The following is a 57,671-nucleotide window of genomic DNA, read 5'->3' on the forward strand; positions in this document are numbered from 1 at the left end:
TTGCAGAAACAAATGACTCCGTCGAACAACTCATGGGCAACAAGCCGGAAGCCCGCTTCCGCTTCATCCAGGAAAATGCGGAGTTTGCCGAAGACCTGGATATATGACCTTGGGTAAAAACGTTTGCGTTGCACCTTGAAAAAAGGTTACTGCATAGAACGGTGACCACTACATGCCAATTTGTTGCGTTGTGCCAGGCCCATGCTAACCCGCGTATATAGTCTGATAGACCGCCGCCACCGGCCGCTCCGCAACCACGTTTATCTGGTATTTCCGGACTTCAATATTGCCTATGCCCGCGTTAACGAGACCGCGTTCAAATTGCTTGAACCAGTTTTGCTCAAACTTGCCGGCATTCACGACATCTCTCCGTGTCCCGGACACTTTGACCGGGAAGAACTGGTTTCCGAAACCAAACTTTTTCATGGAAACGTCGAGCTCCTGACCGCTCGCGAACTGAAAAGACGGTATCCGGACATTAAAACCGTTGCCTGGGTGCAAAATCCGCTGCACCGTCTTGCCTATTGCTATGAAAAAATCATCAAAGGCGCCGGTGGACTGCCGTACTACTACGGAGAGCGCCGGTTCTCCCCTGATATGACGCCTGAAGACTTTGTATCCCAGGTTGCCGCAATTTCGGACCTTGAAGCCGACAACCTGTTCCGGAGCCAGTGGACCGCCCTCACCCACAAAGGCCAGTTCATCCCGGATCTGGTGCTTCAAGTCGAACAATATGACTGCGCGCTTTCAGACTTCCTGACCGCGACACAGCTGGACTGCCCGCCGGACATGCCGGAGCGTTTCAGTCCTTCAGATTTCGTTTCTAGCGAAACGCTCAACGCCTTCAGCAGTGATCCCGTCTCTGCCCGGATCGCCAAACGCTACCGGAATGACTACCAGGCGTTTTATGAGGGGCGCTTGGCCGCCCAATAGACGATCCAGCCGGTCAAAAACTGCCGGTTCTGCCGTCCAATTATCCCAGGTGCACGGTATTCAGGTTCCAAACACTTTGAAAACTATTTCGACGGCAAGCAACCGGCAGATCGCATTGCTGGGTTTTTCAAGACGAGAAATTAACTGAGATGGCAAACTTGCCCAAAAATACTCGAATTTCTCCCGATTTAAACTCACTGGATTATTGACACTTGAGCGCTGGACTGTAGGGTGTGCGCAAATCTGCGCGACTGGAATCCGTCCAGGCGCCGAACAATTTAAATTCACAACATCCGGGCAACCCGCTCTATGGCATTTGATACTCTCGGTCTTAGCGAGAAGGTCCTCGCTGCAGTTGAAGCAGCAGGTTATAAAGAACCTACAGCGATCCAATCAGGCGCGATCCCCCAGGTTCTTGAACGGCGCGACATCCTTGGGATTGCGCAAACCGGAACGGGCAAAACGGCAAGCTTCACGCTGCCCATGCTCACCCTTCTGGAAAAAGGCCGTGCCCGCGCCCGGATGCCCCGTACGCTTATTTTGGAGCCGACCCGGGAACTTGCCGCTCAGGTTCAAGAGAACTTTGAGAAATACGGCACCAATCACAAATTGAATGTCGCGCTTTTGATCGGCGGCGTCTCTTTTGCCGAACAAGACAAGAAACTGGACCGCGGAACTGACGTGCTGATCGCGACCCCGGGCCGTTTGCTTGATCATTTCGAACGCGGAAAACTGCTCCTCCAAGGTGTCGAAATTCTCGTCATCGACGAGGCGGACCGGATGCTCGACATGGGCTTCATTCCGGACATTGAGCGCATCTGCAAACTGATCCCGTTCACCCGGCAGACGCTGTTCTTCTCCGCAACCATGCCGCCTGAAATTCAGCGTCTGACAGAGACTTTTCTGCAGAACCCGGCCCGGATCGAAGTGGCCCCGACCTCCTCGACCAATGACAGCGTTACGCAGGTTCTCAAAGCGTCCCAGCCGAAGGACTTTGAGAAGCGCGAGACTTTGCGCGAGTTGCTTCAGGAAGCCGAAGACCTGAAAAACGCAATCGTCTTTTGCAACCGCAAACGGGATGTGTCGACACTGTTCCGCTCTCTCGAACGGCATGATTACAGTGTTGGGGCGCTTCATGGCGACATGGACCAGCGCACCCGGATGATGATGCTTGATAACTTCCGCAAGGGCACTATTAAACTTCTTGTCGCGAGCGACGTTGCTGCCCGCGGCCTGGACATTCCGGAAGTAAGCCACGTCTTTAACTTTGACGTGCCGATCAACGCGGAAGACTACGTGCACAGGATCGGACGTACCGGCCGTGCGGGACGCAAGGGCACTGCCTACACTTTGGTAACCGGTGACGATCAGAAATACCTGTCTGCAATCGAAGCCCTTATCAAGAAATCCATTGATTGGCAGGGAGAGCCGATCGACTTCGAAGAGGCTGCCAAGGAACGCAAGTCGCGCCGGAAATCGGGCAAAAGCCAGAAGGCCAAGACAAACGACAATGAGGCAGCAGAGGCTCCGGCCAAACCGGCCCGCCGCCAGCGCGGTGGCTCCAAGTCCAGAAGTGAAAGCGTGGAGCAACCCGAAGTGCAAACCGAACAGGCAGGACCGTCACCTGTGTCAAACATCAGTCAGCGACAGCCCGTGAAAAAGCAGAAAAACAGCCGTCAGGAACCCGCCTTTGGGGCAGGCGTTCATATCCCGGCTTTCCTTCTGAGAGAGCCCCGGCCCAAAAAAGCGTCGTAACGTCACTTATCCGCTGACTTTACCGTTACGCTTAATCGCTTCTTAATTCTTCCAGCCGACCTTGGAACCTGATCTTGCGACCATGTGGGGTGGATTCGCAGGAGATGGATGAGAGAAGCTATGTCTGACGAAGATGATCATAAACGCACCATCACTTATGGTGAGTCTGCGATCGGCTATATCAAAAAGAATACGCTGCCCGCTTATCCGCGCTCTTACGAGCTCTGGTACACCTATTCTGCTGGATATAATCAGGGACTGAACAGAGCTGTCAACGAAACCATCAAGGAACATGGCCGGATCAGCACAGACCATATGCTGAACCTTTACGGCCGCTTCCTCTCCCCCACACGCCTGGGCGACCGCCTCGATGAGGTCGGGACAAAAGTTTCAAGTGAAGTCGAAGAACTCGTTGAGACGCTCAAGTTGAGCGCTGATGCCACGTCCGACTACGGAACGGCGCTGGAGCAGGCCGGGGAACGGATCAAATCCGTCAAGGATGCCAGCAAGCTGCAAATGTATGTGACGCATTTGGTCAAATCGACACAAAACGCGGTCGTGTCGAACCGGAAGCTGGAAACGCAGCTCTTGGAATCCAAAAAGCATATCGAAAAGCTGCAATCGTCCTTGGAAGCGATTCGGTACGAGTCGCTTACAGACGAGCTGACTACGCTCAACAACCGCAAACACTTTGAAAACTCAATCGAACGTGTGATCGAACACGCAAAGGAGAGCCGCCGTGGCTTTACCTTGCTGATGACGGACATCGATCACTTTAAGAAGTTCAACGACACCTATGGCCACCAGACCGGAGATCAGGTTCTAAGGCTTGTCGCACTTGCCGTGAAACAGAACATCAAGGGCGAAGACGTTGCCTGCCGGTATGGCGGCGAAGAGTTTGCCCTGATCCTGCCGCATACCGGGCTGACCGAAGCTGTGGATATCGGCGAGCGGATCCGGGAAGCCGTGCAGTCCAAGGAACTGGTCAAACGTTCAACAGGTGAAAACCTTGGCCGGGTTACGATTTCGATCGGCGTTGCTCACTTCCGTCCGCATGACACATCACACAGCATTGTTTCGCGCGCGGATGAAGCGCTTTATGCCGCAAAGGCAGACGGCCGCAACAACGTGAAAACCGAAGACGATCTCAGCGAAAACTCTGGCAAGGAACATGTCGCCTGATCTGGGCAGACAAATCCTTCGCGCATTCCCGGCCCTTTCCGAAAACACCTCACAGAGCTTCAAGCGCTGGCGTTTAATCCCATTTGCCAGAAATCCGCTTCCAGACGGCTAGCCTTTTCAAACAGGGACAGCACACGAGGATATCGCGTTTCGGTGAGATAGGCCTCTCCGGTTCTGTCCATCCAGGCACCAAACCCCTTTGCCAGGTCCTGATAGGCATCGCCGCCGTATTCCAGGACCCACCTGTGATAAGGATTTGCCTCGGCTGCCGAACCACCCTTCAAGAGCGCTGCTCCGATTTCCGCATAGCCAATCACACACGGAGCAAGGGCCGCCTGGAGGTCAAGAAGGTCACCGGACATGCCAGCGTCAAGCACAAACCGCGTGTAGGCCATGGTCGGCGTATCTTCGGGCGCCTTTTCAATATCTTCGCGCGACATGCCCCAGGAGCCGCAAAGCTCCAGATGCAGGTCCAGCTCAACATCGAGAATCGCCTTCACGCCTTCCAGGGATTGGCGCATGTCATCGACGCTCGGGCTCTTATAGACAGCAAGCGCATAGGCCCGGGCAAACTGGATCAAAAACAGATAATCCTGCACCAGATAGTGCTTGAAGGCATTTAGGGGAAGCTCACCGCTGCCAAGTTGGCGTACAAATTCATGGTCAACGTAAGCCGACCATTGCGGTGCCGCTTCCGCCTTCAACCGATCAAAAAGTTTCACTGGAAAAGATCCGATATGTACAGGTGTTATTGAGGGCGCGCCATCGCGGGCAGTTCCGCCGCCTGAAGCGACACGGACTCACCGCAGCCACAGGCAGAAACCTCATTCGGATTTTTAAAGATAAATCCCGAACGGAACTTGGTCACTTCAAAATCCATCTCGGTGCCGAGCAAAAAGAGAACTGCTGACGGATCCACAAAGATTTTGGCGCCCTTGTCTTCGATCAGATCGTCGCCTGGTTTCGCTTCTTCGACCAGGTCCATGGCGTATTCCATGCCTGCGCAGCCACCTTTTTTGATCCCGACCCGCAGACCCAGAGCAGGCTTGTCAGCGTTTTCAACGAGTTCGCAGACCCGTTCCGCAGCGGCGTCGGTCAAAGTCAGAACCTGGAATTTAGCGGCAGAAGCCATCATTTCCTCTCAAGCAGACACAGGAGTTTAACCTGATATAGGAACTCAGCTTAAGGATACAAACGGAAGAACTCAATACCAGTTGAGTGCGACCTTGGCTTCATCGGACATACGATCCGGTGTCCAGGGCGGGTCGAACACCATATCAACTGTCACCGGCCCAACACCCGCAACGGAGGCGACGGCATTTTCGACCCATCCGGGCATCTCTCCGGCCACCGGACAGCCTGGCGCTGTCAGGGTCATATCGATGTTGATGGACCGGTCGTCCTCGATATCCACCTTGTAGATCAAACCCAGCTCATAGATGTCACACGGGATTTCCGGATCGTAGACGGTTTTCAACGCGCCGATAATATCCGTCGTGAGCTGCTCAAGCTCGGCTTGAGGTATAGCGCACTTTCCAGACACTTCAGCCTGAGGCGCTTCACCAGCGGTGTTCGTATCGATTGTTGTTGCATCTTCCATCTTGGAACCGTCCTTACCCAAAGAAGCTCTGGGCTTTCAAAAGCGCATCATACAATGCGTCCACTTCGGAGTGCGTGTTGTACATGCCGAAACTTGCCCTGCATGTAGAGGTAACACCATATCTTGCCAAGAGCGGCTGAGCGCAATGGGTCCCGGCCCGGACGGCAACCCCGGCCCGGTCGATGATTGTCGCAACATCGTGCGCGTGGGCACCCTGAATTTCAAAGGACACAATCGCGCCTTTTCCCGGGGCCTCTCCAAAAATACGCAAAGAATTGATTTCCTTGAGCTTCTGATGCGCATAAGACTTCAGTTCAGCTTCATGGCGGGCAATCGCATCGCGGCCAATCGCATCCATGTAGTCAAGCGCTGCGCCCAAACCAATCGCCTGAACGATGGGTGGCGTTCCCGCCTCAAACCGGTGCGGAGGATCATTGTATGTGATGGTGTCTTCCATCACATCGAGGATCATTTCCCCGCCGCCCTGGAAAGGGCGGAGTTTCTTCAGCCATTCCGGCTTGCCCCACAAGACGCCGATCCCGGACGGGCCATAAACCTTGTGTCCGGTGAAGGCATAAAAATCACACTCAAGCTCCTGCACATCAACATGCATATGAACCGCAGCCTGGCTGCCATCGACCAGCACCGGTATCCCGCGGTCATGTGCAATCCGGCAAACTTCCTTGATGGGAACAACAGTTCCCAGGACGTTCGACATATGCGTGATGGCCACCAGCTTTGTGCGGTCGCTCAACGCATCCTTGAAGGCATCGAGATCAAAGGACCCATCCTCGCGGACATAGACCCATTTCAACACCGCGCCATTGCGTTCGCGGTGGAAATGCCAGGGCACAATGTTCGAGTGATGTTCCATGATGGACATAACAATCTCGTCACCAGCGCCAAAGTAATCCGGCCCCAGGCCATAAGACACCAGGTTGATGGCCTCGGTGGTCGACTTGGTAAAGACCACCTCGTCAACGCTGCCAGCGTTCAGGAACCGGCGCACCTTCTCGCGCGCAGCCTCATAGGCATCCGTTGCCGCATTGGACAGAAAATGCAAGCCGCGGTGAACATTGGCATATTCGTTTGAATAGGCTTCGCTCACGGCGTCTATGACCGCCTTCGGCTTTTGTGCAGATGCTCCGTTGTCGAGATAAACCAATGGTTTGCCATAGACTTCGCGCGACAGGATCGGGAAATCCGCCCGGATCGCGTCGACATCATAGCTAGAGGGAACGGTGTTCGTCTCGGCGGTTGCGACTGTCATGCGCCGCGGCTCCTTATTCCAAAATCTCTTTCCACGAACATGAGTCTACTGGCTGTGGAAACCAGGGTCATGCGCGGATTTGACCAACCCGCGCACGCTATTCAGTCTTAGTGATCAGCGAGCCACTCGCGCACGCGCTGTTCAAGGCCTTCGGTCACGTCCTCTTCGCCGTATTCTTCAATCGCTTCCGACAAGAACGCCAGAACGAGAAGCGTCTTCGCCTCGGCTTCCGGAATGCCACGGGCGCGCAGATAGAACAGCAGATCCTCGTCCATCTGGCCACTGGTGGCACCATGGGCGCAAATCACGTCATCGGCGAAGATCTCGAGCTCAGGCTTGTTTGCCATTTCCGCCGTTTCGGACAGAAGCAAGGCCTGGGTCATCATTTCGCCGTCGGTCTTCTGGGCGTGCGGCGCGACATTGATCCGGCCCTGGTAAACCCCGCGCGCTTCACCGTCGAGGACGGTCTTGAAGAATTCACGGCTGTTACAGTGCGGCACCGCGTGGTCGACGATCAAGGTTTGGTCGGCAAGGTCGGATCCACCAGCCATCGACACGCCGTAGATCTTGGCCTCCGAGTGTTCGCCGGTGAAATTGACGAACTGCTGGTTACGCACGAATTTCGGCCCGGCAACAAAGCCGAGAGACTTGAATTCAGCTTCCGCGCCAAGGGTCGCAATCGTCGTGAACAAACGCGCAGCGTCCGCTTTTCCGGTGATCAGGCGGGTCGCCGCGAGATTGGCCTTGTCTTCAACCGTGTAGTCGAAAACAGCATTGATCTCGCCCGTTCCACTCTCCCCGACGAAGGTCTCAAGCAATCGGATATTCGCCCCCTCGCCTACCTTCACGGTGTTGCGGACGACCTGTCCGCCGGCGCTTGTGGCCACATGCACGATTTCAACAGGCTTGGAGACGTCCACACCCGCTTTTACGGAGAGAATAATGCCGCCCTGGACGAACGCCGTGTTCATGGCCACGACCCCATCGTTGGGTCCAGTCTTGGGCGATGCCAGCAGCAGCGTTGCATCTTCCGTGTCCAGCGCAGCAGTGATGCTGGAGACCGTGACGCCTTCGGCTGCCAGCGCCTCAGTATCCGAGAGATCCCCGGCAAACGCGCCATTGGCGATAACGATCCGGAACCGGTCAAGATCTCCAAAGGTGTCGGCTGCCGCGACCGCAGCCTTGGCCGCATCCAGATTTGCCTTTTCCGCCAGCGGAGCCGCCGAATTCATGAAGGCGCGCAGGTCGGAATACTTGTATTCCTCGACACGCCGGTGCGGCAGGCCCTTGTCACGGATCTGGCCGATGGCAGCATCACGCAGAGCCGAGACGGCCACCGACCCTGCAAGACTGCCCTTGGCAGCCTCATAGCGCTCGATCAGCTCGCTTTCGGCTTGTGTGTTCCTGATGGGTGCATTTGCGTTCATGTCGCGGCTCCTATCAAGCGGCTGCGTTGATGATGTCAGCGTAACCGTTTTTCTCCAGTTCAAGCGCAAGGTCCTTGTCACCGGTTTTCACGATCTGGCCTTTGGACAAGACGTGGACAACATCGGGGACAATATGGTCCAGAAGCCGCTGGTAGTGAGTGATCACGACCATTGCCCGGTCAGGACCGCGCAGCTTGTTCACGCCCTCAGAAACGATGCGCAGGGCATCGATGTCGAGGCCCGAATCGGTCTCATCGAGCACGCAGAGCTTCGGCTCCAGGAGAGACATCTGGAGGATTTCCGCGCGTTTCTTTTCCCCGCCGGAGAACCCGACATTCAGCGGACGCTTCAGCATGTCCATGGAGACGTTCAGGTGAGCCGCGGCTTCCTTGACCCGCTTCATGAAGTCAGGGATGGAGAGCGTGTCTTCGCCGCGGGCCTTGCGCTGTGCATTCATCGCCGTCTTCAAGAATTCCATGGTGGCAACACCCGGGATCTCGATCGGATATTGGAACGCCAGGAACATGCCGGCGGCCGCCCGCTCATCCGGCTCCATGTCGAGCATGTTTTCGCCGTTGAACAGGATCTCGCCTTCGGTGACTTCATAGTCGTCCTTGCCGGCCAGGATGTAGGACAGCGTGGACTTGCCGGAGCCATTCGGGCCCATGATCGCATGGACTTCGCCAGCATTGACGGTCAGGTTAATGCCGCGCAGGATTTCGGTTTCGTCTTCCGCAATGCGGGCGTGAAGGTTTTTGATCTCAAGCATTTTTTCATGTCCTCTTTGAGGATGTTCCGTTTTGCGCCAAATCCAGCGCTTGTTCATTCAACGATGTCGAGCCGTTTCTCGATCCTGTCAATTCGGAGCTTCAAGCCAGCGATGTCTGAGTGGTCATGATCCTGAAGTGTGATCACACCGGCCATTTGTTGCCGCATGGCGGTCATCTCAGCTTTCAAGGTTGATAAATCCGCTTTGATACCAACGATATCGCTACGCATCGCCCTCAAGTGTTCCAAGATGAGATTTTCAACCTTCTCATTCATGCCAGGCTCCTAAGCCCTTAGCCCACAGATCCTTCCAGGCTGATCGAAATCAGCTTTTGAGCTTCAACAGCAAATTCCATCGGCAGCTGCTGGATGACGTCCTTGACGAAGCCGTTGACAATCAGCGCCACCGCTTCTTCCTCATTCATCCCGCGCTGCAGGCAATAGAACATCTGGTCGTCCGAAATCTTCGAGGTCGTTGCCTCGTGCTCGAACTGGGCCGTTGCGTTCTTGCTCTCAATGTAAGGCACCGTATGAGCGCCGCATTCCTGGCCGATCAACAGGCTGTCGCACTGGGTGAAGTTCCGGGCGTTGGATGCCTTGCGGTGCGCGGAGATCAGGCCACGGTACGTGTTTTCCGACTTTCCGGCGGAGATACCCTTTGAAATCACCCGGCTCGACGTGTTCTTGCCGAGATGGATCATCTTCGTGCCACTGTCGATCTGCTGGTGGCCGTTGGAGACGGCAATGGAATAGAACTCACCGCGGGAGTTATCGCCGCGCAGAATGCAGGACGGATACTTCCAGGTGATTGCGGAGCCAGTCTCGACCTGGGTCCACGAAATCTTGGAATTCTTGCCCCGGCAATCGCCGCGTTTCGTCACGAAATTATAAATGCCGCCCTTGCCGTCCTTGTCGCCAGGGAACCAGTTCTGGACGGTCGAGTACTTGATCTCCGCATCGTCCAGCGCAATCAGCTCAACAACAGCCGCATGCAGCTGGTTTTCATCACGTTGCGGCGCTGTACATCCCTCGAGATAGGAGACGTAGGAGCCCTTTTCAGCAATGATCAAGGTCCGTTCAAACTGACCGGTGTTCTGCTCGTTGATCCGGAAGTAGGTCGACAATTCCATCGGGCAGCGCACGCCTTCCGGAATGTAAACGAAGGATCCGTCCGAGAAGACCGCGGAGTTCAGCGTTGCATAGTAGTTGTCGGTCACCGGAACAACCGAACCGATATACTTCTTCACGAGGTCCGGATATTCGCGCATCGCCTCGGAAATCGAACAGAAGATGACGCCAGCCTTCTTCAGCTCTTCCTTGAAGGTCGTCACAACGGATACCGAATCGAAGACAGCGTCAACGGCGACCCGGTTTTCCGGGGCAACACCCGCCAGGATCTCCTGCTCGCGGAGCGGAATGCCAAGCTTTTCGTAGGTTGCCAGCAACTCAGGGTCCACTTCGTCCAGGCTCTTCGGCCCTTCAACGGACTTCGGAGCAGCCCAGTAGTAGAGCTCGTCAAAGTCGATCTTCGGATAGGAAACGCGGGCCCAGTCCGGCTCTTCCATCTGTTTAAACCGGCGCAGGGCATCCAGCCGCCATTCGGTCATCCATTCCGGCTCGTTCTTCTTTGCCGACAGGAACCGGATTGTTTCCTCGGACAGACCCTTGGCACCCTTTTCCGACTCGATATCGGTTACAAAGCCGTATTTATACTGGTCGACATCGATGGCTTTCACCTGATCGATGGTTTCCTGTACAGCTGGCATCGCTTGCCTCCATTATGCGGACGGAAGTATCCGCTCATTCCAACCAAGGCCCGGACCTGACAACGATCCGTCCCAATTCTGGGCGGTTTCCCGCCATGTGTTCCTATGCCGCCCTGTGGCGTGCATCCGGATTCAACCTATCGACCACCCTTGGCCACACATCCAGGAACCGGTCTATGTCGGCGTCCTCAGTGTTCCAGCCCATGCTGATGCGAAGGGCACATCTTGCCGTGTCTTCCTCGACCCCCATGGCCGAGAGCACGTGTGACACCGACACCTTTCCGGACGAACATGCAGAGCCCGATGAAAGAGATACGCGCTCAAGGTCCAAAGCGATCAGTGCCGTTTCAGCGGAAATGCCCGGAACCGCAAAGCAGGTCGTATTCACAAGCCGCTCGGCATCCGCGCCAAAAATCGTGAGCGACGGGCATGTGTTGACGAGACCGGTTTCAAGCCGCGCCTTCATCATCTTCATCTGGTCAATCTTGTTGAGGTCTTCAAGCGCGGCGCTTGCCGCAACTCCAAAGCCGGCAATCGCAGACACATTCTCGGTCCCGCCCCGGCGCCAGTTCTCCTGGCCTCCGCCCACCATCAAGGGAGAAGGCACGCGCGCGGTCGAGCGGACAACAACCGCCCCGATCCCCTGGGGACCGCCGAACTTGTGCGCCGACAGCGTGACAGCGTCTGCCTGCCACAGGCCCATATTGATCGGCATCCGGCCCGCGGCTTGAACGGCGTCGACATGGAAGAAGTGGCCATATTTTGCTGCAATCGCGCCAACCCCTTCAAGAGGCTGGATCACGCCGGTTTCGTTGTTTGCCGCCATGACGGAGATTAGGCTGGGATCGGCATCCGAGACCCGGTCTTCCAGCGCCTCCAGATCAATCACACCATTCGAATCGACCGGAATGACAACCTGATCGGCGACCCGGAACCGGCCACCCGTCACAACCGACGGGTGCTCCACCGCACTGCGGAACAGCTTATCCAAGTAGACCGGTTCGCCCTGGTCCTGCCAGGACGGCGACAATGCCGTCATGTTGGCTTCCGTCCCGCCGGAGACAAACGTCACGGCGCGGGTGAAAGCACCGCAGAGTTTGGCAACCTGTTCACGCGCATTTTCAATCCGGCCGCGGGCCTTCCGGCCATGCGCGTGGACCGAAGAAGCGTTGCCCGCGTCCTGCAGAACCTCAATCACGGCATCCCGAACGGCCGGACGCATCGGGGCGCCAGCGTTGTGATCGAGATAGACCGGAGAAGCTTGACCAGGCATATCACCTCGTTTTGGAGCAAACAGCGGGACAGTTAGGATCCGATTTTCGTAATATTGCCAATCACATGTCCGAAAAACTTGAAATTTGCGGCCGTGACGACGATAAAACCACCAACCAGTCGGACGGATCAGTCTCTGCCTTTTGGCGGCGATGCGAAGTTTCGAATAATTCTAAACAAGGTTCTAGAAACTTGGAGGCAAAGAGTCAAGTTTAGACTTAAGGGTTTTCACGTACAGAACCGCTTCTCCCGCGCAATTTCTGCTCGGCATAACAACAAGGATAATGCACTTCATGCCTGAGGTGATCTTCAACGGTCCCGCCGGCCGGCTGGAAGGCCGGTTCCATCCCGCAAAAAAACGGAATGCGCCGATCGCCCTGGTCCTTCATCTCCATCCGCAGTTTGGCGGCACGATGAACAACCAGATCATTTATCAAATGTACTATATGTTCGCCCGGCGCGGCTTTGCCGTTCTGCGATTTAATTTCCGCGGTGTCGGGCGGTCGCAAGGCTCTTTCGATCACGGTCAGGGCGAATTGTCTGATGCAGCCGCAGCCCTCGACTGGGTGCAGACGGTCCACCCGGACGCCCGCGCATGCTGGATCGGCGGCTTCTCATTCGGCGCCTGGATTGGCATGCAGCTCTTGATGCGGCGCCCGGAGGTGGAAGGCTTTATTTCCGTTGCGCCACCGGCCAACCTTCACGATTTCTCGTTCCTGGCTCCCTGCCCGTCCTCCGGCCTGATCATTCACGGCGACAATGACAAGGTCGTTCCGCAAAAAGACGTGCAGACGCTTGTCGACAAGCTGAAGACCCAAAAAGGCATCGTGATCGACCATCAGACGATCCCGGGAGCGAACCATTTCTTCGAAAATGACATGGACACGCTGATCGAAAACTGCGGCGACTATGTCGACGGCCGTCTTGGTTTGACGCCAGCCGATTATGTCGACGTCGACTAAGTAGATCTCTTAAGCCCCCAATCGGCGGGTTTGAGAATCGTCACACCCTCTCAATTCGTCATCCCGGACGCAGCATTGCTGCGATCCGGGATCGGAGAGCCACAAGAAAATACATTAATACATAAATATTTTATCGGCCTAGGACTCACCGATCCCGGTTCGCGCTCCGCTTGACCGGGATGACGAAGCTTCTTTGAGGTATTGTTTGCAGTCTGTGTTTAAAGCTTCTATGAGATTGTTTTGAATGACGAGCCCCGACGCCCCGGTTTCAATCCGTGCAGCCGAATTTGACGACCTGCCGGATGTTCTCAAGTTGCTGCGTTGCCTCAACCCGCAAGACCTGCATGCGCCCGCAGAAAAACACCATGAGACTTTTGAGCGTATGCTCAATCTCCCCGGATTGACTGTTTTTCTAGCCCACCTGGGCTCCAAGGCGGTCGCCACCTGCACTTTGATGGTCATTCCAAATCTGACCAGAGGCAGCAGCCCTTTTGCACTCATAGAGAACGTGGTCACACACCCGGACGTTCGCGGTCAGGGCATCGGTCGTCAGTTGATTACAGCCGTCTGTGACAACGCCTGGAAAGAGGGCTGTTTCAAAATCATGCTTCTTTCCGGTACGCAAAACGAGAAAGCCCATCGCTTTTACGAGCAAATGGGCTTTCAAACGACAAAAAAAGGATTTGAGCTGCGCAGACCGGGTTTTCCGGTGCGACGGCCAACTTAACCCTGGAACGGTTTGGGCCGTGGGACGCCTGGCCCCGTGTCCACGCCATCATCCGGACCGGCGAGCGGATCTTCTCCGTCGGCCACAACGCCCTTGATGGGCGGTCCGTCGTAATCCTCGGGCGGCGGGACATTGGAGGCCAATTTGCAGTTGGTCAGCCAAATATCATAGACCGGGTGCTCAACGGCATGGAGACCCGGGCTTGCGGCATACATCCAGCCGGAGAAAATCCGGCGGACTTCGTTGTTCAGCGTGATTTCGTCCACCTGAACAAAACCGGTGGTCAAGGGCGATTCGGTTTGCGGGCGGGTGTGGCACACACGCGGGGTGACCTGCAGCGCCCCGAACTGGACGGTTTCGCCGATGTAGACGTCGAAATTGATGATCCGCCCGGTGATCTTGTCGAGGCCGGAAAAGACCGCAACGGGATTTTCAATCTTGTCGGTCTCCTGCTGCGCTGCCGCAGGCAATGCCGGGAGAAGCAGGCAAGAGGCGATGCCGAGACCGGCTGCAATAGGTTTTATAGTATCAATCACGTGGGCCATCAGCGGTGTTTTCGAATCCCGTTTGGACAAGATAGCTAAGTTGCAGCGGCGCTACCATCGAAATGCGGCCCGGAGAAGACACACAACAAGGTGCCTCTCCTCCGGCGCACGGTTTTGGTGAAAAGCTTATTCCGCTTCCGCAATCCGGCTTAGCGCAGTCTGGATTTTGTCCAGTTTTTCCTTGGCTTCGGCAACTTTCGTCTTTTCCTCGGAAACCACTTCTTCCGGGGCCTTCTCGACAAACTTCGGATTGCCGAGTTTCTTCTCGATTTTCGAGATATCCGCTTCGAGCTTTCCGGCTGCCTTTTCGAGACGCGCCTTTTCTGCACTGAGATCAATAACACCGGCAAGCGGCAGGCAGATCGTCGCTTCGCCAACGATAATCTGTGCGGCGCCTTTCGGTGCGCTGTCCGCCATTTCGATGGTTTCCCCACGGGCAAGGCGCAGGATCGCCGACTGGTGCGTGGCAAGGCGGGTCTGGGTCGCCTCACCAGCTCCAGCGATGACGATTTCAACCTTGGCACCCGCCGGAATGTTCATCTCGGCACGGACCGAGCGGATTTCGGAAATGAGATCCACCAGCCAGTTGATTTCGCTCGCAGCCGCCTCGTCACTGACAAGCGGCTTCGGCCACGCGCTCAGCATCAACAGTGTGTCCGCTTTCTGCCCCTCGTCGCCAAGGCGCTCCCACAGCTCTTCGGTCAGGAACGGCATGAACGGATGCAGAACCTTGAGGATCTCGTCGATGGCCCAGGCCGCCGTTGCGCGTGTCTCAGCCTTGGCCGCCTCGTCATCGCCGTTGAAGATCGGTTTGGCGAGTTCCAGGTACCAATCGCAGAACGTGTTCCAGGTGAAGCGGTAGATGCCGCCGGAGGCATCGTTGAACCGGTAGTCTTCCAACGCCTTGGTGACCTCGGCAATGCACTTGCCCATCTCCGTTGCGATCCAGCGGTTGAGCGTGTGTTTCGTAGCCGCAGGATCGAATCCGTCCACCCGGCCGCAGCCGTTCATTTCCGCAAAGCGGGCCGCGTTCCAGAGCTTGGTCGCAAAGCGCTGGCCACCTTCCGCTGCCTGATCGGACATGCGCAATGTCCGGCGTCCCTGCACTTCCTGGCTCGCCAGGGCGTAGCGGGTCGCATCCGCGCCATAGGTGCCGATCAGCTCCAGCGGGTCGAGAACGTTGCCCAGGGACTTGGACATCTTCTTCCCGTTTTTGTCGACCACAATCGAGTTGATGTAGACGGTGTGGAACGGCACCTCTTTCATGAAGTGGATGCCCTGCATCATCATCCGGGCGACCCAGAAGAAGATGATGTCGAAGCCGGTGATCAGAACGTCCGTCTTGTAGTAACGCTCCAGTTCCGGCGTCTTATGCGGCCAGCCGAGCGTGGAAAACGGCCACAGCGCAGAAGAGAACCACGTGTCGAGCACGTCTTCATCGCGGGTCAAAGCCTTGCCGCCGGCCATTGCGACGGCTTCTTCCTCGCTCATCGCGCAGTATTCGTTGCCATCGTCGTCGTACCAGACCGGGATCTGGTGGCCCCACCAGAGCTGGCGCGAGATGCACCAGGGCTGAATGTCGTTCAGCCAGTTGTAATAGGTCTTGTCCCAATTGCCCGGAACGAACTTGGTGTCCCCGTTCTGAACCGCCTTGAGCGCAGGTTCTGCTAGCGTTTTGGCATCAACGAACCACTGGTCGGTCAGCATCGGCTCGATCACGACCTTGGAGCGGTCGCCGAACGGTTGCATGATCTTCTTGGATTCGACCAACGGCAGAAGTTGAGATCCCGGGTCTTCGCCCGGGACGGCCTCGTCATTCTCAGCGCCGTCCCGGACCTGATCCGGGACCTTTTTCTTGAGTATCGCCTTGCCGTTGGTGTCCCATTCCGGCGCGTTGCCTTTCATCCAGGCAACCTCCGGATGGTCGCTGGGGACCATAACGGCGAGACCTTCGGCAGTGATCTGATCAATCACACGCTTGCGGGCGGCAAAGCGGTCCAAACCGCGCAGCTCGTCCGGAACGATGTTGATCTCGTCAACCTCGTTCAGCGTCATTTCGGCGCCGTCGATGATCGCCTGGGCCTTTTTCGCTTCCTCGGAATAAGGCGCCCCATCGGCGCGCATAGCCCCTTGCGTGTCCATCAACCGGTACATCGGGATCTTGTTCCGGAGCGCGACCTGATAGTCGTTGAAGTCGTGCGCGCCGGTGATCTTCACCGCACCGGAGCCGAAATCGGGATCCGGATACTCATCGGTGATGATCGGGATCAGACGGCGGTGTTCCTTCGGCCCGACCGGAATTTCGCAGAGCTTGCCAATGATCGGCTTGTAACGCTCGTCCCCCGGGTGAACGGCAACGGCGCCGTCGCCCAGCATGGTTTCCGGGCGGGTTGTTGCAATCGAGATGTAGTCCCGCGTCTCGCGCAGGGTGACGTTTCCGTCCTCATCCTTCTCGACATACTCATAGGTTTCCCCGCCGGCCAGCGGGTACTTGAAGTGCCACATGTGGCCGTCGGTTTCGATGTTCTCGACTTCCAGATCGGAAATCGCCGTCTCGAACTTCGGATCCCAGTTCACCAGCCGCTTGGAGCGGTAGATCAGCCCTTCCTTGTAGAGATCGACAAAGACCTTCAGCACCGCATCCGACAGGTTTGGCGACATGGTGAACTCGGTCCGGCTCCAGTCGCACGACGCGCCGAGACGCTTCAGCTGCCCGAGGATCGTGCCTTCGGACTTTTCCTTCTGCTCCCACACGCGCGCAATAAAAGCCTCCCGGCCCATGTCGCGGCGGCCCGGCTTGTTGTCCGCGGCGAGCTCGCGTTCGACAACCATCTGGGTCGCAATGCCCGCATGGTCGGTGCCCGGCTGCCACAGAACGTCATAGCCCTGCATGCGCTTCCAGCGGACCAGAATGTCCTGCAGTGTGTTGTTGAGCGCGTGGCCCATATGCAGGGAGCCCGTCACGTTCGGCGGCGGAATTACGATGGTAAAGGCATCGGCGCCATCCTTGGCACCGGCTCCGGCCTTGAAGGCCTCCGCCTCTTCCCAGGTTTCGTAAATCCGCGGCTCAACGCTGGCCGCATCGTAGGTTTTATCCAGCATCAGGGTCACTCAGTGGGGAATTGTCCAGAAATCGTGAGTTCCCGTGTAAATCGGAAGCCGCTGCCCAAGTCAACCGTTTTGCCCAGTGGGAAGGCAGGCGGACCATCTGGCCGGAAACCACATGTGACTTTAGCATTCGCCTTGGGTTTAATGCGCCGTGCTGGCATAAGCGGAATATGACGATCCAGATCCGCCCGCATCATCTCTTGTGTCTCTTGACCTATCTCGGCAAAGGCTATTCAGACCCCTTTGTCCAAAACTATGACCGGTTGGTTGAGAGCATCAACAACGGTGAAGACATGCAGCTGGTTGACGGCCCGGACGATATTTGCCAGCCGATGCTCTCAAGCCCGGAGTGCCATTGCCATAATGAGAGTGTCCGCGAGCGGGATCGCATTGCGGCGCGGGACATTGGGATGCTTTTGATGGGTGAGCCGTTTTCGGCAGGGCCGCTTCGCCTGACTGCTCCGGACATTGCGAGGCTCCGCGCAGCATTTGCGGAAGGAACTGTGCGGGCAGCGTGTCAGGGCTGCGAATGGCAGGATCTTTGTACCAATATTGCCCGAAAGCAATTCAGGGGCTGCCGTCTCCAGCTGCCCCTGCTTTAGTTTGTGGCCATAAGCATAATCCGTCCGTGCTTAATCGCGGCGGCGGATAACCCGCTGAATTTCTTTTTTGACCATCTCTTCGACCATTGGCGGCAGGTTCTTGTCGAGCCAGGCCTTGATCATGGGCCGGAGCATTTCCCGGACCATTTCCTCAATGGTTTGCGCCTTCGTGCTGATCAGCATATCCGAAAAATTGTCGAGCGCGGCATGAACCGCTTGGCCCGTCGCGGCTGACGTTAGGAATTCTTCCGGTGAGACATCGGGTAAGTCGTCTGGTATCGGCTGTGACGCGAAAGTAGACGCTGGTTCGGCCGGGGCCGGTTTCGGCGCAGGCTCCGGCTCGGGTTCGGGTTCCGGCTCCGGTTCGGGAGCAAATCCGAGATCGCCGCCAGGGCTGTCAAATTCCTCTGCGAGCCCCTCAACCATATCCATGGACTCGTCTTCGGTGACAAGCTCTTCCGTCAGCTCCAGAACGTCGTCATCACCAGAATCCTCTTCGGCATCAGCCTCCATGGCTGCAGCCATGTCATCAGCGCCGTCATCGCTTTCTTCCTCGATATCGCCGCCCATGTCGAACAGCTTGTCGAGGTCGTCCTGGGACATTTCTGAGGCATCACCCATATCGTCTGTCGCCTCTTCTACTGCTGGGGGTTCAACGGGTTCGGTTATTTCAGGGGCCTGGTTATCGGAAGCTTGCGCGTCCTCATCAGAGATAATGCGGCGGATCGATGCGAGGATTTCCTCCATCGACGGCTCTTCAGCCTTGTTCGCCTGTGCCATGACGTCCCCCGTACTAATCGCTCACTCGCGGTGCCATCCAGCTTTCCCTGAATGATTCGTTAATCGAAAGTATGCGGCTGTATAGGAAGTGCGCAAACCGAGCGCACTCACTTCAAACGTCTTTTCCCCTTTTAACTCCTTTTTTACCACGTCTCAGCGGTGATTCTAGGCACTGCACTTGCCTTGGATTGCGTGCACGTCCGGCCTGCGACAAAAAATGGCCGGAACGCTACGTTTCCGGCCATGATCGTGAAGAAAAGGAGTTACGGCTTGGTTACCGGCCGTCCGGCGTGCGCAATCCGATCCACTTGTCGCGGACAGCATCATAGTGCTGCTTTGGATTGTAGCGGGCAACATTCAGCCCGAGCGATCCGGCATCCAGCCGCCCGACAGCGGCAACGATCTGATATCCGCCAATGATGCGGTTGCGCTGCGCGGTCACAAGATTGGACTGCTGGGTGACCAGTTCCCGCTGAGCATCAAGAACGTCCAAAGTCGTCCGCTGGCCAACCCGCTGCTCTTCGATAACCCCTTCAAGGGCCAGCTGCGAAGCCTCAACGGCGGCCTGCGCAGCCACAATTGACGCTTCGGCGGCTTGAAAGTTCCCCCAGGCCGAAATCACGTTCGCCCGCACCTGATCGCGGGCAACGTCCAGCTGCAGCCTTGTTTGGCCGAGCGATTCCTTGGCCTGGCGCACGCGGGAGGACACACTGCCGGCCTGATAGATCGGGATGTTCACATTTCCGAAGATCCGTGCGTCGTCGGAAATGTTTGAGGACGAAGACGGGTTCCAGCTCCGGGTTAGGCTTCCGTCCAGCGTGACGGTTGGCATAAGTTCGCCTTCGACCGCCTTGATATTGAACACCGCAGCATCAACCTGATGCTGTGCCTGGCGGATCAGCGGCTGGTTGGTCTCACTGGTGCGCAGCGCGTCATCAAGAGAACTTGGAACGTAACGTGTAATCGTCGTGTCAGCGGACAGGCTCTTGGCTTCAATGCCGACCACCTGCCGGTAAATTGCCCGGCTAGTGTTCAAATTGGCCAGCGCCGTGTTCAGGCTAGCCCGGGCTTCCGCGGCACGCGCTTCGGCTTGGGAGACGTCGGTCCGGGTTCCCTCACCCACATCGAACCGGTCGCGTGCCGCCCGAACCTGCTCCTGGAGGAAGGCAAGGTCGCTGCGCTGCAGGGATACAAGAGCCGTATCGCGAATGACATCCACATAGGCTGTCGCTGCATCCAGTAGCGTATCCTGCTCGGTCGACATCAGGCTTTCGCGCTGAGCCCGGACCAGCGCTTCGGCTTGGCGGGTCGAATTGATTGTCCGGAAGCCTCTGAACAGGGTCTGGCTTATCGACAGCGAAATCGACGCGTTGTTCCGATAGTCACCAACGTCAACACCATTGATGCGGCTCCGGCCCATAACACGGCCCGCAGCAGCTGATGCTGAAACGGTCGGCCGCCAGCCAGCTAGCGCCTGCGGGACATTCTCGTCGACACCGCGCAATTCAGCGCGCGCTGCATTCAGTGTTGGATTGTTGGAATAGGCAAGCGCGAGCGCTTCCTTGATCGTCTCGGCCTGAGCGGATGAAAACGCTCCCCCGGTCAAGGCACCGGATGCGACGCCGCACAAAAGCGCGATCGTAAGCGCCAAAGCTTTTCCAGTTGAACGTGAAGACACCCTACACTCCTTGCAGCCCAACAGTTTCTCAACCGTTGAGTAAACTCATCGGTGTTATTCTTCAACCGTTTGGACAGGCCATTCCTTTAAAAACTCCGACTGCGGCGAATAAGCAACAAGTCTGCAGCCGGAATCGTCCAATCCCGCCAAATGAAAAACCCGCCGGAATGGCGGGTTTTGCGAATGTTCTAAAGGCCTGCCGGCTTAGAACGTAAATTCTTCGGTTTTTTCGAAGCCGGGCAGCAATCCCGCAGAGGCGTTGAACCCGAACCGGCCGCTCACCGCTTCGCCCGATTTTTGGTACAGCCTGGCAATGCCGGCATTGCCCTGCCCTTCGACCACTGACAAACGTCCATCGGATTTCAGCTGCTTGAACAGGTCATCCGGCAGCACCTCAACGGCGCCATCCACTAAAATGACATCGTAAGGCCCCTCGCTGGCGTAGCCCTTCACGAGCGGACCATCAACAACGACGGCGTTTTCAATGCCGAGGTCCACCAGAAGCTCGCCAGCCATCTTGGCAAGATCCGCATCTTCTTCCAACGCTACGACAGAGGCTGCAAGCTCCGAGACAACAGCCGAGCTGTAGCCGCTGCCTGCCCCGATCACCAGGACAACATCTTCGCTTTGAATGGCCGCCAGCTGGACCAGCTTGCCGAATATGTGCGGCTTCATCAGGACGCGCCCGGCACCAGCGATTGGCAGATCCTCATCGATATAGGCAATGTCGCGCTTGGATGCAGGAACGAAGCGCTCACGGGGAACCGCCTCCATCGCATCCAGGATCCGGTGGTCGGTGACATCGTTCGTGCGCAACTGGTTGTCCACCATCTTGCGCCTGGACTGGGTATAGTCCGTCATATCGGCCCTCACTTTGAACTGCCGGGTCCCCGGCGCCTCCAAGACCGTTCATTACCGAGGCGAAGACGGCCTGACAAGCGCGACATACCGCCGGTCCCCCAAATCCATGAATGTTTTGACCCCGATGACGCCGGCTCGCGCACCGGAACTCCGGTTTCCTCAATAGTAATCGTGATCATGTTGCGGCCCCATAGCGTCCATCGATCGCCAAAACCAACGCGTTGTTTCGTGGTCGTGATTTTATGGCGACACCCGTTTCACGTTAGAACCGTGGAAAGTTGGCGCGCCCAAATTTCAGCACTTGACGTTGCCTGCCAAGTGTTTGATAAGGCGCGTCACACCACGCAGGGGCCCTGTGGCGGAGTGGTGACGCAGCGGATTGCAAATCCGTGTACACCGGTTCGATTCCGGTCGGGGCCTCCATTTTCTCGGAAATTGAAAATGTTTGCGGCAAAGCTCTCAACCAATGTGTGAGCTTTTGGCTTGCCTTTGCGCAAGAAAAACGGCGGCAAATGCCGCCGGTTTCTTTTTCGTCTTTGCCACAGCCGGTCAGGCGGACGCGGCTCCATCAGCCCCCGGGGTTTGGGGCGAACCGCCCAGCCAACCCTTGACCTTTTCACGGATCGACTGAAGGCTGGCATAGAGCAGCGGGATCAAAAGGATCCCGATGGATGTCGCAAAGAACATCCCGCCAAAGACCGCAAACCCGATAGCCTTCTGGCTGGCAGCCCCCGCGCTGGAAGCGGTCATGAGTGGAACGACCCCGAGCAAGAACGAGAGCGCCGTCATCATGACGGCCCGGAACCGCAAATGGGCCGCTTCCACGGCCGCGTCCCGAACACTCTTGCCCGAATCTCTTTGCTCCATCGCGAATTCCACAATCAGAATGGCGTTCTTGGCCCCCATCCCGACCAGCATGATCATCCCGATTTGGGTGTAGAGATTGACGTCTCCTCCGGTGACCATGACGGCAAACAGTGCGCCCAGGATCGCAAACGAGACAGACATCAGGATGGCAAGCGGCATGGTCCAGCTTTCATACTGGGCCACCAGGAAGAGATAGGTGAACAGGATCGACAACAGCAGGATGAACATGACGATCTGACCGGATCCCTGCTGCTGGAGCGCTGTTCCCGTCCACTGGATCGAATAGCCCGACGGCAAAGCTTCAGCTGCCGCAGCATTCACATCGTTGATCACCGTGCCCGTGGAGGCCCCCAGCGCCGGATCTGCCATAACGGCAGCGGAGCGGAACATATTGTACCGGGTCAATATCTGGGGCCCGAGGACGTTTTCGGTGGTCAGAAGGCTGGTCATTGGCACCATCGTGCCGTCACCGGAGCGCACATAGAGACGGCCGATATCCTCGACACGGTCCCGGTACTCTCCGTCCGCCTGAATCATAACCTTGTAAACCCGGCCGAAGATGTTGAAGTCATTGACATAGTAAGAGCCGAGATAGGCCTGAAGCGTCACAAAGACATCGGCCACATTGACAGCCAGAGTTTTTGCCTTTTCCCGGTCCAGATCAACGAAAATCTGCGGAACATTTGCCCGGAATGTCGAGTAGGCCCTGGCGATTTCAGCGCTCTGATTGGTGGAATAAACCATGGAGCCGACCGCGGAGGCGAGATCCTGCGGGGTGCCGCCGGCGGTCTGCTGAAGCATCGCCTGCACGCCACCGGTTGTCCCGAGACCCGGGATCGGCGGCGGATTGAAAGCAATGATGTTTGCGCCGGGAATGGTCGAGAACTGCGCCCAAAATTTCCCAAGAATCGCATCGATGCGCAGATCAGGCTGCTGGCGGTCTTCCCAGCCGTACATGGTGGCAATCACCAGGGCCGCGTTAGACGAAGTGGCGCCATTCAGGATTGAGAAGCCGTTGACCACAACAACGTCTCGAACCCCGGCCGTATTGCGGGTAAGTTCCACAACACGCTCGGTGACACTTTCGGTACGTTCAAGCGAGGCACCATCTGGCAGCTGAATATCGACCATCAGATAGCCCTGGTCCTCCGACGGAAGGAACCCTTGAGGCAGGCTGCCGCCCAAGACGACAATGAAGAAAATGGCACCCGCAACGACGGCAAGGGCGAGCGAAGCTACCCGGACCAGCCGCCGGATAATCGCTGTATAGCCATCGCGGACGGAGGTGATGCCCCTGTCAAACAGCCCCATGATCCCGCGCGGCGGTCCCGACCGGGCTTTCAGGATCAGCCCGCACAGCGCCGGAGACAGCGTCAGGGCGTTGATGGAAGAGATGATCACGGACACCGAGATTGTGACCGCGAACTGCGAGTAAAGTTCACCGGTGATGCCCGGCATGAAGATGGTCGGCACGAACACCGCGAGCAGAACCAGCGTTGTGGCAATCACCGGACTTGTGATTTGCTCCATGGCCTTCGCGGTTGCTTCCTTCGGCGGCAAACCCTCCTCGGAAATGATCCGCTCTACGTTCTCAACCACGACAATCGCATCGTCCACCACGATCCCGATCGCAAGCACCAGCGCGAACAAGGAGATCGTGTTGAGCGACATTCCAAGGGCGAGCAGCACCGCAAAGGTGCCGATCAGGGAAACCGGGATCGCAACGGTCGGGATGATCGTGGCGCGCCAATTTCCAAGAAAGACGAAAACCACCGAGACCACGAGAAGGAACGTCAGGAACAGCGTCGCGATCACATCGTCCAGGGATTGCTGCACGAAATCCGTCGTGTTGAACGGTACGCCATATTTCATATCCGGCGGAAAATTCTGTGACAGGCGGTCCATTTCCTTCAGAACCGCATCGGCAACGGCAAGCGCATTGGCCCCTGGCGCCTGATAGATGGCCAGAACCGTCGACGGCTGTCCGTTAAACTCACCGGATGCGTTGTAGAATTGCGCACCAAGTTCGACGCGGGCCACGTCGCCCACGGTCACAACCGCACCGTCATTCCCGGTCCGAAGTACGATTTGCTCGAACTCATCAGCCGATGACAACCGGCCCTTCGCCTTGATCGTGTACTGGAACTGCTGGCCGGACGGGACCGGCGGCGAGCCGATCTGACCCGCAGCAACCTGGATGTTCTGATCCTGGATCGCCGTTATAAAATCGGTCGGGGTCATGCCCAGGCTTGCGAGGCGGTCCGGGTCGAGCCAGATCCGCATGCCATAGGCAAAGTCGGTCATTACGTCGGCGCGGCCAACCCCTTGAACCCGCGCCAGCGCATCTTTCATGTTGATCGACGCATAGTTCGACAGGAACACCGGATCATAGGTGCCCTCCGGCGAGTAAAGTGTAACCACCAGCAGCATGTTCGTGCTGGCTTTCTGGACGGTGACACCGTTCTGCGTCACTTCACTGGGCAGCTGGCTGGTGGCCTGGCTCACGCGGTTCTGCACGTTGACCGTGGCGATATCCGGATCCGTGCCCACGGCAAAGGTCACATTCAACGAATATGACCCGCTGTCATTGCTCGTCGACTGCATGTAAATCATGTCATCGACGCCGTTGACCTGGCCCTCAATGGGCGCGGCGACCGTCTCTTCCAGCACTTCGGCGTTGGCACCGGTGTAACTTGCGGAAACGTTTACGACCGGCGGTGTGATGTTCGGAAATTGTTCAACCGGCAGAGCCACGTAGCCAAGGATACCGGCAATCGTAATCACAATAGAAATAACCAGCGCGAATTTCGGCCGGTAGATAAAAAACTTTGAGAACATTTAGCTTTGCTCCGCCGGTTGAGAGGCAAGAACCGGCGTCACTTCTACCCCGGGCCGAACCTTTTGAAGGCCCTCCACAATCACCTCATCCCCGTCGGCGAGACCTTTCGTGACGACGAAATTGGTCTCGACCTGCTGGCCAAGCTCCACATAGCGCTGCTCGACCTTCTTGTCGGATGTCACGGCCAGAGCGAAAGCGCCCTGCTGGTCGCGCTGAATGGCGGCCTGCGGCACCACGATGGCATTTTCCGCTTTTGGCGCTTCCAGAACCACTGTCACATATGTTCCGGCGAGCAACCGGGTGTCGGCGTTCTCAAACTGTCCGCGGAAGGAGATTGTTCCGGTCGACGTGTCAACCTCGTTGCCGATAAAGACGATCTTGCCCGTCTCTCCGTAGGTTTCGCCGTTTGGAAGGATAAGCTTGATATCCGGCGAGTTGTCGGGGGAGACATCTTCCGCCGAGATCCCGTGGGTTTTGACCGCGTTGAGGTACTGCGATTCGCTGACGGAGAAGTTCACATAAACCGGTGCCAGACGGATGAGCTTTGCCAAGGGCTGGGTCGATGGCCCCACAACCTCACCAACGCTGTAGGTTGTCTTGCCGATTTGCCCCGGAAACGGAGCTGATACATCCGTATAGCTGAGATTGAGCTCAGCCTGTTGAAGAGCTGATTGCGCAGCCTCCACAGACGCGGCGGCCTGTTCCTTTTGAGCCAATGTGGCTTCATAGGCGGCTTCCGACAAATGGCCCTTGTCGCGCAAGTCCCGGTCGCGTTTTTCATCCGCAGCTTTCAAGGCAGCATCAGCCTTGGCACTGGAAACATCGGCCTTGGCCTTTGTCAGTGCGGCCTCATACTGGCCCTTCTCAATTGTGAAAAGCAGGTCCTTTTCCTTGACAAGCGATCCGTCCGGCACGGCCTTCTTCTCCAGAAAGCCGTTGACGCGGGCTACCAGATCAACCTGATCGACAGCCGCAATCTGGCCGACAAAGCGGGCGCTGTCACGCACATCCTCGGACACGACCTTTGCGACCGTCACAGAGGGGGGCGGCGCTGCCGGCGCTTCGGCCTGCTGACTGCTGTCCGAGCATCCGGCAACCGCCAAAGCGGCGACAGCTGTAAGCACGAGGTTTCGGGAAAAGGGATGGCGACGCAAACGGCTCATTCGTGAAACTCCACGCGCGGTTACATATCTACAGGCGATATGCCCAAGTGGGCTTCACTATAAGAGACGAGATTGATTCAACAAGCAAAACTTATTGCGGTAACCGGCGCGCAAGGGACTAAGTTCCCTTACGTTTTCATCACGCTCCGGGCCGGTTAGGTGGCCGACACCTCTGAAAGCAATGTTAAAACTCAATCAGCTGGCGTCATACCGGCGAGAGCATCAGAGTCATCCCAAACAGCTCATGCGCAGGAACGACTTTCCGCTCTGCAAGGCCATGGCACGCAATATCCAGACCTGCAATGTGCGGCATCAGCCCCGCCCCGGTCCGGTCGGCCTCCTCGCCTGTAATGCTTGCAAATGCCGCTGGTGTCAAAACCATGATCGTTCCACGCGGTGTCTTCATCTCAAGACCAAGGCTGGTTGCCCGCATTTCCCGCTGCCCGGTAAAGCCGCCAAGGAATTCATGGTGATCGGACGGGTCCGCCGCAACGAGATAGACCGTCTTGATCTCCTGCGCCCCATTGGCGTGCGTCTGGTAATCGGCTTTCCAGAAATTCTCCGGAAAACGGTTCCGGCAAGTGAAATACCCGATGGAAGGCGCTAGTCGATCCGACACGAATGTCAGGTCAAAGCCCACATTTGCCGTCGTTCCATCCAAATATGTGGCGACCCGCTCGAAAGCAAACGGCTCGTAGCCCGTCAAACCCGCCTTTTGGAAGGCCGCCCGATCCGCATCCGGGTCCTGGCTTTCGAGGACCAGCATGCTCGCCCCTTGCCGTTCCTTCAGGAAGTCGCGGTTGAACGCCCCAAAGGAAAACGCACCCGGGGCAGCCTCCGTGATAAGACCGGGATCCGCAACGCTCAAGATCTCGATGAAGAAGCCGTCAAGCTGGACAATCCTGTTGGCGGTACCCCAAGGATGGCGGTTGACATGTGTCAACGTGAAGCCGAGCGCTTCATAAGCGCGCCCGGCAGTCTCAAGGTCCTGCACAGCCACCACAACGTGATCGAGCCCGCGTACCATTCGCCCCTCCCCGAGACTTGAAATGTTGCCCGTCAGACGAGACGGCTCTGCCGGAGCGCTGCGCCAACAAAGGATGCAAACAGCGGATGCGGTTCAAACGGCCGCGACTTCAGTTCCGGGTGGTACTGCACACCGATGAACCACGGATGGTCCTCAATCTCCACGGTTTCGGGCAGAACGCCATCCGGCGAGGTTCCGGCAAACACGAGGCCAGTCTTTTCGAGCTGCTCACGGTAGCCGATATTCACCTCGTAGCGGTGGCGGTGCCGTTCTGATACCGAAGTGGCACCATAAATCTCGGCAATCTTGGAGCCGGGCTTCAGTGCCGCCGGATAGGCGCCAAGGCGCATTGTGCCGCCAAGATCCCCGTCTTCCGCCCGCTTTTCGGTCTGGTTGCCCTTGGTCCACTCCGTCATCAGACCAACAACCGGTTCGTCAGACGGGCCGAACTCGGTGGAATTGGCTTTCTCGATCCCGGCCAGGTTCCGGGCGGCTTCCAGCACAGCCATTTGCATGCCGAAGCAGATGCCGAAATATGGAATGTCGTGCGTACGGGCGAACTTCGCCGCTGCGATCTTGCCTTCCGCGCCGCGCTCTCCGAAGCCACCGGGAACCAGAATTCCGTGCACACCTTCCAGATAGGGGCTCGGATCTTCCTTCTCGAAAGTCTCAGATTCGATCCACTCGAGATTGACCTTTACCCGGTTCGCGATCCCGCCATGCACCAAGGCTTCGATCAGCGATTTGTAGGCGTCCTTCAGGACGGTGTATTTGCCGACAATCGCAATATTGACCTCGCCTTCCGGATTGGCAACGCGTTCGGAGATACCTTCCCAGCGGTCCAATACGGGCGCGGGAGCCCCCTTGATCCCGAAGGCTTCCAGAACTTCCCGGTCGAGGCCTTCCTTGTGGTAGGCGATCGGCACATCATAAATCGACTTGACGTCATAGGCCGGAATGACCGAAGTCTCCCGCACATTACAGAAGAGGGACAACTTCCGGCGTTCGGTTTCCGGGATGGGCCGGTCACACCGGACCATCAGGATATCCGGCTGGATCCCGATCGACCGCAATTCCTTCACCGAGTGCTGGGTTGGCTTGGTCTTCATCTCACCGGCTGCCGGAATATAGGGCATCAGGGTCAGATGGACATAGACGGCATCGCCGCGCGGAAGATCGTTGCCGAGCTGGCGGATCGCTTCGAAGAACGGAAGACCTTCGATGTCGCCGACCGTTCCCCCGATCTCTACCAGAACGAAATCATATTCTTCATTGCCGGACAGGACGAATGACTTGATGGCATCGGTGACATGCGGGATGACCTGAACGGTCCCGCCGAGATAATCGCCGCGCCGCTCCTTGGCGATAATGTCCTGATAAATCCGGCCGGTCGTGATGTTATCTTGCTGGTTCGCAGGCCGGCCCGTGAACCGCTCATAGTGGCCAAGATCGAGATCGGTCTCCGCCCCGTCGTCTGTCACATAGCATTCGCCATGCTGATAGGGGCTCATCGTGCCCGGATCCACATTCAGATACGGGTCGAGTTTACGAAGACGGACCTTATAGCCGCGCGCCTGAAGCAAAGCTCCAAGAGCTGCGGAAGCAAGACCTTTACCAAGCGAGGAAACCACGCCGCCAGTGATGAAAATGTATCGCGCCATGGAGCAATACCATATCCTTGCCGAGGGCCGGTTGACCACTCGGGAGTTGCGTTCTTAACACATAAAAATGCCCTGCGAGTTTGGCCGCAGGGCATATGTTAGGCGAAGGTGCCGGATAATCGGCTGCCGGTCATTACTGAGCGGCTGGAACTTGAGGTCCGGACGGCTGGCTCTGTTGTTGCAGCGCATCGAGAATGCCGTTACCGCCTCCGGTCCCTGTGTCGGCTGGAGCCGGAGCACCATCTGTCGCGACCGGCGCAGCATCAAGAATGGACGCTGGGCTGTCAGTGTTCTTCGCGATCAGGCTGAGCGTCAGCGACGTCGCAAAAAAAGCAACGGCCAGCACGCCTGTCACGCGGGTTAGAACATTCGCGGTTCCACGGCTGGACATCAGTCCGCCACCGCCGCCGCCTCCGCCGCCAATGCCAAGCGCACCGCCTTCAGAGCGCTGCAGAAGCACAACAAGCACGAGGGCCAGCACGACCATCAGGTGGATCACGATGACTACAGTTTCCATCGACTGCCATTCTTTTTTGAATTCAAGATTTGCGGCCTTCTACACCAGTCGGTGTCCGCTTTCTACCCTTCAAATGAGACTTGTCCGCGAACACGTCAAGCAAGGCTCGTTATTTATAGGCCGCAAGAATACCCAGGAAATCGTCAGCTTTGAGGCTGGCCCCTCCGACAAGAGCTCCATTCACATCGGCAACTGCCATCAGTTCGGCCGCATTGCCCGGCTTCACCGACCCGCCATAAAGAAGACGCATCGCTTCCCCCTCACCGCCGAATCGCGCAGCGAGATTTGACCGCATGGCCGCGTGCATTTCGGCGACATCATCCGCTGTCGGCGTCAGCCCTGTCCCGATTGCCCACACCGGTTCATACGCGATCACGGTGTTTTGTGCCGTCGCACCGTCGGGTACGGACCCCGCCAACTGTTGCTCAACAACAGCTATTGCCTGGCCCGCCTTGCGCTCCGCCTCGGTTTCGCCGACGCAGATGATCGCACCAAGGCCCGCCTGCCAGGCAGCAGCGGCCTTGGCAGCGACATCGGCATCGCTTTCCCCGTGATCTGCCCGACGCTCGGAATGACCAACAATAACAGCAGACGCTCCGGCATCCGCCAGCATCCCGGCGGAAATGTCGCCCGTATGCGCGCCCGATGCAGCCGCATGACAGTCCTGCGCACCTACTTTCAGCGCGCTTGCGGCCGAAGCACTGGCCAAAACCGAGATCAGGGTTGCCGGCGGGCATATCATCGCGTCCACTTTTGCCGTGAGATCTGCATCAAGCCCGGCTGCAATCTTTTCGAACTCGGCCTGGTTCGCCTTGAGGCCGTTCATTTTCCAGTTACCGGCAACCATTGGCTTGATCGCAGCATTCATGGATTTTCTCCCGCATGATGAAACAATTGCGGCTTATAGAGCAGAAGCCTTTGCCGGTTGCAATCCACCATGGCAATTCGGCCAATGCCAATTCCCCAACCTGTTTGTTCAACGCGCCTTGCAGCAGGGCTCGCGCCTCATTATGATCCGCCCGCTTCGGCCCTGGCGTACCGACCGGGCCGGTCAGATATTCGCGCCGTCTGAAACGAACGGCAGATGCATAATCTATGGGAGACGTCATGCTCGACGCGCTGCGCAAAGGCGCTGGCACTTGGATTGCCAAACTGTTTATCGCCTTGCTCATTTTCAGCTTCGCCATTTGGGGTGTAACGGACTTCCTGCAGGGCTTTGGCCAGAACACGGCCGCCAAGGTTGGTGAAGCCGAAGTCTCCATGCTCGCCTTTGAGCGCACGTACCGCCAGGACATGAACCGGATCGGGCAACAACTGGGCCGTCCGCTGACCCCTGATGAAGGCACCCAGCTCGGCATTCCCCAGCAGGCCCTCGGCAGGCTGGTCGCGGAAGCCGCAATGGATAATGCCGCTCTGGGCCTGCAGCTTGCCATTTCAGACGAACGCCTTGCCGGGATCATCCAATCCGACCCCGCATTCCGCGGGCTGAACGGCCGTTACGACCGGAACCGGCTGCAACAGGTTCTGCAAGCCAACATGTACCGGGAAGACGAGTATGTGCTGGAACGGCGCCGCGTGGCCGAACGCAGTCAGCTTGCCGAAGCTCTGTCCGGCGGCATTACCGCACCTCAGGCCTATGTGGAGCTTGTGGACACATTCCAGTCAGAGGCCAGGGACATCGACTACCTTGAGCTCACCCGGACCGATATCGGCGAGATTGAAGATCCGTCCGAAAGCGTGCTTGCTACTTATTTCGAAGATAACAATGCGCAATTCCGCGCCCCGGAATATCGCGAGATCGCGTTTATCTCGATGACGCCGACCAGTCTTGCGCGGCCGGGCGATATTCATGAAGACGATGCGCGTGCAGAATATGAGAGCCGGGCCGAAGAATTCGCAGAGCCGGAGCGTCGCGAAATCCGCCAGATGACGTTTCAGTCTGAGGAAGAGGCAGCCAAGGTTGCGGATGAGCTTTCCGGCGGCAAGTCCTTCGATGACGTTATGACGGAGCGCAACCTGACCGCCAACGACGTGTCGCTGGGCACCATGGCCCGGGCTGACTTCTTGGACGAGGCGCTTGGCGATGCCGCATTTGCGCTTGAGGAAGGCGAAAGCAGCGGTGCCATTGACGGCCGTTTTTCAACGGCCATTGTCAATGTCAAGGAGATCCTCCTGGCCCGCACCACGCCTTTTGAAGAGGTCAAAGACCAGATCGTTCGAGACCTTGCCAGAGAACAGGCGGAGCGTGAGATCCTGGACATCTATGATGAGGTGGAAGATGCGCGCGCAGGCGGCGCCCTCCTTGCAGAGGTGAGCGAGCGGTTTTCCCTTCCGCTTGAAACCACCGAGCCGTTCGACGCGGCAGGGTCATCCATGACGGAAACGACTGTAACGCTTCCGGATGCCGATGGTCTTCTGGCAGGTGTCTTCGACAGTGATATCGGCATCGAGAACGATGTTCTGGAACTGAATGAAGAAGGGTTCCTTTGGTACGAAGTCACCAAGGTGACGCCGGCCCGTGACCGCGAGCTGGACGAGGTCCGGGCATCCGTGATCGAAGCCTGGAAGGAAGAAGAACTTGCAAGCCGCCTGTCGAGCAAGGCGGCAGACCTTCTGGCAACAGCCGAAGGCGGAACGCCGCTTGAAGACATCGCAAGCCAGGAAGGGCTCGAGGTTCAAACCGCAAGCGGCCTGACGCGCAACGGAAACCCGTCTGAAATCGGCCGGGAGGCCCTGCAGTCCGCCTTTGGCGGCCCAATCGGCACCACAGCCGTGTCGGACAATGCCGACGGGACCGGGCGTATTGTTTTGAAGGTCACCGGTGTGACTGTGCCGCAGTTTGATCCGGCAACGCAGCAGGCAACGGCAGCCTCCGATCAACTGTCCCAGCAGATCCGGGACTCATTGGTTGGCCTTTACATAACCGAACAGGAAAAACTGGCCGGGGTAGAGATCAATCAGGTGGGCGTTGCCCAGGTGATGGGTTTGTCCCAGCAGAACTAGTACCAACAGGCTTTCCGGCAGACATGTTTCATTTGCCGGAAAGCCGTCGCTTTGATCCGTTTTGGGCAGGTGAGCCGATCCCGGTTGATTTGCCTTAAGCTTCCGGAAGTCGGTTAAGAGGCCACCATGACAGCTTTTAAGGACATAATCGCCAAGGTGGCTGATGGCGGTTCCCTGTCTCTGGATGAGGCCAAAACCGCATTCGATGTCATCCTGTCAGGCTCGGCAACGCCGTCACAGCTTGGCGGGTTCCTGATGGCTCTGCGTGTGCGCGGTGAGACCGTAAACGAGGTCACGGGCGCGGTCGCGACCATGCGCGCAAAGATGCTGCCTGTGGACGCGCCAGACAATGCCATTGATATTGTCGGGACCGGCGGAGACAGCTCCGGCAGCTACAATATCTCCACCTGCACGGCGCTCGTAGTTGCAGGTTGCGACGTGCCGGTCGCAAAGCACGGAAACCGGTCGCTCTCGTCCAAGTCCGGCTCGGCTGAAGCCTTGGCCGAACTTGGCATCAACATCGATATAGGCCCGGAAAAAATTTCTGAGTGCATCCGCTCAGCAAATATCGGCTTCATGTTTGCGCCGCTTCACCATGCCGCTATGAAACATGTCGGGCCGACCCGCGTGGAACTCGGTACCCGCACCATTTTCAACCTGCTCGGTCCCCTTTCCAGTCCGGCTGGCGTCAAACGCCAAATGACCGGCGTCTTTGCCGACAAATGGGTTGAACCTGTTGCAGAGGCTTTGAAAGAACTCGGGACTGAAAAAGCCTGGATTGTGCATGGCTCCGACGGTATGGACGAGATCACGACAACCGGCCCAACGCGGGTGTGCGAGCTGGCCGGCGGCGAATTACGGTCATTTGAAATCACACCGGAAGATGCCGGCCTGCCCTACGCTGAGATGAAGGATCTCAAGGGCGGAACACCGGCCGAAAATGCAAAGGCCCTGCGCGAAGTTCTGGCAGGTGCCAAGACGGCTTACCGCGATATAGTCCTTTTTAACGCGGCTGCCTCCCTTATCGTGGCAGACAAGGCCACTACCTTGAAAGACGGGGTAGAGATGGCGGCAGACTCGATCGATAGCGGTTCGGCGGCTGACGCCCTGGACAAGCTGGTAGCAGCCTCGAACGGATAATATCTGATGGCGGACATCTTACAGAAAATCGAAGCATACAAGCGCGACGAGATAGCAGCAGCAAAATCCGCAGTCTCGCTAAGTGAACTCAAAGCCCGCATTCAGGACGCGGGTGCGCCGCGCGGGTTCTTGAAATCGATAGAGGCCAAACATGCGGCCGGCGAATACGCACTCATCGCGGAAATCAAAAAGGCAAGCCCCTCCAAAGGCTTGATCCGCGAAGACTTTGATCCTCCGCTTCTTGCGAAAGCTTATGAGGACGGCGGCGCTGCCTGTCTATCGGTGCTCACCGATACGCCCTCCTTCCAGGGAAGGCCGGAGTTCCTCACCACATCCCGCGACGCGGTTGCGCTTCCCGCGCTGCGCAAGGATTTCCTGTATGACACATACCAGGTTTATGAGGCGAGGGCCTGGGGCGGTGACTGCATCTTGATCATCATGGCGGCTGTTGACGATGCCACGGCAACAGCGCTTGAAGATGCCGCGTTTGAACTTGGCATGGATGTCCTCATCGAAGTTCACAATGCAGAGGAACTGGACCGGGCCTTGAAACTGACGTCCCGGCTGGTCGGCATTAACAACCGCAATCTGAAGACATTCGAAACCACGCTGGAAACAAGCGAAGAACTGGCCCCCAAAATCCCGTCAGACCGGATTGTTGTCGGGGAATCCGGCCTTTTCACACCGGATGATCTTTCGCGCATGAACAAGTCAGGCATTTCAACATTCCTGATTGGCGAAAGCCTGATGCGCCAGGAAGACGTTTCCGCCGCCACACGGTCGCTCCTTGCGCGGCCGGCAATCGCCAAGACAGCCTGAGCTGCCGCTGTGAGTGACACGGACCCGAGACTGACACATCTGGATGCCGGCGGCGCCGCGAATATGGTGGATGTGTCCGATAAGGACCACACGCACCGGATCGCGGTTGCGCGCGGGACGATCACCATGCGTTCAGAAACGCTTGACCTGATCCGGTCCGGCAATGCCAAGAAAGGCGACGTTATCGGCACGGCACGGCTCGCCGGGATCATGGCTGCCAAGAAAACCCATGAGCTTATTCCGTTGTGCCACCCGCTGATGCTGTCCAAGGTGTCCGTGGACATCGACATTGACGATACGCTGCCCGGCCTTGTGGTGACTGCAACAACGAAAGTCAGTGGTCAGACCGGCGTAGAAATGGAAGCGCTCACCGCGTGTTCCCTCACCTGCCTGACCATCTACGACATGGCAAAGGCTGTTGATCGGGGCATGGTGATCGGAAACATCCAGCTGGTTGAAAAAGCCGGCGGGAAATCAGGGCACTGGACCTTGGAGCGGGACGGCAGCGAGGGCGGCACCTGATGAGCCTGATGCCCGTCGAAGACGCCTTGGCGCGCCTCATAGACGGCGTCCAGCCACTGGAAACCGAGCTCGTTGCCCTGGAAGCTGCGAATGGCCGCTGGCTGTCTGCGCCGCTTGCCTCGACCCGGACACAGCCGCCATTTGCAGCCTCTGCCATGGATGGTTATGCCGTAAGGGCCGGGGATATTGCCTCAGGTATCGCCGTACTCACCGTCATTGGTGAGGCTCCGGCCGGACACGGATTTTCCGGACATGTCGGCCCAGGCCAGAGCGTGCGTATCTTTACCGGCGCTCCGGTTCCGGACGGTGCCGATACAATCCTCATCCAGGAAAACGCCGAGCGCAGCGGTGATCAGATCACCATTCTTGAAGCGCCTAAGGCAGGCGCCTTCGTCCGTCCTGCCGGACTGGATTTTTCTGACGGCGAGGTCTTGCTGGAACCGCCGCTCCGGCTTGGGTACCGCGAATTGGCTCTTGCAGCGGCGATGAACCATGCTGTGGTACCCGTTTACCGGAAGCCCAAAGTCGCCATTCTCGCGACCGGAGACGAACTTGTCCGTCCGGGAGCAAACCCGGGGCCGGATCAGATCATTGCATCAAACCATGCCGGGATTGCCGCCCTGGTCGAAGACTGCGGCGGCCTGCCCCTGGATCTGGGGATCTCCAAGGACGATCCGGAAACCCTTGCAGCGCACGTCCGGCGTGGCCTTGCCGCGGACGCGGACATCCTCGTTACACTCGGCGGGGCTTCCGTCGGGGACCATGACCTTGTGCAGGATGTTCTTGGCAATGAGGGAATGGACCTTGCGTTTTGGCGGATCGCCATGCGGCCCGGAAAACCTCTAATGGCCGGTCACCTCGGCAAGACCAAGGTTTTGGGGCTTCCGGGAAATCCGGTCTCTAGCCTCGTCTGCGGCCTGTTGTTTCTAAAACCCTTGATCGCCGCCCTGCTTGGACAGGGAAAAGCGGCGGGTGGAACGAAACAAGCCACTTTGGGCGCTGATCTGAAGGAAAACGACCGGCGCCAGGACTATATTCGCGCTTCTCTTGAAGAAGATGACAAGGGCCAGCTGGTAGCGACACCCTTCGCCAAACAGGACAGCTCTATGCTGGCGCTCCTGTCCAAATCAGGTGCCCTGATCGTGCGTCCGCCACATGCTCAGGCCGAAAAGGCGGGGAGCACCGTGCCGGTCCTTCCGTTGTAACGCCCGCTCACTGGCCCGGCCCGGCGTCTTACCGCTCGCGCATGGCGTGGGCGATCTGGTCCGTGATCGGCTTCACCAGATAGCTGAGGACCGTCCGGTCCCCGGTCTGCAGGAAGGTTTCAACCGGCATGCCGGGAACCAGCGCCTGCTGACCGAGCTTTCCAAGTTCGGCGTCGTCGATCACCAGCCGCGCCGTATAAAAGCTCATCCCGGTTCGTTCATCCTCGGTCAGATCAGCGGACACGGTCAGAAGCGTTGCATTCAGCTCCGGTGTTGTGCGCTGGTCAAAGCTCGGAAAACGCACCCGGGCCGCCTGCCCAGGCGCCATCTGGTCAATATCGACCGGACGCACTTGTGCTTCGACGATGAGTTGGTCTTCACGCGGCACGATGCTCATGACGGTTTCACCAGGTGCAATCACACCGCCAATCGTATGCACCGACAGCTGGTGCACATAGCCGTCGCGCGGTGCGACGATTTCCACACGGGTCAGTTCATCCTCTGCCGCAATCTTCTGTTCTTCCAGCTGAGCAATCCGGGAACGGACTTCCTGCAACTGTTCCAGAACCTCGGCACGGTAGGATTCTTCGATCTGCAGGATCTGGATCCGGCGCTCGCTGATCGCTTCCTTGGTGCGCGCGATTTGCGCAATCAGATCGCCATATTCCCCTCTGAGTCGCGCGGTTTCCCGGCGAAGAGCCGTTACCCGGCTTTTGGGAACCAGCTGCTTGCTGAGGAGGTTATCAAGATCTGCAAGCTCCTCGGCGATCAGCTCGATTTCACTGTCCTTGGCCGTCACCTGTGCCTCAAGGCCTTCGGTCTGCTTGTTGAACTGGCGTATTTGTTCTTCCAGCTGATTCTTGCGGCCGTCTGTGGAGTTCCGCCGCGCTTCCAGCAGCAATTGCTGGCCCAGCTCTATGTCGCCGACGGTCCGCCCGTCCGGCCAGATGATTTCGCTAAGATTGTCGCGCTCGGCTTCCAGCCGGAGTTCCTGGGCGGTTAATTCGGTCAGCTGCTTTGTGATCACCGCAAGGTTCGCGCGGGTCACGGTATCGTCAAGCGCAATCAGCAGATCGCCCGCCGCGACGGTATCACCGTTCTTGACCTGGATATTCTTGACGATGCCGCCTTCACGATGCTGTACCTGCTTGACGTTGCTCTCCACGACAACTGTACCGGACGAGACCACAGCGCCGGCTATCTCAGTGACCGTTGCCCAAAGCCCGATGCCCCCAACAATGAACACAACAACAAACAGGGCAAACAGGAGATGGTTGCGCACGGTCTTGCGCAGCATCTGATCCGCAGAATTGCTGGTTTGCTCACTCATGTCAGTACCCTCCGGAAACACCGGGGCCAAAGGTCCCGGTTATATTGGCAGGGCGTGCACGCTGGACGGGCTGTACCACCTGTTTCAGAACGTCATCCTTTGGACCGAAGCCAGCCATCTTGCCTTCCTTGAGACAAAGGATCTTATCGACCGTGGCAATGGCACTCGGCCGGTGCGCGATCACAACCACGATGGATCCCCGCTCCCGCATTTGCTTGATGGCTCCGGTCAGCGCTGCCTCGCCTTCCGCGTCGAGATTGGAGTTCGGTTCATCCAGAACGATGAGAAACGGATTGCCGTAAAGGGCCCGGGCAAGCGCAACCCGCTGGCGCTGACCGGCAGAAAGCGCCCGTCCGCTGCGGCCGATGACCGTGTTGTACCCGTCCGGCAAGGCCACGATGAGATCATGCACATTCGCCAGTTTTGCCGCTTCAATGATCTTTTCAGATGATGCATCCGCTCTGAAGCGCGCAATGTTTTCGGCAATGGTCCCGTCAAACAGCTGCAGGTCCTGCGGAAGGTAGCCGATGAACTCGCCTCGTTTTTCCGCAGGCCATTGGCCAAGTTCCGCCCCATCATAGCGAATGACGCCTTTCAGCGCGGGAACAGCGCCGACAAGGGCGCGGGCAAAGGTGGACTTGCCGGACCCGGATGGCCCGATGATACCCACCCCATCGCCTGCAAAGACTTCCATGGTCACATTCTGCACATAGGGCATGGATTCGCCGAACGGTCCGCAAAACACCTGTTCAACAGTGATGGTATTTGCCGGCAGTGGCAGATCCATCTTGTCGGTTTCCGTATCCGCAACCTGCAGGACATCCCGCAACCGGCGGAGCGACTGGCGGCTGGCCACGAAACCGCGCCATTGGGCAACAGCCTGCTCGATCGGTGCAAGCGCGCGCGAGGTCATGATTGATGCGGCAATCATGACGCCCGGCGTGATTTCCTGCTGGATGGCGAGCCATGCACCAACGCCGAGAATGGCCGATTGAAGCACGAACCGGATGGTCTTGATGATGGTTCCGAACAGACCTGTCAGATCCGACGCCCGGCGCTGAGTGGCCAGATAGTCGCCATTCTGTGCGTCCCACTTGGCAACGAGCGCGCTTTGCATGCCCATGGCAGTGACGGCTTCGGAATTGCGCTGTCCGTTCTCAACTTCCGCAGCGCGCCGGCCTGCATATCCAGCTGCATCTTCCGCCGGGCTCCGCGAAAGCCATTCATTCAGTCCGATCAAAGCGCAGATAATAAGGGCTCCGCCAGCGCCAACCAGGCCGAGAAGCGGATGGAACAAAAACACAATGCCGAGATACAGCGGTAGCCAGGGAACATCGAAAATCGCAGCCGGCCCCGGTCCTGACAGAAATTGCCGGACCGTATCGAGATCCTGAACCGGTCTCAGCCGCGCTGCCTGTTTTCCCAGCTTTGTTGGAAGGCTGTTCGACACACTGTAGACAAGACCGGACAGGCGCGCGTCAACCCGTTGGCCGAGCCGGGAAAGGATCCGGGACCTGACCCCTTCCAGGACACCATAAAAGAGGTAGAGAACAGCAGCCAGAATGCCGATGACGACAAGGGTTGGGACAGACCCGCTTGCCAGAACGCGGTCATAGACCTGAAGCATAAAGACCGGCCCTGTCAGCATCAGGATGTTGATCACGAAACTGACCACCGCAACGCCCCAAAACGCGGTCCTCACGGGGCTAAAGGCCCGCGTGACCGGATTCTGTTGACCATCTTTGCCTGGCATCCGGCGCTGTGTTGCTCCAGCCATATTTTTCCTCAACCAAATCGCTCCTGGGAGCTGAACATACCGTTTGTAGCTTGCCCCGAACCAACACTTTATGAAGGCATGCCTTTTCAGGCACGGTTTCATCACACAGCAACAGCAAGTCCGGGGCCAGTTTCATCGGCCGCAATTCAGGCCGATATCTTTTAAAAACGGGCAAATCAAGGCCGCTTACATTAACAATGATTCAATTGCCCTTTGTGGGAGAACCAATAAACAGCTCAAAAATCAAATGACCCACCCGGTGGAATACCGGATGGGCCAATCCCAAAAACCTTCGAAATATCAGGCCGCTGCGACAGCGCGTTTGGCCATGACCGTGACCAGGTTCGCCCTGTAAGCAGCTGAACCATGGATGTCGGAAAGCAATCCGTCGGCATCCGGGGCAATTCCGGCAACAGCATCCGGCGCAAAGTTGGAGGCAAGGGCCGCTTCCATTTCCGGCATCCGGAAGACCCCATCCTGACCGGCCCCGGTGACCGCGACCTTCACAGATCCATCGCCAGCCTTTGCGACAAAGACACCGGCCATTGCATAACGCGAAGCAGGATTCGGATATTTGGAATAGGCGCTTGCCGACGCTCCCGGAAAGCGGACGGACATGACGATTTCGTCTTCGTCCAGAGCCGTCTCGAACATGCCGGAGAAGAACTCTTCCGCCGCAAGGTCGCGCTTGTTGGTTTTCACGATTGCACCAAGCGCCACCAATGCCGCCGGATAATCGGCAGCCGGATCATTGTTGGCAATAGAACCCCCAAGGGTTCCCATATGCCGGACGGCAGGATCTCCGATACCACCGGCAAGGGACGCCAACCCCGGGATCTTCTGCTTCACCAAATCGGAAGCAGCGACTTCCGCATGGGTCGTGGCGGCTCCGATCGCGACACCATCGCCATCCTCGCAGATGCCATTCATCTCGCCGATTTTCGTTACATCGACAAGATCGCTCGGCGCTGCGAGGCGCTGTTTCATGGTCGGCAGCAGCGTTTGGCCGCCCCCGAGAAGTTTTCCGTCTTCCGCTTTGGCCATCAACTCTGCGGCTTCGGCAATCGATCCGGCCCTGTGATAATTCGTTTCATACATATTGGGTCTCCCCGAATTTCAAAAATCGTTCCAACGGGCGGGAGGCACCCCGCCCGCACCTGACTTATTCGGCAGCCTGCTTCATGCCCGATTGAGCCAGCGCCCAGACTTTTTCCGGGCTGGCCGGCATGGTCAGGTCATTTGACCCGAGCGCATCCGTAATCGCGTTGATGACGGCAGGTGGTGACCCGATCGCCCCAGCTTCCCCGCAACCTTTCATGCCCAGAGGGTTGCCAGGACACAGGGTCTCGTGCGTAGACAGGCTGAACGAGGGAACGTCATCGGCACGCGGCATGGTGTAGTCCATGTAGGACGCTGTCAGCAGCTGACCGGTTTCGTCATAGGCGGCATTTTCAAGAAGTGCCTGACCGATCCCTTGCACCAGTCCGCCATGGACCTGTCCTTCCACGATCATCGGATTGATCACCTTGCCGAAATCGTCTGCGGCCACGAAGTTGATGATCTCGGTCTTGCCGGTTTCCGGGTCGATTTCCACTTCGCAGACATACGTTCCGGCCGGGAATGTGAAATTGGTCGGATCGTAGAAGGCACCCTCTTTGAGACCGGGTTCCATGCCTTCCGGCAAGTTGTGAGCCGTATAGGCGGCAAGTGCGACCTCCGTGAAGGTCAGCTTCTTGTCGGTCCCGGCGACCTTGAGTTCACCGCCCTCAATCTGGATATCGCCTTCTGCGGCCTCCATCAGATGCGCAGCGATCTTCTTCGCCTTGGATTCCACCTTGTCGAGCGCCTTGACGATTGCCGACATTCCAACAGCGCCCGAACGGGAGCCGTAGGTCCCCATTCCGAACTGCACCTTGTCGGTATCGCCGTGGACGATGGAAACAGCGTCCGTATCAAGCCCAAACCGCTCGCTGATAAGCTGAGCGAATGTGGTCTCGTGCCCCTGCCCGTGGCTGTGCGAGCCAGTCAAAACTTCGACTGTCCCAACCGGGTTGACCCGCACTTCCGCGGATTCCCAAAGCCCCACGCCGGCGCCAAGAGATCCAACGGCTGCTGAAGGTGCAATTCCGCAGGCTTCGATGTAACAGGACAATCCGATCCCGCGCAGTTTCCCCCGCGACGCCGCCTCGGCCTTGCGGGCCGGGAAGCCGTCATAATCGGCAGTTTTCATGGCCGCATCGAGCGTGACGTCGTAATCCCCCGCGTCATAACACATGATGACGGGTGTTTGATGCGGGAAGGACCGGACGAAGTTCTTGCGGCGGAATTCGGCCGGAGACAGCCCCACTTCGCGTGCAGCGGTTTCCATCATGCGTTCAACAAGATAGGTGGCCTCTGGCCGCCCTGCCCCGCGATAAGCATCCACCGGGGTCGTGTTCGTGTAGACAGTCTTCACGTTGGCGTGGATGGCCGGAATGTTGTACTGGCCGGATAAGAGCGTTGCGTAAAGATAGGTTGGCACCGACGATGAAAACAGCGACATGTAGGCGCCGAGATTGGCAACGGTTTTGACGCGGAACCCAAGGATCTTGTTGTCGGCATCAAGCGCCAATTCCGCCTCTGACCGGTGATCCCGCCCATGCGCATCCGTCAGGAAAGCTTCGGTGCGGTCCGAAACCCATTTGACCGGCCGTCCGACCCGCTTTGACGCCCAAAGACAGACCATCTCTTCCGGATAGATGTAAATCTTGGAGCCAAAGCCACCGCCCACATCAGGCGCGATCACCCGCAGCTTGTGCTCGGGCGCAATATTGTAGAAGGCCGACAGTACGAGGCGCGCGACATGCGGGTTCTGTGACGTGGTGTAGAGGGTGTGATGCTCTTCTGCATCGTTGTAATCGGCAAGCGCAGCCCGGGGCTCCATCGGGTTGGGAACTAGCCGGTTGTTCGAGATTTCCATGCGCGTTACATGGCTCGCATTGTCGAATGCGGCATTCGTGGCGGCTTCGTCTCCAATTTCCCAATCGAAGATCAAATTGCCTTCCGCTTCCGGATGAAGCTGGGGTGCGCCGGGCTCCAAGGCGGACAGCGGATCCACCACTGCCGGAAGCTCCTCATAATCGACCTCAACCGCATCGGCAGCATCGCGGGCCTGCGCCTGTGTGTCGGCAACCACGACGGCAACCGCCTGGCCGACGAACCGGACTGTTTCCGGCTCAAGGGCGCGCCACGCCCCCATTTTCATGGGCGATCCGTCCTTTGAGTGGATCATCCATCCGCAAATGATGTTGCCAATGCCGTCGCCCACCAGTTGATCGCCGGTGAGTACGGCATCAACGCCGGGCATTGCTAGCGCAGCGCTTGCATCAATTCCCTTGACCCTTGCATGTGCATGCGGCGAGCGCACAAAAGCTGCAAAGCCCATTCCCGGAAGCACCATATCGTCGGTGTATTTGCCTTTGCCGGTAATGAAACGCTTGTCTTCCTTGCGCAAGGCACGGGCACCAATCCCCTCAACTGCCATTGTCTCTCTCCCTAGATCAATGCGTCCGGAGCCGCCCCTCCGAAGGTCCACCGCCTAAGCGGCTGAAAAAGACCGCTGCAACGGGCATGTCTGCTGCAAGAACCCCGGCGGCCAGACCTTCGTGCCGTTCTCCTCCCGGCAGGTCGGTCTGGTTGGTTCCTAACGTTTCGCTGTGCGGCGATCCGCACCGCTCAAGTCTAAGGCGCTGTTCCTATTCAGCAGCCTGCGCCATTCCGGCCATTTGGTCGGATGCGGCTTTGATCGCCTTCACGATGTTGTGGTAGCCGGTGCACCGGCAGATGTTACCTTCCAGCTCGTGGCGGATGGTTTTTTCATCAAGATTGCCCGGGCCATGGCGATTGATCATGTCGACCGCGCTCATGATCATGCCCGGCGTGCAAAATCCGCACTGAAGCCCGTGATGTTCGCGGAAAGCTGCCTGAACGGGATGCAAGGCAGTTCCGTCCGCAAGGCCTTCAATCGTCACGACATCGGCACCATCGGCCTGCGCGGCCAGCATCGTGCAGGCCTTTACCGCTTTTCCGTCGACATGAACGACGCATGCGCCGCACTGAGACGTATCGCAGCCCACATGGGTCCCGGTCAGGCCCCGAACCTCACGTATGAACGATACGAGCAGCGTCCGGTCTTCGGCATCTGCCGATACCGATTTGCCGTTCAATACCATCGACACTTTCGACATGAATTTCTCTCCCTCAAAAAAATTCCCCGGACCTCCAATCCGGAGCAGAGCCGGCTTTGCGCCGTGTTCTTATTGGGGTGACATCGCGCGATCACCCGCTCTTTGGCTCTCCATTTTCAAACATGGAGCGGCCTGGTCAACTCGCAAGAGCCAACACAACAATCAACGCCCCCAGCGCAACCAGCCCCCAAACCATGGGTCCGCCATAGGCATTGCGGCCCGCTGCTGTCTCCAAATTCTCTTCTGCCTTATGGATTGTTGCTTCGACCGCTTGTTCTGCATCTTCAACAACATGGGCAACACTACCGGGCGTATCTTCAATGGCGATCCGCTTGGCTTCTTCTGCAATTCCGGGATCAAGATCCGTGTCGCTGTCGTCGGCAACGGCAGGCCCTGCAACCCTTTCGGAAAACTTTGAGAAAAACTCCTCGGCCATTTTCTTTGCGGTGGAGTCAATCAAACGGCTCCCGAGCTGCGCCAGTTTACCCCCGACCTGCGCTTTTGCTTCATAGGTCAGGACCGTATCGGTGCCGTCTTCTTCCAGCTTCACATCCGCAGATCCTTTCGCAAAGCCTGCCACACCGCCCTTGCCCTCACCGGCGATCGTATAACTGACCGGGGCATTGATGTTCTCGAGCGTGACGGCACCTTTGAACTTTGCTTTCACGGGTCCGATTTTCGACGTCACGGCCGCCGTCATCTCGGTATCAGATGTCTTTTCGAGGCTCTCGCATCCTGGAATGCACTCTTTCAAAATCTCTGGATCATTAAGCGCCGCCCACACGGTCTCCCGAGAAGCCGGTATCCGGTGAGATCCGTTCATTTCCATAATTGCTCTCCCGCAGTGCAATCAATTTCTGTAGCCGCTTCGGTGGCACGTCCGTGCTGCCGAAAGAGGCCCGAATGATTTCACCCATCAGAGCGCGCTTTGGTCAGATTTTCAATTGCTTATATGGAAATAAAGACACTGCGTGTTTTCCAGAGGCCGGAATCGCAGATGGACCGCCGGTCATGCTTGACCGGCACAGCAAGTGGTGAACAACCCGGATCGTGATCCGTTAGCCAAAGGCAACACCCGGTTCGACCGCTCTTTGGATGAAGCCCTGAAGATCACCGTAGCTCAACGGCTTCGCATACAGGTAGCCCTGGAGATAATCACAGCGCAGGTCCTGCATGATTTTCCGCTGCGCAACCGTCTCGACCCCTTCTGCGGTAATCCGGAGATCCAGTGCTTGCGCGACCGCGATAATCGACTTCACAACTGCAAGTGCATCAGGATCCTGGTCCATGTTCATGATGAAGCCCCGGTCGATCTTGATCCCGTCGACCGGCAATTTGCGGAGATAGCTGAAGGATGAGTATCCAGTCCCGAAATCGTCAATGACGATCTTGGCCCCCTCACTGCGCAGCCAGGTCAAAAGAGACAAGGTCACCTGGTCGTTGCTCAGGAAAAGACCCTCGGTCACCTCAAACACAAGACGGCTGAGCGGCAGGTTCGCCTCCGTCGCAGCCTGTTCAATATCATTGTAGATCCGGTGTGCCTGAACCTGGCGCGGAGACAGATTGACGTTCAAACGAACGTCATTGGAAAGCCCATCCATGCGCATGAATTCGGCGAAGGACGTCTTGAACATCCAGGCACCGATTTCCGTGATAAGGCCACTGGCCTCGGCCGCTTCGATCATGCTGGCTGTGTTGAGAAACTGGCCGGACGGCGTCTTGAACCGCATCAACGCCTCGAAGGAGGCAATGCTCTGATCGCTCGCATTCATAATGGGCTGGTAATGCGCCGAAAATTCGGTCTTGTCGGCGCCTTCCGACAAGAGTGACGCAAGCCGCAACCGTTCAAAGGCCGCTTCCTGCATATGCGGTGAAAAGACCGCATAATTGATGGAGCCGCTCTGGCGCACATCGTTCAGCGCGATAGACGCAAAACGCACCAGTTTTTCAGCACTCTTCTCACCTGTTTCGGTGGAGGAGAACCCGAGCCGTGTGCGCAGGGTCAGCAAATTGTCATCCAGCGCAATCGGTTCCTGAAACGCCCGTTCGACGCGCTCAACAATATCAGACACCTGGTTGTCGCCGCCCCCTTTTAGAAGGATCAGGAACTCGTCGCGTTCCTTGCGGGCGATTGTCAGGGCGTCCGGGAACGTCTGCGACAGGCGGTGCCCGGTCTTTTTAAGGACCGCAGAAGCTTGCTCATCCCCAATCCCATCAACAATCACGCGGAACCGTTGAATATCGGCATGAACGACGATTAACGGCATATTCTGCGAGATATGGCGCTCGAACGTTTCGATGAAGCCGGAGAAAGTCGACAACCCGGTGACCCGGTCGACATACGCAAGGTTGCGGATATGCTCGAGCAGGCCGGTTTTTTCGTAGCCAAGCGCAATGTTCGACACGAAGAGCTGAATGACCTCGGTGCCAACAAGATCTTCGAGAACAGATTGCGGAATACCAACGTAAAGCGCGCCAGAGATGCTGTTGCGGGTGTTCAGTGGCAACACGACCCCATCGTCGATCTTGATGGTGTCGCGGCTCGCGACACAGGTCCCGACAGCCCGCCGGATCGCATCATCACCCAGCAGATCGACCGGCAGATCAACCTTGTCCTCAAAACTGCCGTTTGCAGCCAGAACACGTGCCGACTTGGGGTCGGCCGCGTGGTTCTCGGGCGAAGAATCCAGCCCGATCAAAAGACCGTCGACCGGCCGCCCAATGAGGTTGGTCAGATGCTCTAAAACACTGGAGGAAAATTCACTCAGCGCGTTCTTCTGAACGATTGCGGTGAAGTGGGTGTTGAGTTCCTTAAGCTTGCGGCGGTTTGTTTCAAGCGACATGACCAGCTTGAAACCGCGCAAAGCGGCAACGATGGCCGTAATCAGCTTCGTACGCGACAGTTCAGCCTTTTCGGCGTAACCATCAATGTCGTAATGCATGATCACATCGGTTTGCGGGGCGTATCCCGGCTGACCGGTCCGCAAGATGATCCGCGTAAACCGGTTGTCGAGTTCGGAACGGATCCAGCTCACCAGATTGAGGCCGGCCGTATCGCTTTCCATCACAACATCAACGAGCGCGACCGCGATGTCGTTGTTCGACAGGAGGATTGCTTTTGCTTCCTCGGCGGACAAGGCATGAAGCAGCTCGAAACCGCGATCCTCGAAGGAGCAACCGGCAACAGCAATTTTCGTGACCTCATGCACATCCGGATCATCATCAACGATCAGGATCTTCCAAGGGTTTTGGAGCGCAGTCAGTTTCTTTGGTTCGGAAGGTGCAAGAAAGTCCATCACCATATTAGTGCACCATCCTCTTTTTCTCTGCTTTTGTTTCTTCGACAACAAGCGCCGGGAATTCTATGGTGAACTCAGTACCGGATCCGATTTTGGATGAGACGGAAATTGTGCCGTTCAATGCTTCAGTCACAAGCTGATAGCAAATTGCCATTCCCAATCCGGATCCTCCTTTGCCAAACTTAGTCGTGAAGAACGGCTCAAAGACTTTCTTCAGGTTTTTCTCGGGAATTCCAACACCAAAATCCTGACACTTCATTACGATGCTGGTTTTTCCCCGCCCCTCACCCTCCGTTGTTGTCACAACGCGGGACGTGAGTTTGATTGAGCCTTCCGTGCGTCCTTCGTAACCGTGCTTCAAAGCGTTCTCGACAAGGTTGGAAACGAGCTGGCTGACTGCGCCCGGATAGCTGTCCACAACGAGGTCCGCCTCCAGGTCGAGATCAACAGTGAACGGCGTCTTCTTAAGGGTTGGTTGCAGCGTCGCCAGTGTTTCCCGGATGATATGATCAAAGTTAAAGCTTCTCTTCTTCTCACTTTGACGGTCAACCGCCACCTGACGGAAGTTTCCAACAAGATCGCGCGCGCGCCCCAGGGTTTTTTCAATAATGGTCGCGGTCTCGCTGATCCGCTCGACCTCATACTCCAGCAACTCCTTGCTGAGACTCTTGTTGTCGAGTTCCGTCTTCAGGTGCGTTGAACAATCCTTAATGGTCGTCGCCGCCATCAGCGCATTGCCAAGCGGTGTGTTCAGTTCATGCGAAACACCGGCGACCAGCGCGCCAAGGGCGGCCAGGTTGTCCGCCTGGATCAGTTCTTCCTGAACCAGCTTCAGTTGCTCGGTACGATGGGCAACGAGGTCTTCCAGGTTCGTCTGGTATTCCTGAATTTTCTGCAAGTCCGCATGGCGGCGCTGGACAAGCGACTGCAGGCTTGCGGCCAGAATGCCGATTTCATCCAGCCGCCCCTTCATAAGTTCTTCCTTGGGCGGATCTTCAATCAAGCGCGGGGTCGAGAGATAGCCGACAATCTGCGTCAAGGGCTCACCGATCAGGCGTTTGAAAATGGTCCTGATCACGATAGCGAGCAATATCAAATAGACGATAATGGCCGTCACGATGAAGCCGACTGTCGACACGATCTCGTAGGAAATCGCATTCCGATCAATCAGAATGAACACTTCACCAATGGCTTCCTTGTGAAGGATTGTACTGGGTGAATTCAAGGTGTAGCGAAGCGCTGTATCCGCCCGAACGCCCGTTGCCGGGTCTCCGAAATTGCCGGTATCGGGGGTTTCGACCCACACTTTCTCGACAACCTCGAGGGTTTCAAGTCCCCTGATCAGCTGCAGCGTGGCATCCGCATTCACCGTCCAGATGGCGCGCTCGAAAGGCCGTTTTGTTGCCTGAAAGAACGCTTCCGTCACCCGGATCGCACGTTCATAGGACGCATCCCAAGTGATCTTGGTGAGAATGCCAATAAAAATGACCCCCAGCACCGCGAACAACCCGAGCGTATACAGGATAAAGGTGCGAGATAGGCTGGTCTTTCCCGCCTCAAGCGAGGCGTACGGCAACGATGCATTGCCACTTACACTCAAAACGCCCCCCTAAGCCCGTGTCCATCGACACCCATACTGCCTGAACGCTCCAGCAAAACCCGTGCACGCCCCGAAGCCAAACGGCTTCATTCGACCGTAACGCCAGCTGACCATTTTCCAGGCTCACCGGCTCAGCTTTTGCCAAGCTGGTCTCCCGCGAATTACGCAATAACATCGCAACTCAAGGAAACACTCAAGGACAGACTGCACAGGCTTTATAAATTTTCCCTAAAACCTTTGGGAAATATAACTTAGTACAGTCAGACACAGTTGGGGAAGATCGTAGTTTTTACCGTATCGCGGATGGGTTCCGCGACGAAATCAGAACGGCCTTGCTTCATGCAAGTTTGGTCAGCTCATATCATGCCGAACCGTCCGATTTGAAAGTGCAATGGTCTTTGCTCCAAAGTTCTGGGTCAAATGGCAAGCGGATTACGCACCAACGACAGACAAGACCGGTGCTTTAACCTGTTTCGAATCTCCGGCGCTTTCCAGAGCGTGGGAAACTGTCTGGCTAGCCTGCACCGGGCGGCGGGTGTCTCCGACCTTCTGCTTGGAAGAGGCGTTGTCTTTGAGCATGTACCCAATGTACCGGGTGGATTCGATTGCATCAAAACCGAGCTTTTTCTTGAGCTTCTTGCGAAGCTTTGAGATGTGGCTTTCAACGACACACTCATCGACGCCATCATTCATGACGCCATAAACCGCATTGAAGATCTGCGTCTTGGTGACCCGGCGGCCCTTGTTTTTCACCAGGTATTCAAGGATCCGGCGCTCTCTGCGCGGCAGCTCCATGACATCCCCGCCGACAACAGGGTCCCGGCCGTCGAAAAACACCTCAATGGCGCCCGTACCGACCGAATTGTTGCGCGCTGCGATCCGGCGGCGGAACACACCGACACGGGCGATGATTTCCCGGACATGGACCGGTTTCTTCAGAACATCATCAAGACCGGCCGAAAACAGGCTCAACGTTGTTTCAAGATTAGCCGTGTCTTCCAAGGCGACAATTTGCGCCTCCGGGCACCGGCTCCGGATCGAGCTGACGAATCCAGCCTTGTCCTGCGTGTCCCCCAGAAGAATGGCGTCAACGGAAGCCAGGTCGCTTGAGCAGGTGATCTCAAGCCAGTCCGTCAGCTCTGATGGTTGAAGTTCCAGTGACGCGTAGCCTTCGCGTTCGAAAGCCGAGGCATAGCCCGCAGTCACGATCTCCCTTGAATCAACGATAATAAACATGTCAGCCCCTTCGCTTTACCGATGACTAATCCGTAAAATTCCGAAGTCATCAGGTCAACGTTTCTTCCATTGCAGGGGAGTTAAATTCAAATATACGGTAGACGTAATTCTTATATCCACAAGACAAACTAAATAAAAAAACATCGTGATTGCGAATAAATATGCCTAGAAATTACCTAAAATGTCTTTTATCCAGCATATCCGCCAAAAATGCAGCGTAAGACAAGATATATATACAAAAAACACCGCTAAAAAAAGCGATGTTTTTATAGTATTGAAGGTTTTCCTTAACAGGATCTACCTGTCAGCCGCCAAAGCCTGGGCCAACTCGCCAAAAGGATCTGCTGGCAGGACCTGATCCGGGTTTTGCCGCAGCGCCTCATATATTTTCGGAACAAGGCGGCAAGCCTTCTCCAACATATCATCGCCCGCGGTTTGAAAACCGCCCATCATCCGAAGATCCTTGGTGTCCTCATACTGGGCGATAAGACCCTTAATTCTATGGATCAGTTCTTGCTGCTCTTTCGTCCAGGCGCGCCCGGCAAGACGTGAGGTGGATTTAAGCACGTTAACAGGTGGATACCGGCCGGCATCCGCAATCTGGCGGTCGAGCACGATATGCCCATCGAGCAGCCCGCGGATCGTATCGGACACCGGATCGTTGTGGTCATCGCCATCAACCAGAACAGAAAAGATGCCTGTGATCGACCCTTCGTCGCTATGTCCGGGCCCCGCCCTTTCAATCAGCCGGGCAAGATCGGCGAACACACTTGGCGGATAGCCGCGCGCTACCGGCGGCTCACCGGCCGCAAGGGCAACATCCCGGGCGGCGTGCGCAAACCGTGTCGCCGAATCCAGTATGAGCAGGACTTTGTGTCCTTGCGCCCGGAAGTATTCCGCAACGCTCATCGCCGTTTTCGGCGCAAGCCGTCTCTGCATGGCGCTCTCGTCACCGGTTGAGGCAATGACGACAGAGCTTGCCAGCGTTTCGCCGAGGATATCATCGATGAATTCGCGGACTTCACGGCCACGCTCACCGACCAGTCCGACAACAACCGTATCAAAGTCTCCGAAGCCAGCCAGCATGCCAAGCAGCGTCGATTTTCCGACGCCGGATCCTGCAAAGATCCCGACACGCTGCCCCACGCACAAGGGCGTGAAGAGATCAATTGCCCGGACCCCTGTCTTGACACCGTCCGTGATCTTGGAGCGGTTCATGGCAGGCGGCGGCGCTCTGTCCAGCAAAAACGCCTCGACACCGTGGACCAACTGTCCCGCACCGTCGATGGGCTGGCCCAGCGCATTGATGATCCTGCCGCGCCAGCTCATGTCGGGGTGAATTGCCAGACCACCCATGACCGACGCCGTATTTCCGATACCGATATCGGTAACCCGCTCAAGCGGCTTGATGACGACGTCTTTTTCGTCGAGCCGGATAATTTCCCCCTGGCGTATGCCGGTACGGCCTTCGAATTCCACCAGATCGCCAAGGCAAACGAGTTTCGACAGACCGGAAACCTTGATGGCTTCGGCGGACACTTGCGTCACTTTACCGCTGAGCTTGACCGGACCAATCTCGGTATCGAGCGCGGCCAGCGATGCTGAAATCTGATCAAGTGCGTTCAGGTGCTGCGCGTGCGGCATGGCGTTCCTGCAAAGCTTTCAAAACATCAAGCGGAAGATGGTTGGATTGGTGGGTCGCCAGTCGGTCAAGTCCGTCTTGTGAGGGGATCACGGACCCCGCTGACGGATTTGCATCACTGCCTGTTTCCACCTTGTCGAGATAAGAGACCGACGAGGCCGCTGCCGTATCCGGCGTTGCGCTTGTCTCACGCTTGTCAGGCCCCGGAGCGGACAAACCGCCCAAGAGAGTGACCAAATCCAACGGTGGTCCGGATGACTTGTCAGAGACCGCACCGACGTGTTCCCCAAGGAGGGCCGCCGCGCTTTGATCGCTGCCAGACGGCCGCTCCGTTTTCTCAGGCTTGGCTTCTGGAACGGGCACTTCAGACGAGCCGGAGGCCAAAGCACTTGCCGGCGCGCTGAAATCGGCAGTCAAGGCCGGTCCATCGCTGCCAGCGCCCGATGACTGCCCGCCGTTTGACAGCGAGTTATAAGCCAGCATAGCGCCTACGCCGATCGGACCGCCCAGTGCAAAGCCGTATAACATGTTGCCGGTTTTCCGGGCGCTGTCCGATATCTGGTCATTCGTGACAGCCCTATAGACTTCGGCAATCCCCGGAATGTGCTGCAATGGATTGATCACATCAATGAAGTCGCCGAAACTGAACCGGCCGCCATCGGCGCGATGGGCCTCAGCCACGATCTCAGAGCTGCGGGGTATTCCCTGATGCGGACCGGACATCCGCGGCTCCATCCCGACAGCGCTTGTCGCATCCACCGTCATGAGCTTGCTCCAAGCTCACGGATCGCCTTCTGCTGGCTCTCGTCACCCTTTTCAATCATCTTCGTCGCGCTTTCGAAGGCGCGCGAAATCATGATCATCTTCGTCATTTCACGAATTGGGTTGATGTTCGCCCCTTCAACATAGCCCTGTTTGACGGCGTTCTCGTCAAAGACCTGGACCGGAATGGCTGCTTGATCCGGAATGACGGCCGAGTTTTCCTGGCGGGTCAGTTTCGCGTCTTCCGGTATCAGGAAGAGACCAATCTGGCCGACGATCCCGTCTTCTCCCTGAACAACCTCACCGTTCTCTGTAATCAAGGGTGTTCCAGCTTCCGGGTTAAGCACAATGCCCTGCCCACCCGCGCCAAGGATCTGCTGCCCGGTCACCGTCTCAAGAGCGCCGTCTTCGGTCATGTGCAAGCGTCCGTCCCGGGTGTAGGAGATCACGCCATTTGCATCCCGGATGGCGAACCACGCCTCTCCATCTATGGCGAGATCAAGCGGGTTGTCCGTCTTGTTGATGCTTCCGCCCTGCCGCGAGATGTAGATTTCGCCGGCCGTTGCAAAGCTCACCTGATCCTGAGCCGCATTGGACACATATTCGGAGAACTTCACTTCATCTGCGCGATATCCCGCCGTGTTCATGTTGGCGACATTCCGCGACACGGTTTCCAGACGATTGGAAAGCGCCACCTGGGCGGACAAGGCGACATAAAGAGCGGATTGCATGGGTTAAAACCCTCCAAGGCGGAAACTTTGAATACTGGTGAGAAGGCCATCGCTCATGGGAACGACCCCGCTTCCGCTGCCGCTGAAAACGGCAAGTGTGGGAGACGCGGCTGCCTGAGGACCATTTTTCAGGTCATAGAGCGCTGAAAACCGGTCCAGGAACTTGGACAGGTACTCAGGCTCACTCAACTTTTCGAAATCGATATTCTCTTCAAGGTAGGTGGCCTGCTTATCAATGTCCGACATGGCAAACGATTGTGATAGGCCCAGGGAGGTATAAACCGTCTCGGCCAAGGCGCGGTCGGCCAGAACCTCATACGCATTGGTGATGCCGGGTGCTTTGCGCTCGAAGTACAAAGCAAGGCGCACACCCTGGTTTTGTTCGCCCTCGCGCACTTCCAGCGTTTGACGGTGGAACTTATCGACAATTCCTTCCTGGGCGCGGTCAAATGATGTCGTGGCTTTCCCGAATTGCTCGAAGTTGAAGACCTCGCCGAATTCCTTGTAACGGCCATCGGCCAGCTGGTTTGCAAAAGACGATTGGTCCGAAACGCCTTCCTCAAGAACCTTTCTCATAAAGGCCTTGGCATAGATCATGTCTTCAAGACCCATGGCAGTCATTGCATAGTTGAAGATCCGGTCATCGGCCATGAACTCATCAATCGACGTGATGTTCAGAATATTGGCACGGTAGTACTCGGTCTGGCGTTCGATCATCGGATCGGATTCAACCACCTTAAGCGACCGCTCTATATTGGACCTGACGATCTGGACCTGGGTCAAAGTGTTGATCATGGGCTTTTCCCTCGTGACGGGCGTAATCAAGTAGGCAGACCATCAGTGACCGAGCTTACGCCAAGCTGACGCCTGCTCTGCCAACGGTCCGTCTTCCGCGTCAGCTTCAGACAAGTCTCGCCTTCTAGCGTTCCCTCAATCGCAGTCGACAACCTCGCCAGTGGGAGCTGTTAGGTGACTATTATTATCGGCCTGTTTATCGCAGGCGCTTCTCTTCTCGGTGGATTTGCCGCGCTTGGCGGCAAGGTTTCCGTCCTATGGCAACCCTGGGAGTTCGTGATCATCCTCGGTGTCGCGTTCGGCGCGTTCGTGGTGGCCAACCCCTTGAAAACTATCAAAGGAACGGTGGTCGCGATCTCCGATGCGCTTCGCAACGCCGTTCCGAACAAGCGGGAATATCTCGATGTCCTCGCCCTCTTGTACGGGCTCATGCGCGAACTGAGAGCAAAAGGCCGGAACCAGGTGGAACCGCATATTGAAGACCCGAACACATCTTCGATCTTCCAGAAGTATCCGGCTGTTTTGCGCAACGCCAGCCTGACCACCTTCATATGCGACTACTTCCGGCTGATCATTGTCGGGAACGCGCGGGCACATGAAATTGAGGCGCTCGTTGATGAAGAGCTGCAGACCATTCACCGAGATCAGCTGAAGCCTTATCACGCAGTCGCCAGCGTTGCGGACGCCCTCCCGGCCATCGGGATCATCGCGGCGGTCCTTGGCGTGATCAAGGCCATGGGCGCAATCGATCAGTCCCCCCAGCTGCTTGGCAGCCTGATCGGCGCGGCTCTGGTTGGAACATTCATCGGGATTTTCTTCTCCTATTCGATGTTCGGCCCCTTGGCCGCCAAGATCAAATCCGTGCGCGAAGGACGCCTGCGGACCTACATCGTCGTCAAGCAGACCCTTCTTGCCTTCATGAATGGCGCCGATCCCCAGATCGCATTGGAACACGGGCGGAAGACCATCTCCGACACCGACCGCCCGACCATCGATGAAGTTGAAAACGAAACAATGAGCGCAGGCCCGAGTGGCGGTGCTGACAATGTCCAAGACCTCCAGGGAGCGGCCTAAACCATGATCGAAGCAGCAACTGCAAGCTCAAATGCCTCGAGCTCAGAACGGGCGATGATCGCCGACCGTCTGCTGGATGCCGCTGGGATCTCCGTCGACCGCCTGCCCATGCTTCCGGTGGTGTTCGACAGGATGGCCCGACTGATGGCCGACGCCATGCGTCAGAAGTCGCCGTCACCGTCTTACATCTCCGTCAGCTACGTTGAAAACAACCGCATCGGAGACGTCCTCGACGAATTCGAATCCAATGCCCTCGTGGCCGTCCTCTACTCCCCGGAATGGGATGCACGCGTGCTGGTCGGCTTTGACCGGGATTTCATCTTCACGCTTGTCGATGTTCTGTTTGGTGCGGATGGCACCGAACCGCCGATTGACGAGGAGCGCCCGTTTTCAAACATCGAGACGCGCATTGCGCGGACCATGTTCGAAGTGGCTGCCAAGTGCCTTGCGGAGTCGTTTTCGCCAATTGCCGAGACAACGATGAAGATCGAACGCATTGAGAGCCGCATGGACTTTGCGGTTATCGGGCGGCGGAACAACCCGGCTGTTGTCGCCCGTCTTCTGCAACAGGCAATCGGACGCGGCGGCGAAGTCTTCGTCGTCATGCCGCACTCCACCTTGAACCCGCTCCGCCAGCGTCTCAGCCAGGTCTTGTCCGGAGAGATGTCGAGCCGCGACAAGCAATGGACGCAGCACTTCCACAACGAGATCCAAAGGACCGAGGTCAAACTCAAAGCTGTCCTGGAAGAGCGTGAACTGACACTTGGCGAACTGACGAACTTGAAGGTCGGCCAAGTCATCGAACTTCAGGCAACCGCCAGAACACCGGTCACCCTGTCGTGCAATGAACAGCCGATCTTCACCTGTCAGCTCGGCCAGCTCGACGGCTCCTACACCTTGCAGGTGGACGAACTCATTCACGAAGAAGAGAAGGATCTTTTCGATGATCTCCGCAATCGTTGACGGCGTTTTGCTGGTCGCGCTGATCGCGACCACCTTGCGCATGGTGCAGATGCACCGCGAACTCCGGCGTCTTGGATCCTACCATGATGACTACCAGCGCATCTTCGATCAGACGGCCCTTGCGCTCGATGGCATCGAAGTCTCGATCCAGGAGATCAACGTCAAGGGCGCACAGATCCTCAACGCCTTGGGCAGCCGCATGGATGATGCGCGCGAACTCATTGCCGAAATCGACGGCCTGACCCGCGAAGCCAAACGCCAGCAATCGGTCCTCAAGGCCGAGCTGAAGGAATTGTCCAAGGCAACGGCCATGATGGGAAATGCCGGCCGGTTCACACCGAAGCGCGAAGATCTCGACATTTTCGATGACGCAGATGCGACCGTGAAAACCCTCAAGACCGCCGGGGTTCTGTCTGCTGCAGGCAAACCCACGACAACCATTCACCACGGGGAGCCTGCGCAGCAGACCCCGACCCGTGTCCACCGCATAGACAACACACTCGGAAGCCCATTCCGCTCTGTCTCCATGAACCAGAAGGATAACATCTGATGTCCGACACCATTATCGATCACGTTTCCACTGACGCCGCTGAAAAGACAAAAACGGCCAGCTCCGCCGATTTTGCAAAGGTTGAGATGCCGGAGCCGGAAAACATCGGAGCCACCATGGGCGACGACAAGAACCTCGATACGATCCTGGGCATTCCGGTCAACATCCAGGTGGTTCTGGGTTCCGCGACAATGCTCGTCTCCAATCTGTTGAAGCTTGGGCGCGGTGCCGTCATTCCGCTCAATCACCGGGTTGGCGAGCCGATTGATATCGTCGTCAATGGCCGTGTCATTGCTCGGGGTGAAGTGGTGGTGGTGGAAGACGACAATTCCCGCTTTGGCGTGTCTCTCACCGAAATCATCAACTCGCAGTCCGGAGCGCTGGAGGTCTAATTCAGGCCTCCATCCCTCCCCCAAACGGCCTTCTTAGGAACGCGTGACCATGACGAGCCCTTCCGCAGCCAATGCATCTGCCGCTGCCACCACTCCGCTGCAACATCCAAAACCGCCGGCAAGGCGCCTAAACGGTGTCCAGCGTGTTGCTGCCCTCTTGCTGTCGCTGGGCAAAACCAGCTCGCAAAAGCTCTTGCAGCATTTTGATCAGGAAGAGATCCGGATGATCACGGTCTCGGCGGCGCAGCTGGGCACCGTGGCCTCCGAAGAGCTCGACCGGCTGGCGGAAGAATTCATTGCCCAGTTCTCACACGGCACCACCCTTTACGGGTCGGCGAACGAAGTGGAGAAGATGCTGGAAGGTGTTCTTCCAGAAGATCAGCTGGCCGACATCATGTCCGATGTTCTGGGCAACTCCAACCGGTCCATCTGGGACAGGCTGGCAACCGTTTCCGAAACGGTCTTTGCCAATTACCTCTTGAAGGAACACCCGCAGACGGCGGCTTTGATCCTTACAAAGATTAAACCCGCTGCCGCTGCCAAGGTGCTGAGCCATATCAAGACCGATATGCGCAACCAGCTGGTCCGGCGGATGCTCTCCATCAAGGCGGTCGTGCCGGAGATCATGCGCGATGTCGAAAAAACTATGCATGAAGATTTCATGCTGAACCTTTCCGGGACCCTTGAGGCGGACTCCCATGCGCGCATGGCGGACATCTTGAACAAGATGGACCGCGATACCATGGAAGACGCCCTCGACAACCTGAACGAAGTCAAACCGAAAACAGCGGAAATCCTGAAAGGCCTTCTGTTCACCTTCGACGACATCATCAATCTCAACGCGCGGACCCGCATGGCGATCTTCGACCAGATCCCGACCGACCGGATCGTGCTTGCGCTCAAGGGAACGAACGCCCAGTTCCGCGAAGTCATCCTGTCATCCTTGACCTCAAGGGCCCGGCGGATTGCAGAACACGAACTGGCCGCCGGCGAACCGGCCGCACAGCGCGATGTTTTGGACGCCCGCAGCGCAATCACGAACCTTGCGCTCGAGATGGCCGGCCGGGGCGAGATCGAACTCAATCCGAAGCAGGACGATGGCGCCTACTTCGCCTAAGGCCGGTCCGCCTGGCGGCCGCACATTGGTGAAGCATTAGGGAACCGGGGCCGCAATGTCAGAAGAAGACAAGGATTCAAAAACAGAAGAACCTACCGAGAAGAAGATCCAGGACGCGATCGAGAAAGGCAATACGCCAGTCTCCAAGGAGGCGCCTGTCCTGGCCATGTTCGTTGGA

The 57,671-nt window shown here is 57.3% G+C and carries 51 protein-coding genes and 1 tRNA gene (2 of these 52 only partly in view); 19 read left to right on the forward strand and 33 right to left on the reverse strand.

Features of this window, described 5'->3' with window-relative positions; all coding sequences use genetic code 11:
* The 4 genes from parE to E1180_RS11710 form a co-directional block, all read left to right on the forward strand.
* On the forward strand, positions 1-107 hold the 3' portion of the coding sequence (gene parE, locus E1180_RS11695) for a DNA topoisomerase IV subunit B (protein WP_155191367.1). The gene continues 1,933 nt to the left of window position 1, outside the view; 107 of the gene's 2,040 nt are visible here — the last part of the coding sequence; its start codon lies beyond the left edge, outside the window; it ends in the stop codon at positions 105-107.
* Positions 108-201: 94 nt separating this feature from the next.
* Entirely contained in the window at positions 202-933 is a 732-nt protein-coding gene (locus tag E1180_RS11700) for a sulfotransferase family 2 domain-containing protein (RefSeq protein WP_155191368.1), read from the forward strand.
* Between the two features lie 309 nt (positions 934-1,242).
* On the forward strand, positions 1,243-2,688 hold the full coding sequence (locus E1180_RS11705; protein WP_155191369.1) for a DEAD/DEAH box helicase: 1,446 nt from the start codon (positions 1,243-1,245) through the stop codon (positions 2,686-2,688).
* Between the two features lie 120 nt (positions 2,689-2,808).
* Positions 2,809-3,870, forward strand: a complete 1,062-nt coding sequence (locus E1180_RS11710; protein ID WP_155191370.1) for a GGDEF domain-containing protein — start codon at positions 2,809-2,811, stop codon at positions 3,868-3,870.
* Positions 3,871-3,929: 59 nt separating this feature from the next.
* Here E1180_RS11710 and tenA read toward each other — a convergent pair whose 3' ends face one another.
* The 9 genes from tenA to E1180_RS11755 form a co-directional block, all read right to left on the reverse strand.
* Entirely contained in the window at positions 3,930-4,592 is a 663-nt protein-coding gene (gene tenA, locus E1180_RS11715; protein ID WP_283404603.1) for a thiaminase II, read from the reverse strand.
* A gap of 26 nt (positions 4,593-4,618) precedes the next feature.
* Positions 4,619-5,002, reverse strand: a complete 384-nt coding sequence (sufA, locus tag E1180_RS11720; RefSeq protein ID WP_155191493.1) for a Fe-S cluster assembly scaffold SufA — start codon at positions 5,000-5,002, stop codon at positions 4,619-4,621.
* 72 nt (positions 5,003-5,074) lie between these two features.
* Positions 5,075-5,470 carry an SUF system Fe-S cluster assembly protein gene (locus E1180_RS11725; RefSeq protein ID WP_155191371.1) on the reverse strand — a complete coding sequence of 132 codons (396 nt, stop codon included), beginning with the start codon at positions 5,468-5,470 and terminating at the stop codon, positions 5,075-5,077.
* A 13-nt stretch (positions 5,471-5,483) separates the two neighbouring features.
* On the reverse strand, positions 5,484-6,740 hold the full coding sequence (locus tag E1180_RS11730) for a cysteine desulfurase (RefSeq protein ID WP_155191372.1): 1,257 nt from the start codon (positions 6,738-6,740) through the stop codon (positions 5,484-5,486).
* A 107-nt stretch (positions 6,741-6,847) separates the two neighbouring features.
* Positions 6,848-8,167, reverse strand: a complete 1,320-nt coding sequence (gene sufD, locus E1180_RS11735; protein WP_155191373.1) for a Fe-S cluster assembly protein SufD — start codon at positions 8,165-8,167, stop codon at positions 6,848-6,850.
* A gap of 13 nt (positions 8,168-8,180) precedes the next feature.
* Complete coding sequence (gene sufC, locus E1180_RS11740; RefSeq protein WP_155191374.1) at positions 8,181-8,936, reverse strand: Fe-S cluster assembly ATPase SufC; 756 nt, start codon at positions 8,934-8,936, stop codon at positions 8,181-8,183.
* Positions 8,937-8,989: 53 nt separating this feature from the next.
* Positions 8,990-9,211: a hypothetical protein gene (locus E1180_RS11745; protein ID WP_155191375.1), complete on the reverse strand. Its 222-nt coding sequence runs from the start codon at positions 9,209-9,211 to the stop codon at positions 8,990-8,992.
* A gap of 17 nt (positions 9,212-9,228) precedes the next feature.
* Complete coding sequence (gene sufB / locus E1180_RS11750; protein WP_155191376.1) at positions 9,229-10,701, reverse strand: Fe-S cluster assembly protein SufB; 1,473 nt, start codon at positions 10,699-10,701, stop codon at positions 9,229-9,231.
* A 103-nt stretch (positions 10,702-10,804) separates the two neighbouring features.
* Complete coding sequence (locus E1180_RS11755) at positions 10,805-11,974, reverse strand: cysteine desulfurase family protein (RefSeq protein ID WP_155191377.1); 1,170 nt, start codon at positions 11,972-11,974, stop codon at positions 10,805-10,807.
* Between the two features lie 292 nt (positions 11,975-12,266).
* Here E1180_RS11755 and E1180_RS11760 point away from each other — a divergent pair, with 292 nt between their 5' ends.
* Together E1180_RS11760 and E1180_RS11765 are read left to right on the forward strand one after the other, a co-directional pair.
* A complete protein-coding gene (locus E1180_RS11760) occupies positions 12,267-12,935 on the forward strand; it encodes an alpha/beta hydrolase (RefSeq protein WP_155191378.1) in 669 nt (222 codons plus the stop codon).
* 244 nt (positions 12,936-13,179) lie between these two features.
* Positions 13,180-13,662: a GNAT family N-acetyltransferase gene (locus E1180_RS11765; RefSeq protein WP_155191379.1), complete on the forward strand. Its 483-nt coding sequence runs from the start codon at positions 13,180-13,182 to the stop codon at positions 13,660-13,662.
* Here the strand turns inward: E1180_RS11765 and E1180_RS11770 are convergent.
* Together E1180_RS11770 and E1180_RS11775 are read right to left on the reverse strand one after the other, a co-directional pair.
* Positions 13,659-14,207: a DUF2155 domain-containing protein gene (locus tag E1180_RS11770; protein ID WP_208997095.1), complete on the reverse strand. Its 549-nt coding sequence runs from the start codon at positions 14,205-14,207 to the stop codon at positions 13,659-13,661. The two genes, E1180_RS11765 and E1180_RS11770, sit on opposite strands and share 4 nt — an antisense overlap.
* A 126-nt stretch (positions 14,208-14,333) precedes the next feature.
* Positions 14,334-17,309, reverse strand: coding sequence for a valine--tRNA ligase (locus E1180_RS11775; protein WP_155191380.1), 2,976 nt, complete (start codon positions 17,307-17,309; stop codon positions 14,334-14,336).
* 176 nt (positions 17,310-17,485) lie between these two features.
* On the opposite strand from E1180_RS11775, the gene E1180_RS11780 reads away from it, so the two are divergent.
* The gene (locus E1180_RS11780) at positions 17,486-17,917 is read left to right on the forward strand and encodes a DUF1284 domain-containing protein (RefSeq protein WP_155191381.1); all 432 of its coding nucleotides are present in this window, start codon (positions 17,486-17,488) and stop codon (positions 17,915-17,917) included.
* 30 nt (positions 17,918-17,947) lie between these two features.
* On the opposite strand, the gene E1180_RS11785 is transcribed toward E1180_RS11780, so the two are convergent.
* The 3 genes from E1180_RS11785 to E1180_RS11795 all read right to left on the reverse strand — a co-directional run bounded on the left by E1180_RS11785 (position 17,948) and on the right by E1180_RS11795 (position 21,236).
* Entirely contained in the window at positions 17,948-18,697 is a 750-nt protein-coding gene (locus tag E1180_RS11785) for a PopZ family protein (protein ID WP_155191382.1), read from the reverse strand.
* Positions 18,698-18,971: 274 nt separating this feature from the next.
* On the reverse strand, positions 18,972-20,375 hold the full coding sequence (locus E1180_RS11790; RefSeq protein ID WP_425280914.1) for a TolC family outer membrane protein: 1,404 nt from the start codon (positions 20,373-20,375) through the stop codon (positions 18,972-18,974).
* 204 nt (positions 20,376-20,579) lie between these two features.
* A complete protein-coding gene (locus E1180_RS11795; protein ID WP_155191383.1) occupies positions 20,580-21,236 on the reverse strand; it encodes a protein-L-isoaspartate O-methyltransferase family protein in 657 nt (218 codons plus the stop codon).
* 349 nt (positions 21,237-21,585) lie between these two features.
* Here E1180_RS11795 and E1180_RS11800 point away from each other — a divergent pair.
* A tRNA-Cys gene (locus tag E1180_RS11800) sits at positions 21,586-21,659 on the forward strand.
* A 126-nt stretch (positions 21,660-21,785) separates the two neighbouring features.
* Here E1180_RS11800 and E1180_RS11805 read toward each other — a convergent pair.
* The 6 genes from E1180_RS11805 to tpiA form a co-directional block, all read right to left on the reverse strand.
* Positions 21,786-24,941 (reverse strand): efflux RND transporter permease subunit, encoded by a 3,156-nt coding sequence (locus tag E1180_RS11805; protein WP_155191384.1) that lies wholly within the window; start codon positions 24,939-24,941, stop codon positions 21,786-21,788.
* A complete protein-coding gene (locus E1180_RS11810; protein ID WP_155191385.1) occupies positions 24,942-26,105 on the reverse strand; it encodes an efflux RND transporter periplasmic adaptor subunit in 1,164 nt (387 codons plus the stop codon). It lies immediately after the preceding gene.
* A 205-nt stretch (positions 26,106-26,310) separates the two neighbouring features.
* Positions 26,311-27,132: a VOC family protein gene (locus E1180_RS11815; protein ID WP_155191386.1), complete on the reverse strand. Its 822-nt coding sequence runs from the start codon at positions 27,130-27,132 to the stop codon at positions 26,311-26,313.
* A gap of 32 nt (positions 27,133-27,164) precedes the next feature.
* Positions 27,165-28,793 (reverse strand): CTP synthase, encoded by a 1,629-nt coding sequence (locus E1180_RS11820; protein WP_155191387.1) that lies wholly within the window; start codon positions 28,791-28,793, stop codon positions 27,165-27,167.
* 133 nt (positions 28,794-28,926) lie between these two features.
* Positions 28,927-29,310: a preprotein translocase subunit SecG gene (gene secG, locus E1180_RS11825; protein ID WP_155191388.1), complete on the reverse strand. Its 384-nt coding sequence runs from the start codon at positions 29,308-29,310 to the stop codon at positions 28,927-28,929.
* Between the two features lie 109 nt (positions 29,311-29,419).
* Positions 29,420-30,178: a triose-phosphate isomerase gene (tpiA, locus tag E1180_RS11830; protein WP_155191389.1), complete on the reverse strand. Its 759-nt coding sequence runs from the start codon at positions 30,176-30,178 to the stop codon at positions 29,420-29,422.
* Between the two features lie 239 nt (positions 30,179-30,417).
* Between tpiA and E1180_RS11835 the strand changes: the two genes are divergently transcribed.
* The 5 genes from E1180_RS11835 (at position 30,418) to E1180_RS11855 (ending at position 35,999) form a co-directional block, all read left to right on the forward strand.
* Positions 30,418-32,313 (forward strand): peptidylprolyl isomerase, encoded by a 1,896-nt coding sequence (locus E1180_RS11835; protein ID WP_155191390.1) that lies wholly within the window; start codon positions 30,418-30,420, stop codon positions 32,311-32,313.
* Between the two features lie 126 nt (positions 32,314-32,439).
* On the forward strand, positions 32,440-33,453 hold the full coding sequence (gene trpD / locus E1180_RS11840; RefSeq protein ID WP_155191391.1) for an anthranilate phosphoribosyltransferase: 1,014 nt from the start codon (positions 32,440-32,442) through the stop codon (positions 33,451-33,453).
* 6 nt (positions 33,454-33,459) lie between these two features.
* Positions 33,460-34,272 (forward strand): indole-3-glycerol phosphate synthase TrpC, encoded by an 813-nt coding sequence (trpC, locus tag E1180_RS11845; protein ID WP_155191392.1) that lies wholly within the window; start codon positions 33,460-33,462, stop codon positions 34,270-34,272.
* A 9-nt stretch (positions 34,273-34,281) separates the two neighbouring features.
* Positions 34,282-34,794 (forward strand): cyclic pyranopterin monophosphate synthase MoaC, encoded by a 513-nt coding sequence (gene moaC / locus E1180_RS11850; protein WP_283404604.1) that lies wholly within the window; start codon positions 34,282-34,284, stop codon positions 34,792-34,794.
* Positions 34,794-35,999: a molybdopterin molybdotransferase MoeA gene (locus E1180_RS11855; protein WP_155191393.1), complete on the forward strand. Its 1,206-nt coding sequence runs from the start codon at positions 34,794-34,796 to the stop codon at positions 35,997-35,999. The genes moaC and E1180_RS11855 overlap by 1 nt, the downstream gene beginning before the upstream one ends.
* Before the next feature lie 28 nt (positions 36,000-36,027).
* Here E1180_RS11855 and E1180_RS11860 read toward each other — a convergent pair whose 3' ends face one another.
* The 13 genes from E1180_RS11860 to E1180_RS11920 all read right to left on the reverse strand — a co-directional run bounded on the left by E1180_RS11860 (position 36,028) and on the right by E1180_RS11920 (position 53,397).
* Positions 36,028-37,329 carry an HlyD family type I secretion periplasmic adaptor subunit gene (locus tag E1180_RS11860; RefSeq protein WP_155191394.1) on the reverse strand — a complete coding sequence of 434 codons (1,302 nt, stop codon included), beginning with the start codon at positions 37,327-37,329 and terminating at the stop codon, positions 36,028-36,030.
* A 1-nt stretch (position 37,330) separates the two neighbouring features.
* Complete coding sequence (locus E1180_RS11865) at positions 37,331-39,106, reverse strand: type I secretion system permease/ATPase (protein WP_244314045.1); 1,776 nt, start codon at positions 39,104-39,106, stop codon at positions 37,331-37,333.
* 300 nt (positions 39,107-39,406) lie between these two features.
* Complete coding sequence (locus E1180_RS11870) at positions 39,407-40,204, reverse strand: FAD binding domain-containing protein (protein WP_155191395.1); 798 nt, start codon at positions 40,202-40,204, stop codon at positions 39,407-39,409.
* Between the two features lie 64 nt (positions 40,205-40,268).
* Positions 40,269-42,629 carry a xanthine dehydrogenase family protein molybdopterin-binding subunit gene (locus E1180_RS11875; RefSeq protein WP_155191396.1) on the reverse strand — a complete coding sequence of 787 codons (2,361 nt, stop codon included), beginning with the start codon at positions 42,627-42,629 and terminating at the stop codon, positions 40,269-40,271.
* Positions 42,630-42,840: 211 nt separating this feature from the next.
* On the reverse strand, positions 42,841-43,332 hold the full coding sequence (locus E1180_RS11880; protein ID WP_155191397.1) for a (2Fe-2S)-binding protein: 492 nt from the start codon (positions 43,330-43,332) through the stop codon (positions 42,841-42,843).
* A 136-nt stretch (positions 43,333-43,468) separates the two neighbouring features.
* On the reverse strand, positions 43,469-44,161 hold the full coding sequence (locus E1180_RS11885) for an SRPBCC family protein (protein ID WP_155191398.1): 693 nt from the start codon (positions 44,159-44,161) through the stop codon (positions 43,469-43,471).
* 229 nt (positions 44,162-44,390) lie between these two features.
* On the reverse strand, positions 44,391-46,634 hold the full coding sequence (locus E1180_RS11890; protein WP_155191399.1) for a GGDEF/EAL domain-containing response regulator: 2,244 nt from the start codon (positions 46,632-46,634) through the stop codon (positions 44,391-44,393).
* A 1-nt stretch (position 46,635) separates the two neighbouring features.
* Positions 46,636-48,231 carry a sensor histidine kinase gene (locus E1180_RS11895; protein WP_208997097.1) on the reverse strand — a complete coding sequence of 532 codons (1,596 nt, stop codon included), beginning with the start codon at positions 48,229-48,231 and terminating at the stop codon, positions 46,636-46,638.
* 432 nt (positions 48,232-48,663) lie between these two features.
* Positions 48,664-49,467: a response regulator transcription factor gene (locus tag E1180_RS11900; protein ID WP_155191400.1), complete on the reverse strand. Its 804-nt coding sequence runs from the start codon at positions 49,465-49,467 to the stop codon at positions 48,664-48,666.
* A gap of 297 nt (positions 49,468-49,764) precedes the next feature.
* On the reverse strand, positions 49,765-51,111 hold the full coding sequence (locus tag E1180_RS11905) for a FliI/YscN family ATPase (RefSeq protein WP_155191401.1): 1,347 nt from the start codon (positions 51,109-51,111) through the stop codon (positions 49,765-49,767).
* Entirely contained in the window at positions 51,080-51,874 is a 795-nt protein-coding gene (locus E1180_RS11910) for a hypothetical protein (protein WP_155191402.1), read from the reverse strand. Before E1180_RS11910 ends, E1180_RS11905 begins: the two co-directional genes overlap by 32 nt.
* The gene (gene flgF / locus E1180_RS11915) at positions 51,871-52,602 is read right to left on the reverse strand and encodes a flagellar basal-body rod protein FlgF (protein ID WP_155191403.1); all 732 of its coding nucleotides are present in this window, start codon (positions 52,600-52,602) and stop codon (positions 51,871-51,873) included. Before flgF ends, E1180_RS11910 begins: the two co-directional genes overlap by 4 nt.
* Positions 52,603-52,605: 3 nt before the next feature.
* The gene (locus E1180_RS11920) at positions 52,606-53,397 is read right to left on the reverse strand and encodes a DUF1217 domain-containing protein (protein WP_155191404.1); all 792 of its coding nucleotides are present in this window, start codon (positions 53,395-53,397) and stop codon (positions 52,606-52,608) included.
* A 174-nt stretch (positions 53,398-53,571) separates the two neighbouring features.
* Here E1180_RS11920 and motA point away from each other — a divergent pair, with 174 nt between their 5' ends.
* The 6 genes from motA to flhB all read left to right on the forward strand — a co-directional run.
* Entirely contained in the window at positions 53,572-54,471 is a 900-nt protein-coding gene (gene motA, locus E1180_RS11925; protein ID WP_283404605.1) for a flagellar motor stator protein MotA, read from the forward strand.
* Positions 54,472-54,474: 3 nt separating this feature from the next.
* Entirely contained in the window at positions 54,475-55,434 is a 960-nt protein-coding gene (locus E1180_RS11930) for a flagellar motor switch protein FliM (RefSeq protein WP_155191405.1), read from the forward strand.
* Positions 55,415-55,984, forward strand: a complete 570-nt coding sequence (locus tag E1180_RS11935) for a hypothetical protein (RefSeq protein WP_155191406.1) — start codon at positions 55,415-55,417, stop codon at positions 55,982-55,984. The genes E1180_RS11930 and E1180_RS11935 overlap by 20 nt, the downstream gene beginning before the upstream one ends.
* Positions 55,985-56,070: 86 nt before the next feature.
* Positions 56,071-56,376, forward strand: a complete 306-nt coding sequence (gene fliN, locus E1180_RS11940) for a flagellar motor switch protein FliN (protein WP_425280917.1) — start codon at positions 56,071-56,073, stop codon at positions 56,374-56,376.
* Between the two features lie 49 nt (positions 56,377-56,425).
* Positions 56,426-57,493, forward strand: a complete 1,068-nt coding sequence (locus tag E1180_RS11945; RefSeq protein WP_208997098.1) for a flagellar motor switch protein FliG — start codon at positions 56,426-56,428, stop codon at positions 57,491-57,493.
* Positions 57,494-57,548: 55 nt separating this feature from the next.
* A protein-coding gene (flhB, locus tag E1180_RS11950; RefSeq protein ID WP_155191408.1) for a flagellar biosynthesis protein FlhB crosses the window boundary here: on the forward strand, positions 57,549-57,671 show its start. 951 nt of this gene lie beyond the right edge of the window; the window shows 123 of its 1,074 coding nt (coding positions 1-123); the start codon lies at positions 57,549-57,551; its stop codon lies beyond the right edge, outside the window.

The sequence above is a fragment of the Roseibium denhamense genome (assembly GCF_009711415.1).
GTDB classification, from domain to species: domain Bacteria; phylum Pseudomonadota; class Alphaproteobacteria; order Rhizobiales; family Stappiaceae; genus Roseibium; species Roseibium denhamense.

Coding starts and splice junctions, on each gene's coding strand:
- E1180_RS11700 (WP_155191368.1), top strand. CDS start 202: ATGCTAACCCGCGTATATAGTCTGATAGACCGCCGCCACCGGCCGCTC.
- E1180_RS11705 (WP_155191369.1), top strand. CDS start 1,243: ATGGCATTTGATACTCTCGGTCTTAGCGAGAAGGTCCTCGCTGCAGTT.
- E1180_RS11710 (WP_155191370.1), top strand. CDS start 2,809: ATGTCTGACGAAGATGATCATAAACGCACCATCACTTATGGTGAGTCT.
- sufA (WP_155191493.1), bottom strand. CDS start 5,002: ATGGCTTCTGCCGCTAAATTCCAGGTTCTGACTTTGACCGACGCCGCT.
- E1180_RS11725 (WP_155191371.1), bottom strand. CDS start 5,470: ATGGAAGATGCAACAACAATCGATACGAACACCGCTGGTGAAGCGCCT.
- E1180_RS11730 (WP_155191372.1), bottom strand. CDS start 6,740: ATGACAGTCGCAACCGCCGAGACGAACACCGTTCCCTCTAGCTATGAT.
- sufD (WP_155191373.1), bottom strand. CDS start 8,167: ATGAACGCAAATGCACCCATCAGGAACACACAAGCCGAAAGCGAGCTG.
- sufC (WP_155191374.1), bottom strand. CDS start 8,936: ATGCTTGAGATCAAAAACCTTCACGCCCGCATTGCGGAAGACGAAACC.
- E1180_RS11745 (WP_155191375.1), bottom strand. CDS start 9,211: ATGAATGAGAAGGTTGAAAATCTCATCTTGGAACACTTGAGGGCGATG.
- sufB (WP_155191376.1), bottom strand. CDS start 10,701: ATGCCAGCTGTACAGGAAACCATCGATCAGGTGAAAGCCATCGATGTC.
- E1180_RS11755 (WP_155191377.1), bottom strand. CDS start 11,974: ATGCCTGGTCAAGCTTCTCCGGTCTATCTCGATCACAACGCTGGCGCC.
- E1180_RS11760 (WP_155191378.1), top strand. CDS start 12,267: ATGCCTGAGGTGATCTTCAACGGTCCCGCCGGCCGGCTGGAAGGCCGG.
- E1180_RS11765 (WP_155191379.1), top strand. CDS start 13,180: ATGACGAGCCCCGACGCCCCGGTTTCAATCCGTGCAGCCGAATTTGAC.
- E1180_RS11770 (WP_208997095.1), bottom strand. CDS start 14,207: ATGGCCCACGTGATTGATACTATAAAACCTATTGCAGCCGGTCTCGGC.
- E1180_RS11775 (WP_155191380.1), bottom strand. CDS start 17,309: ATGCTGGATAAAACCTACGATGCGGCCAGCGTTGAGCCGCGGATTTAC.
- E1180_RS11780 (WP_155191381.1), top strand. CDS start 17,486: ATGACGATCCAGATCCGCCCGCATCATCTCTTGTGTCTCTTGACCTAT.
- E1180_RS11785 (WP_155191382.1), bottom strand. CDS start 18,697: ATGGCACAGGCGAACAAGGCTGAAGAGCCGTCGATGGAGGAAATCCTC.
- E1180_RS11795 (WP_155191383.1), bottom strand. CDS start 21,236: ATGACGGACTATACCCAGTCCAGGCGCAAGATGGTGGACAACCAGTTG.
- E1180_RS11805 (WP_155191384.1), bottom strand. CDS start 24,941: ATGTTCTCAAAGTTTTTTATCTACCGGCCGAAATTCGCGCTGGTTATT.
- E1180_RS11810 (WP_155191385.1), bottom strand. CDS start 26,105: ATGAGCCGTTTGCGTCGCCATCCCTTTTCCCGAAACCTCGTGCTTACA.
- E1180_RS11815 (WP_155191386.1), bottom strand. CDS start 27,132: ATGGTACGCGGGCTCGATCACGTTGTGGTGGCTGTGCAGGACCTTGAG.
- E1180_RS11820 (WP_155191387.1), bottom strand. CDS start 28,793: ATGGCGCGATACATTTTCATCACTGGCGGCGTGGTTTCCTCGCTTGGT.
- secG (WP_155191388.1), bottom strand. CDS start 29,310: ATGGAAACTGTAGTCATCGTGATCCACCTGATGGTCGTGCTGGCCCTC.
- tpiA (WP_155191389.1), bottom strand. CDS start 30,178: ATGAATGCTGCGATCAAGCCAATGGTTGCCGGTAACTGGAAAATGAAC.
- E1180_RS11835 (WP_155191390.1), top strand. CDS start 30,418: ATGCTCGACGCGCTGCGCAAAGGCGCTGGCACTTGGATTGCCAAACTG.
- trpD (WP_155191391.1), top strand. CDS start 32,440: ATGACAGCTTTTAAGGACATAATCGCCAAGGTGGCTGATGGCGGTTCC.
- trpC (WP_155191392.1), top strand. CDS start 33,460: ATGGCGGACATCTTACAGAAAATCGAAGCATACAAGCGCGACGAGATA.
- E1180_RS11855 (WP_155191393.1), top strand. CDS start 34,794: ATGAGCCTGATGCCCGTCGAAGACGCCTTGGCGCGCCTCATAGACGGC.
- E1180_RS11860 (WP_155191394.1), bottom strand. CDS start 37,329: ATGAGTGAGCAAACCAGCAATTCTGCGGATCAGATGCTGCGCAAGACC.
- E1180_RS11865 (WP_244314045.1), bottom strand. CDS start 39,106: ATGGCTGGAGCAACACAGCGCCGGATGCCAGGCAAAGATGGTCAACAG.
- E1180_RS11870 (WP_155191395.1), bottom strand. CDS start 40,204: ATGTATGAAACGAATTATCACAGGGCCGGATCGATTGCCGAAGCCGCA.
- E1180_RS11875 (WP_155191396.1), bottom strand. CDS start 42,629: ATGGCAGTTGAGGGGATTGGTGCCCGTGCCTTGCGCAAGGAAGACAAG.
- E1180_RS11880 (WP_155191397.1), bottom strand. CDS start 43,332: ATGTCGAAAGTGTCGATGGTATTGAACGGCAAATCGGTATCGGCAGAT.
- E1180_RS11885 (WP_155191398.1), bottom strand. CDS start 44,161: ATGGAAATGAACGGATCTCACCGGATACCGGCTTCTCGGGAGACCGTG.
- E1180_RS11890 (WP_155191399.1), bottom strand. CDS start 46,634: ATGGTGATGGACTTTCTTGCACCTTCCGAACCAAAGAAACTGACTGCG.
- E1180_RS11900 (WP_155191400.1), bottom strand. CDS start 49,467: ATGTTTATTATCGTTGATTCAAGGGAGATCGTGACTGCGGGCTATGCC.
- E1180_RS11905 (WP_155191401.1), bottom strand. CDS start 51,111: ATGCCGCACGCGCAGCACCTGAACGCACTTGATCAGATTTCAGCATCG.
- E1180_RS11910 (WP_155191402.1), bottom strand. CDS start 51,874: ATGACGGTGGATGCGACAAGCGCTGTCGGGATGGAGCCGCGGATGTCC.
- flgF (WP_155191403.1), bottom strand. CDS start 52,602: ATGCAATCCGCTCTTTATGTCGCCTTGTCCGCCCAGGTGGCGCTTTCC.
- E1180_RS11920 (WP_155191404.1), bottom strand. CDS start 53,397: ATGATCAACACTTTGACCCAGGTCCAGATCGTCAGGTCCAATATAGAG.
- E1180_RS11930 (WP_155191405.1), top strand. CDS start 54,475: ATGATCGAAGCAGCAACTGCAAGCTCAAATGCCTCGAGCTCAGAACGG.
- E1180_RS11935 (WP_155191406.1), top strand. CDS start 55,415: ATGATCTCCGCAATCGTTGACGGCGTTTTGCTGGTCGCGCTGATCGCG.
- fliN (WP_425280917.1), top strand. CDS start 56,071: ATGCCGGAGCCGGAAAACATCGGAGCCACCATGGGCGACGACAAGAAC.
- E1180_RS11945 (WP_208997098.1), top strand. CDS start 56,426: ATGACGAGCCCTTCCGCAGCCAATGCATCTGCCGCTGCCACCACTCCG.